Raw genomic sequence first — 53,406 nt, 5'->3', positions numbered from 1 at the left:
GCTCGGTCAATACCTGCTCCAGAATGATTTCATGTTTCTTGATCGTACGGAACATGGTGCTGTTTTCGCTGATGACCTGCGTCGCTGTGGCCACGCTGCCCTGGCCGAATCTGTAATGATTCTCTCCGAAGCCGCACTTGCTGGACAGCAAATTGAGCTGGTCCTGGATTCCTGTATTGTGCTCCTGCGTCCGAAGGGTCATATCAATGGGTGTAATGACCGCCCCGTCTTGAATGTCCTCTGGCAGCACATAGAACACGAGGTCGTCACTGTCAAAGACCGGCTCACCGTCTAAATAGCTGGTTGCCGACGGCTTGACCATCACCCGCTTTTTCCCAAGCACAAACTCATTGACATAGCTGTCATAGGCCACGTCAACGCCCTTGAGCACATCTATGGCGCTGGAAAACACAGAGACGCCAAGCGGGATGTTGTCATCGTAGTTGTTGGCGATATTTGGCCGGTCAATGACAAACTGCCGACGGTCCGACTCCGTATGTACCACCTGAGGGACCCGCTCGAAGCCCGCGACATCGGTCAGCGCTACCTCGGAATCCACATTGCCGTTTCGGTATCGGTAAATGCGATTCTCAATGTCATACAGGCCGTTGACCTTGTGGTGAATCTGGAGGTAGCAGAAATCCTCTCCATTGACGGTGACGGTGCTGGAAAAGGCGCACTCGCTAATGATGCCATTCTGCCAGGACAGCGGCCAGATGTGTTCCACGGTCACATAGTCCATCACAATCCCGTCGGCGCTCCCGGGGACAGGTCCCTCTTCCGTGGCCTCCATTCCCACAACCCGGGGGATAAAGGCTACTGTTCCGAGGGCAAACGCCTTTTCTTGCATCTCATTGGACTTGACCCGGAAGTTGTTCTCCTCGAAAACCCAGTCTATAAACTCCTGCTCCTTCTGGCCTTCCAGGGTGATTTTTACCTTCTCGTTCATGAGCAGATTTGCCCAGTCCTCCGGGATTTTCTTTCCCATGTTGAGGGTGTACCGCTTGCAGCGCACCATCCCGGCCCCGTTTCGTACCCGGTAACGGTGGAACCCCTTCACGTCGCCCTCATACCAAGACTTCCACTCCTGCACTTTTGTGTAAAACTCCTCCGGCACCGTGGAGTAACCAAGCTCTTTCAGTTTTTCTGTAATATTCATGCCGTTATCCCCATTCTTCGGAATACTCTCTCCAGGGCATATCTAGTAGCGTCAATCAGGTGATTGTTCTCATCAGGATAACCGCTGATAATTTCTCCGCCCTTATTTCGCTCATACTCATAATTCACAAACTCGTTGTATGCATTTGGCGTTCTTCTGCGGTCAATGACAATCTTCCGCCTCTGGAGCCACTTCATGCCGTACTCTACGCTCCCAGGTCCCTTGATAGCCTCCTTGGCTGGGAGCCCCATCGCCCGGTAGTCCGCTGATGATTTAGGCTCTGCGCTGTCGCAGGTAATGTAAGCGTCCTTGTACCCTTTGGAAAGAATCAACTTCCCGCTCGCCTCGTTGGTCAGCTTGTTTTGGTATATCTCGTCCATTAGGTATATTGTCTCTCTGGCGCGGTCATAGTGGAGGCGGATAAAGGCAAATGGATCGGGAAACCATCCCCAGTCCACGCCCTGGTAAATCTTATCGAAGGAAGCAATCTCTTTGTCTGTAATTTCTCGCAATTCCAGGTTTTCAAATACATTTCCGCCGGTCCCAACAGCCTCGCCTAAGTATTCGTGACGGTACGCCCGCTCGTCTGTGGCCTTCAGATGTTCGGCTTCCGCCAGGAACTGCGCTCCCAGCCACTCTGGCGGGGCCTCAAGGTATGTACTCTTGTGACACAGCCTGTCCGCCCGCTCTTCCAAACTGTCCTTGTTGGCCCAATTATCCCTGGAAATCGGCGGGTTATAGCTTTCAAAGTTCCAGAACTTAGAGCCACCACGCATAGTAGATTGTAAAATGGTTCGTATCTCTGCCCGCCCTGCGAACTGATCCTTTTCCTCAAAATGAGTAACGGCGATATACCCGAATGGGACCTTGATGGACTTGATCTTCATGGGATCGTCGGCGCCACGGAACATGATCTTTTGACCTGTCGGCTTATAGATCAGCTCCATGGGCTGCACCTTTGCATCCCAATACTGCGCCATGCCCAGCTCTCCGATTGCCCACAGGTACTGAGCATACACACTATCCCGGATGGTGTTTGCCACCTTGCGGAGCACCAATGCATGAGTACACGGATTATTTATCAAAATCAATGGGAGCAGCAATGACACACAAGATGATTTCAGTGAGCCACGCCCCCCGGAAAGGTCGTAGTGAGTGTGCCCGTGCTGGAACACGTCACGGGCCAGCAAATGAAATGCGGGGCCAAGTACAGTAGATAAGCGCACCTCAGACATCAATAATCACCTGCACCTTGCCCTCTTCCCCTTTGCCCTTGACGAGCGCCCATTTATCAATCAGCGTCCCGATTGCCGTGGTGATCTGCGCCGGGGTTGCTTCCTTTAGCTTTTCCTCATCGTTCAGCACCGTCAGGCCTTTCCCGATGATTTCACACACCATACCCCGCTGGCTTTCCATATAAGCCAGAATATCGGCGGTATTGTCCTCTTTTTTCTGTTGCGCTTTTTGGGCGAAATTTTCGCAATTCTGGATGATTCGCTTTACTGTGTCTTTCGACACTCCATTCATCTTAGCGACAGCGTTATAGCTTTCAACGGCCATATAGTCAGCAATTATTTTCTTTTTCTGCCTATCTGTCAGCCGTGCAGCCATGATCGCCACCTCTCATATGGTTTCTTTTTTCGGAGGAGAGGACGGGTGCGGGAATCCGCCCTCTCCTGATTTGCTGCGGGCCACCCGCCGCAGCTCGGGGCACATCCATAGGGCCGTCCATATCCTCATGCGGGTAAGGGCGGCATATAGCCCTTACGGGCTATGTTGCAGGTTTACGGCTTTGCCTGCGTGCCGCTGCCGGGAGGGATGCCCGGCGAAGGGAAAGGAGGAGGAAATGGAAGGGAGCGGGATGCATTCGCCCCCACGCTCCCATTGTCGCATAATTACCGGATTTGCTTCCCACTTTTGTGGGAGGGCTTCCCTCTTATTTTTGAGATGATAAAAGGTTACAGTCTATGTACAAACGGAAAGTTTGTACGGCCCATTAAGTAATCTGTGCTGACGCCGTAATAGTCAGCAATCTTATATAATGCGCCCATTGACGGCTCTACTTCTCCCCGCTCATACCGTCTCAGCATATCAGGGTGCAACCCCATCAGCTGCGACGTCACCGTCATACTCCGCACTGGACGCATGTTCTCCCTCAGCCTCCTCAGTCTCTCAGGGAACTCGCTCAAGTGTTATCCTCCCTCACAAAAAATATCAGATAATTTTAGCATTTTGTATTGACAACTAGGTAATATTGGCGTATAATATAATCACAGTAAGGGATCGGGCAGACCAAAACTAGGAGGAGCAAAAATGGAGAAATACGGATTGACGGACGAAACTATCGAGATCCTGACGGGGAAAGCGGAAAAAATTATGAGCTACTATGACAGCTACAAGTTGGACGCGCGCGAGTGGAAAAACTACGGGAAGCACCGGGTATATGTCACGGTTAGCGGCTATCATGGAGATGACCTCCAGAAGACCTATAAACTTGCTTGGGTCGATATGGACAACGAGCAAAAAATCACCTGGCAATATTAACGCAGAAACGTCCCGCCCCGGAGGTCACGAGGGCAGAAGGAGAAGGAAAATGAAAGTAAGAGAAGTTATCAAGATTAAAGAGTGGGTTGACGGAAGCGGATACAACTACGAGGAGATATACAGCGACAAGCTTGTAGACGTGGACGTTGAAGAAGAGGTGCAAGAGAACTTTAGCTGGGATTGGTGGGAAAAAGATAGCTCCGTTAGGGGAAACGAGGACTTAAGGATTATCGTGGAGTATTACAGGGTATCAGATGATACGATGATCGCAAAATTTGAAGCATGGCAAAGCGAAATCTAAAAACAGAAATCTCACCCCGAAACTCACGATGGCAACAAAAAAGGAGGATGCAAAATGGGAAAATCCAACGAGATCACTCTTATCGCTTTGTCCTGCTTCGGCGGGAAAGCAGTAGTCAAGTTTTCTGAGGACGGATGGGATGTCGTGTCCGATGACCGCAAGGTCAAAGATGGATATCTCCACTTGGACGCTTCCGCGCCTGGCGGCATCCCGGATGATTTAACCGAGCCTGTCAAAATACAGCTTATGCGTTACCTGTACAAGCATCACCCTGACCTCCCCGGCCTGGGAGTTACCCCTCAAGCTAAGTATTTTAGTGGGTATAGTCTGGATGACGTGGAGCGGCTCGGCAACGACGGTGAGCACGGATACTACAACCAGGTGATCAAATGAGACGTAAATACGGAGACTGTATCCGGGCAGACGGCGACTGTACCGTCTGCCACCTGGTGTCTTACGGACGTGACTGCCGCAATAAGCCAATCACAAATCTGGAGTGGGCCCGCCGCCGTGAGCACATGAGCCTCGACGAGCTATCAGCGCGGTCCGGCGTCAATAAAAGACAGATCCAGCGCATCGAGCAGGGCGAGGGTAAGATGGGCAACGTCACCCTCACCAATGCTCTGGCTCTGGCGGACGCGCTGGACGTGGATGTGAGGGAGCTGCTGTAATGTGCGCTCTACCGCGCATCCCCCCCGCACCAAGCCGCCCCATCACAGGGGCGGCTTTTTTGTTTCCCCGCCGGGCGGGTCCGGCAGCGGCATCCAGTGGGTGACATTGGCATCCTCCCAGTTGAGCCATTCGTCTATAATCCACCCGTCGGCCTTGTTCCACGAGCCAAGCTGATACGTTTCTTCAAGCGTGATATTGCTTTTCGGGAGGCAGCACCACGACCCCCCCTCCCGGTCGGCCTGGGCCAGCTCACGGAGGCGGGGCGATTTTTCCGCGCAAACTCCGCCCCGCACTCCTCACAGGTGTAGATCAATTCAGCCCTCATCATGCTCCAGCCTCCTGGGGAACCCTACCCGGTATATTGCCTCCATTATCCTGTCCGCGTTTTCAAGCGTCCGACTTTTGCGATAGTCGGATGCCGCGCACTCCACCTCTTTCCAGAGACGCACAGTGTGGGAAAGGCACCGCTCGCGGAAGGCAGCTGCACGCGCCTCCTCATCCCTCGCTCTAAGGATTCTCTTTTTGTCCGCGCTGCCTGTCTCGCGGCTGATAAGCCTGCTGTGATATTGCACGTACAGCCCACGCAGCTGCAAATAGGCCGCACGGTCCGCCGCGCTCAGTCCCGGCGGGATTGGCTCTCCCCTCATCGCGGCTTGCTCATATTCAAATACCATTCCAGAGTCCTCACCGCGCTCTGCCATCCGTGACACACCTCCCACGCGAAGCCTTGTGCAATCAGCCGTTCTCCCCACCAGTCCTGCTCTGGGCTGGTTCTGCCTTTTTCGCTCTTGAGTTCGATATAAAGCCCATGGTACATCCCCCTCGCCACAGGAAGGCACAGGTCCGGGACGCCCTTCTTCACACCCATGGCCCGATCTATCGCGACCTGTTTTTCGCCTTCCGTCGTTTCGTTTTTTACGTGGTGCAGCAGCGCCAGTTCCGGCCATTTCCCGCGAATAGAAGGCTGCCGGGACCACTTCATAACCGCGATCTGGTGCTTATACTCCCTCGCTGCCACGTCTGTCCACCTCCAGGAATCGAATGATTTTTGTACCCGATTTCTCCCTGCCCTGATTGACCCTGTACCCGTTTCGGACCAGAATCACCGCCACAGTCTCAAGGTCCGCCGGCTTATCGATATAGATCTTCATGATCATGACGCTTTACCTCCAAACAATCGATTCAGGATTTGAGACGCCTGGAATTTTGTCAGTCCTTTCACGTCAAACCCCTTGCACCGGCGGGCAATGATTTTAAGCTGCCCCTCTGTGGCGGGCGCCCTCCCCCAGCGCCTGGCAATATTCAGATCCCAAATCGGCCGGCTGTCCGAACAGTGCGTTTCCAATGTAAGATACATCTTGTCCAACGCGGCCTGCATGGGCATTCTCTCTCCCGCCACAAGGGTCATACCAAGGGAATCCGGGCAGGGAATGACCAATTTTGTTTTTTCGGGCAGAGACACCACCATGGACCCATCCGGCATCTTGAAATAATTCACATCATGGGTGTTGTACTGCTGCCCCCTGGCCCACAGGTCCACGATCTCCACATTCTTGATCCAACTCTCCGGACAATCCGACGCCGACGCCGCCTTGATCGGGAGCTCGAACAGCATCCCCTGCACTTCGTCCGCTTTTCTGGCCGGAACATCGTCCATGCTGATCCCGAGCAGAGATGGCGCTGTACAGATGGACGCTTTCCCCGTCACGCCCACGCAATCGATCAGGATGAGCCGCTCTTTCCCCGGGTAAAGTCTGAGCCCTCGTCCGACCATCTGGGCATATAGGGCGTCCGATTGCGTAGGCCGGGCAATCATCACCGTCTCTACTCTCGGGATGTCGGTCCCCTCGGTGAATACCATACAGTTGACCAGGCACGGGATCTCTCCCCGGGTGAACGCCTCAATGATCGCCGCCCGGTCCTTTGTCTCTCCCGTCACCACCACAGCTCCATCGATGCGTGCCGCGATCTCCTCCGCCTGGTGGACCGACACCGAGAAGATCAGCGTGGCCCCGACGGCATGGCCCCGGTATGCCTCCGCGATCGCGTCCGCTGTTCCCTCCATGGCCTCGTCCAACTCTCCGGGGGCGTAATCTCCAGCCCTGGTCCGCACGCTGGACAGGTCATACCCAATATGTATCCGCTTGCATAGGATGTCGCAAAGCCAACCATTTTCGATCCCCCACCGCAGATCACGGGAAAAAATGATGTTGGAGAACACGTCGTTCAGCCGGACCTTATCTCCCCGATTGGGAGTGGCCGTGAACCCAAGCGTCAGCCGCGGCGAGAAATGATCCAGGATGCGCCGGTATGTGCTTGCGGCAGCATGGTGGCACTCGTCCACGATGATGGTGTCGAATTCATCCGGTGAAAACCGCTCCAGACGTCGCGCCATGCTCTGTACCGATGCGCTTACCACCTCTTCTCCGGCACTGTGTTCTTTTGCTCTCTCGACACCGAATGAGCAGCCGTAGTATTTTCTGGGCTGACTGACCAGCTCTTCCCGGTGGGAGAGGATCAGGGTTCTTCCCTGTCGAGGGATATTTGCAAAAGTCACTGTTTTTCCCAACCCAGTCGCCATTTGGACCAGATAGGCTCCAGGCGTCTGCACCTGGATGGTTTCTATGCATTCCTTCTGGTAGTTTCTTAACTCCATTTTACCTCCTGTCGTGGTACAACGTGTGACGCTGTGGTACAGCTTGTCCCACGCATCAATCCATTGCGGCGCAACGGATTGATGGTTGTTTTTACAGGGTGTGGGACTGTGGGACAACTTTTTTACCCTACGCGCGAGACGTGTATTAAACTTTTGTTCCCTTCCTCTAAGCATAAGCTTCATATACACACACTCTTATATAGCGTGTATTTACTGTACCACATGTACCACAGTCCCACAGAACCCGGAATCCATTGCGGCCCTAAATTTCCTACTGTGGGACAAGGATTTATTTTTTGTACCACAAAGCACCTCAAAGCGGTAATTCTGCCTCTTCTCTGTCCACATCGTCCACAATCTCCTCTAATTTTAGAGATACGCACTCGGTCAATTGCCCGTTGATTCGCTTCCCTCGGGTATAGTTCCGGCCTCTTGTCTCTATCAGATCGTTTGATTTCAGGTAACTGAGCGTGGCGGCCGTGGAAAACCCTGCGTCACTTACCACGCGGTCAAACACCGACCGGACGATGTAGGCCCGCCCCGGCTCTATTGCTCCGAGCACCTCCAGCGTCTCAGATCGTCCACACAGCTTGTTCGCGTTCTGCACGGCCCAGTCGCATAGATAGTGATAAGCGCGGTCTCCGGCGCTGACCGCGGCCTTGGAGGCCAGGAAAGATGACACCTCCGCTTCGCTCAAAGGCACAGCCTTCCCCGCAAAGACCCACTCATTGGCGAGCCGGTCCGCCTCAATGACGGCAGCCGCAGCCATGGCCTGCTTCTCCGTGGTGTCGTTGGCGGACAGTGTCCGGAATAACACCTGATACTCTGATACCACCCGGTCGATGACGCCAGGTTCATACAGTTTTCCGACGAACTCGCGCCCAGCAAAGCCGAAGTTCCGCTTCAGGGAGCTTGATATTCGTATGCCGTCCGTGATAACCGCCTCGGAGGCCCTGCACTCGATGTCGATGACGCGGTTCACCGCTCCGGCGCCGGCGTTCTGCCCGGTCAACGGACTTTCCCCCGTGGTCAGGATGCAGTTGTGCCAGGTAGGCGTCATATCCACGCCCCCGCCCCGGTTGCCACGGGTACGGCCCACACCTTGCGCCAGCTTGTACACATCAAATTGGAGCCGTCCCCGGCTGTCCCTGGCGAGCTGTAGCTCGTCCAGGCAAAGAGGCAGGTGGTTTAGAAAAGCCGCCGTCTTCTCGCTGCCCACCACTGTGGCGTCAAAGGTCTTGACATAGGCGCCCATCACAGGGTCCGCCCATACCGACGCCGCCAGCATCAGCGCCACGGTTTTGCCGGTGCCGGAATCCACGCCCCACAGGTGGACGAAAAATGGAAGCGCCCCCAGAGGCTCCAAGAGCGCGGAGGCAAAGGAGGCCGCCAATATGATTCTGGCTGTGGTGGACATACCCCGGCACTCTAAAGCCACCCGCTCCCACTCCTCCCGGCTGCCTTCCGCTCTGACCGCGTGGAACATGGTCTTGAAATTGGCGTCGCCATCGAAGATCAGACCGTCTACAAAAGGGGAAAATCCCTCGCCGGATATGTACCCGAATCGGCCGATACTCTTCCGCTCCGGGATGCGGTCATAGTTCAGGTTCTCCAGGTCGTTCATATACTCCACAAACGCCCGCGCGTTCTGGCTGGTCACCGCGATTCCCAGCCTGGCCAGATCAGTCACCCTGTTGGCGTTGGCCAACACCACCTTCTCGACGATCGTGCTCCGCCACTGGGTCCCTTTGCGATAGGCCACCCGCACTCGTTCTTCTCCCGTGTCTATATTGACCAGCCGTTCCACCGGCATCACCGGATGCGGGCAGGCCGTCTCATATCCGTAGCCCGCCTTTCGGCATACACCGCCTTCGTCCGCCTCCCAGTCCCCGGCATTGAGCTCCATGGGCTGCCCGTCGAAAGCGGTCACATTGTCCACATACACCGTGTCCCGCTGCTCACGCATCGTCGTAACGTATGCCCGATACATCCCCTTGAACCCCTTGAATCCTTTGGACGCGGCATAGGAAGCAAGTGCCTCCAGCTCCCGGGCGTGCCGAAACGGCTCTTTGGCCGATTTATATAGCTGCTCATACGGAGCCGGCGTTAAAAAGTCATCTTTCTCATATTCGTACCCCAATCTATCACCTCCATGGATGCTCATCGAACCAGTAATCCAGCCTGTCGAGCTCCCGGCAGGCAACCGGGTATAACGGAGCATCCGGGCCCATCTGCTTCGACACCCACAGCGCCCGGTAGAGTACCGTGCGGGACTCATACTCCCGCCGGTACTCTTTTAACCGTCGGGCCTCGTCCATCCGCTCCCGGGCCGCCTGCGATGCCTGGGCATGTGTTGGACGGTGGTTTGTCAGCCCAAGGCTGAAATCATCATTCAGGCGAAGCACCGCTTGCCCAAAAGAGACTCCGAACAGCTCCATCGCGAAATCGATGACGCTCCCACCGCGGCCGCATCCGAAGCAGTGCCAGCCTCCGGTCCCGGGGTACAGCTTGAGGGAGGCTGTGCGATCTCCCGCGTGAAACGGGCAGTTCATAAAGCCGGACCGGTTGGGCTCGTATCCGTACCGCCTTGCCACCTGCTCGGCGGTCAGTGATTCCTTGATCCTGGCTGCTATCCCGTCAGAACGGAAGTTCACCGTCATCCTCCAGATCGGCAAAATCTCCAGCGCTCACATTCACTCCGCTTCCCGCTGCCCTGTAGGGCGGCAGTTCACTCTCCGGCACATTCCCGCCCTCCGACTGTTTGGGCCCGCAAAAATGCACTCGGTCCACCGTCATCTCGTTGGTCGACCGCTTGTTTCCGTTCCTGTCCGTCCATTCTCTGGTGGACAGCTTTCCCTCCACGATGATTTCCTGGCCCTTATGAAAATATTTTGCCACCATCTCTCCGCTAGATCTCCAGGCCGTGCAGGAGAGAAATAATTTTGTCTCGTTTTCCCTGTACTTTTCCGACCACGCCACCGTGAAGGAGCATACAGGTGTGCCGGAGTCGGTGCTGCGCAGCTCCGGTTCACGCACCAACCGCCCCTGAAGGGTCATATGGTTAAGCATGCTCGTTCACCATCCTGTAATCTGTAATTCGGTCCAGATGCTTCCGACTAATGCAATACGGGCACGTACCACAGCTCACCGGCTCTATTTCGTGCCGTTTGATCGCCTGATAGCGTGGTGACAGACTCCTGACCTCCTCGAGCTTCGCGGTCAATTCCTGATCCGGGATGTAGATTGCATCCAGGTTCGGCTCGGCCTCTTTGGTGCCGACTGCCAAAATAAATGGCAGCATATGACCCTCGACCGCTTGATAAATGGCCCCCTGTATGTCGTAGCCCCATGCTCTGGCAAAGGGGACCATCCCCCACTCCTCATCGGACCACACATCCGCCGTATCCCGCATGATTTTCTGGTCTACAATCGCACCCTCGCAAAAGCCCATGGCTTCAGAGGTGAGCGGATACCGTTCAACGATCTCACGGCATGTGTCCGCGTCCAGCAGACTGTCGATTTTGATTTTATAGGGCACTCCGGCAATCTCTCCGGTCAAGACCACCTGTTTTTGGCCGGACATTAGCAGCATGTACAGGCCGTCCGCCTCAAGCCGTGAGATGATCTTCTCTGCATGAGCGTACTCAGCCTTCAGGGCGCCGTCCCGCTTAAACAGCTCCGGATTCTGCGCTTTGAAGGCCGCCAGCGTGCCCTCAAAATATGCGTCCACATAGGCCCCCACCAAGATGGCGGAGGTTTTGGGTGTGGCGTATCGGCCCTCCAGTTCGGCCAAGGCCGCCGCTTCACACCTCCTGAACGCTTTGAACTGGCTGGATCCCATGTAAGCCATCTGAATCTCGGGCATAAAGTAATTCTCATTCGTCACTGTCGGAAGATGCAATGTTCTCCTCCTTGTTCTGTTCCGCCTCCGCCGCTTTTCTCTTAACGGCGCAGTCTGCACAGAGCGGCTTTCCATATTTTTTTGTGGTGTACGCCGCCATCCATTCCGCGGTTTTCTCCATGGCGGGAGAGATGGTCCCTCCGCAGTCTGCGCACGGGGGTAAAGGCTCAGTCCTCTGCGTGCGTGGCTTGTAAGGCCGTACCCGAACGGCGCTCACCACCTCTCCAAACGCTTTGATCCCATGTTCAATGTAGAGCTGCACCTGCACGCCGGGCCAATCCTCAAAGTATCCGCTTCCGGCCACCTTCTCGATATTTTTGGAGCGGGCCACATTCAGGATCATCGGTTTGTTGCCCGGCTCCTTCCAATGGACAACCTGCTTCTTACTCTTGCCCTCCGCCGTGGTGACGGTCTCGTCGATCCTTACCCGTTCAATCGTAAGGACCTTCTCCTCACCCTCCTGGAAGTCTCCCTCTCCGATGAAGTTCGGGTCAGACACTTTCTTCTTCCAATGCGTTTTCATCCTGCCAACACCTCCTTAATCCATCCGGACAGCCTGTTTTCCGTCTCTTCGAGGTAGTGCCGGATGATATCCGGATCGGCAAAACACCAGTCAATAAAGTTATCCCTGTGGTCATCGATATAAGCTCGCTGGACTTCTGAATCGATCTCGAGCTTTATGCGGTATGGTACAGAGGCTGGCTGCCCCGTCCGCTCCATCGCGGTAATGTCCGGGTGCTGAATATCTCGGTCGTTCATTCTGCCACCTCCACCTCTACGTCATCCGCCGCTTGGAGGATGATCTGCGACGCCAGAAATCGCGCCGACAGTCCCGTCTCGATCTGTAGCATGCGAAGCCGCTTCTCTGCTTCCGGCGTCAATCTGACGTGCCCGCATAGCCGCTTGTCCGCCTTGTGTACCTTAATTTTTATCTTATTCACTTGACTTTCCTCCCTATAGCCCTTACAATAAGGGCGGATTCGTTATATTTTGCCGCCGTCAGAGCTTAGCCCCTCTGGCGGCGGCGCTTTACATTTACAGCGCGATGATGACGCTCCCGCCCTCCACTTCGGCAGAGAGCTTGTCTTCCAAATGTGCCTTGACAACCTCCCTGGCCTTCAATTTCCACATCCCGCCGTCTGCTTCAATGAAAGCGATTCCCCGCTCGCTGATGCGAATCAAGAAGATGCTCTCCGGCTGTTCTACCTCCTGGAATGTGCGGTAGGGTCGGAGCTTCACGAGGGGCCGGATCTGCTCGTTGGTCTGCAATGCCACACCCTTCTGCGTGGTGATAGTGGTCGCAATGCCGTTGTCGTTGAAAATTACCTTGGCGCCCAGAGAGATGTCGCTGACCAGCTTCATGGCATACAGGGTGTCCTGCGTCTCCTGAAAACGCGTACGGAGCGCGATTTGCGCCTCTTCAAAGCCCAGCGTGACCTTTTCGCTCCAGCCGGGGACATCGGTAGCCATGGCCTCATAGTAGACCTGTCGGAAATAGCGTGCTGCCACATCAGGCTGACCGAAGCAACGGACGGTCATATGGTCGGGCATGGTGATGTACAGCGGGGTATCCATATTGGAGGCCTCGGTCCTTACCAGCTTTACCATGGCGTCCAGGCTGTTCAGCGGGAGGGGGTCTGGGTGGAAGATGGTCGGAAGGATCTCTTTTGCCACACCATCGGCGGTGATCGCGAAGGTAGCACCCTCGACAACTCTAATCTGCGGCTGGGTGGTGTTCTGGATGTGTTCGATAAACTCTTTCAGCATGACGTATTCTCCTTATCCTGCGGTTTTGATGAGTTTGAGTAAGGGTGGGGCTTCCTGTTCTGATCCGTCAATGGCCGTCTGACCGGGGACCTGCGGGACCATCTCGACAATGGTCTCCTCATCGGCCACATAGAGCGAGGTGGTGACTGGGTTGGTGGCCGCTAGGACGGACTTGGCCACACAACTGACCGCGATGTTCTGCCGCGTGTCGTCCGGCTTCAGCTTCAGGGTGAGTGTGAGGGTGCGCTGGGCTGTGGCGGCTGTGTTTGGGTCTAAGATATTGTCCAGCAGGCGGGACATCTCATAGTCGGCCCTCTCCTGGATCGCGCCTCGTGCCATCTGCAAGATCGATTTTTGTGTGCACTCGTTCATTGGGTTCATTCCTCCTTTTTGACTTCTTCTATATTGGGTTATAATCTGTTCTTATAGCGTCGGCTCTTTTTATGCCGGCTCTTTCATTTTTGCGATCATCTCCCGCCAGTTTGGGGGCGGTTTGATGGTCTCCCAGCGGCACACCGTGGACTGGTCCACCCCAAGCAGCTCGGCAGCCTCCCTTTGCGTCAGCCCCAGAGCAATACGAGCGTCACGCAGCTCGCGCTTGCCCTCGGCGATATCCTCCTTGTGGGTCTCGCGGTACCGGCGCTGGGCCTCGGCGATCTCCTCCTTGTGGGTCTCGTAGTACCGGCGCTTGCCCTCGGCGATCTCCTCCTTGTGGGTCTCGCGGTACCGGCGCTGGGCCTCGGCGATCTCCTCCTTGTGGGCCTCGCGGTACCGGCGCTTGCCCTCGGCGATCTCCTCCTTGTGGGTCTCGTAGTACCGGCGCTGGGCCTCGGCGATCTCCTCCTTGTGGGCCTCGCGGTACCGGCGCTTGCCCTCGGCGCGCTCCTCCTTGTGGGCCTCGCGGTACCGGCGCTGGGCCTCGGCGATCTCCTCCTTGTGGGCCTCGCGGTACCGGCGCTTGCCCTCGGCGCGCTCCTCCTTGTGGGCCTCGCGGTACCGGCGCTGGGCCTCGGCGATCTCCTCCTTGTGGGCCTCGCGGTACCGGCGCTTGCCCTCGGCGATCTCCTCCTTGTGGGTCTCGTAGTACCGGCGCTTGACCTCAGCGATCTCCTCCTTGTGGGCCTCGCGGTACCGGCGCTGGGCCTCGGCGATCTCCTCCTTGTGGGTCTCGTAGTACCGGCGCTTGACCTCAGCGATCTCCTCCTTGTGGGTCTCGTAGTACCGGCGCTGGGACTCGGCGATCCGCTTTTGCTTTGAGTCCATGCGGCCCAGGATGACCTCCCGGTCAAAGAGCCGCCCAATCGCAAGGTCTGCATCAGTAACCCGGAAAGACGCCTCGATCTCTGCGTCGGCACGGGCCATTTCTGCCAGCTCTGCAGGGGTGAATCCCATTGACAAGTCATCTCCTTTCTGCGCGGCGCTTTTTATGCCTCGACAAACGCTCCATTTATCAGCATATAGTAGGTATCTGCCTTAATGATGTCCCCGTCTACAATCGCTGCTTTGATGTTGATAATAGGATACGTCTCTCCGTCCCAATTACCGCGCTCTACCACACAGATTGCACACCCAATCGCTCCCTTTGCCTTGCAGCCAAACCCTGCAGCAAGTGCGACTCCCGCTTTGCCCGTAGCAGACGCCGCGCCCTGGTAGCCCGTAGCAGACGCCGCGCCCTGGTTGCCCGTAGCAGACGCCGCGCCCTGGTTGCCCGTAGCAGACGCCGCGCCCTGGTAGCCCGTAGCAGACGCCGCGCCCTGGTAGCCCGTAGCAGACGCCGCGCCCTGGTTGCCCGTAGCGTGCCCACCGGGCTCTTCTTTGGCACGTGTCGTTGTATATTCAACGGCTGCTTCTACCAACCCTGCAAGGCCTATTTCGGCCACGATCTTAATCTTTGTCGATGCAACTTTTGTATCCTCACCGGATTTGCTGATTTTTCCGCTTTGCTCGACGACAGCATATCGGCTTTCTGCCGGAGCGTAATAATTGATGACGTCGAGCGGATATTCGCACGCGTGGAATCCTGTTTTGCATGCTACTGCTTCGTCCGTCTCATATTCTTTTCCAACTTCATATTGAAATCCTCTGCATTGCATGTTTGCGTCCATACCTTTGTAATTCATGCGCTTCATCCTTTCTCTTCGTTGAAATAACGAATATTTCGGGCCTCCTTATGAGGGTCATAAACGATTATTCTCCTGATCTCTCAAAATCCTCTGATGAATCCCCGTGATGTCCTCCAGAGTGTCCCATAGCGTAAAGTCGCCTGTTCTGTCGCCAGCTTCGATCTGCTGATAGTATCTCAGGCTAATTCCCAGCTTGTCCGCCATGGCCTGCTGGGTCAGCCCAACCGCTTTTCTTGCCTTCCGCAGGTTCTCTCTCACGCTGTAAGCGCCTCCTCCCATCTCTCAGCCGCCCCGATCACCTTCTCTGCATACTCCCGATCTCCGGTGTCGTGGCCTGCGTTGTACGCCGTCAGGGCCGCGCCTGTGTCTCCGTAGCGGTCCAACAAGCTCCCAAGGTACTCCGTGCCCGTCCGGATGTTTTCTCCCGCAGTGAGGCCGCTGGGAAAGTACTCCGGGTTAAGCTGCATGAGTCCATAGCAGCCCGCAGGGCTCACCGCGTCCACGTCAAACCCGCTCTCCACCTCGATCACGCCAAGCGCAAGCGGCACCTCTACGCCGCTCTCCTCGCAGGCATCCAGCAGGACTATGTACAGCTCGTCCGATAATGGAGTGGGATTGATAAACTCTGCCTCTAATAGCTCCCGTACCAACACAGGCCCGCCGGGGTGCTTGTCCAGCGTGTGGGCGATGGCCGGGCCCGCGTCCAGCGCGTGGACCCCGCAGCAGGCCGCTAGGTAGATGGCTGGGATCAGCGCCAGAAGAGCCAGATCGCGACGGGGGATCATACTTTGTAACCCCCAATTGCAAGCCAATCCTCTGGGCTCACCTTAATGGCATGGGATACTTTCCGGGCCATATCCAGTGTCATCACGCCGGGGTCCCGTTTATAGTTAATAATGGCGTTTCTGCTGATTCCGAGGGATTTACAGAGTACTTGGTCCTGGATACCCGTATCTACTCTATGCCGCCGGAGCGCCACAGCCAGGACCTCGTTACACTTTTTGGTCTGCTCTGCCTCCCGTCCCTCACTGGTGAGCGGCCTTATCTTCGGCATTGTGCTTCCTCCTTTCCGCTTGTCCCCCCTCCCGCCGCGTGGTATGATTTATGCGGTGGAAGGAGGTGGTTTTTGTGGATAAACCTATTTGCCCGCTGAGTTTAATCAACGGGAACCCCAAAATATGCAATGCAGGGTGCAAATTCTGCGCCGAGAATGGGGACTGCTACTTAGTTGCCCTTATTCGCAGAAAGGCCACGGAGCGCTGATCAGCCTTGTCATCGCGTCTGTCAGCGCACATAGCTCCTGCGCCGTTGTTACCTCTTGCGCGGAACGCTCGGAAAGTAGCTGCAACTGCCTTTCGAGCGTTTCTCTTACCTGGATGCTATCCATGCTTTCCCTCCTTTCTGGTTGTCCATTCCCCCGCCCTGTGGTAGAATGTGGGCAAAGGGGGGATTATGGTGAGGCATAGTATTTTGTGCGAGTATACAATAGGGACTTCCGCCTGGGATTCCCTTTCAAAAAATGATTACATTGCTATTGCTGAATGGATTGCGGCCAACTGTGAGCCGGTACTTAAAAAGTATGTTTCCTGTACCATTACTGTTGACTTCAATAACGGCGGAGAATCGGAATATAGCATTGAAGATTTTTCAAGGTATTTTTCCAGCAAAACACCTTATCGGCAAATTGGGATAGGATTATATTCGGGAGATTTGTGCCTCACTTGTACAATTTACTGCCGTGATACGAATCGACACATATATGCCGCAGGCTCTGGCCTTACATTGCCGGAACTAGAGGATTTGGCGGACAATCTAAAGCAATATGTTGAACAGCTTTACAAGAGACACGAATCGCAGGAAATCCCTGTAGCACCGGTTTCAGAAATTCAAAATTATGGCCAAGATGAACCAAACAAAGCCCATTCCACCGAAAGCCAAAGCGATACCGGCAAGAAGTTTTACAAGAACCCCGTCTTTTGGGCTGCAGCTATCGTTATTGTCACTGTGCTCCTTTGGGCTATTGACCGTTTTATCCTTGGAAAGTAGCACAGGAAGCGCCGCACAAAAAAGAGACGCAAGTGCGCATAAATAGGCCAGAACGAGCCCTGCCTCTATCCAAATGGCGTCCATTCTTCCCTCTCCTTTCTAACTGGCGTATTGGTCGCCGTCAGCGCCATCCCTACTCGTCTTGCCCACCATGGCTGCTACGCCTTCCGCATAGCCGAGCAGGTATTCCTTTTTCTCGTCCGGCAGAGCCTTTGTTGCCTCTGCCAGCGCTTTTGCAATCTTCTTCTCTTTTTCGGACACGGTTGTCACCTCCTTTTTCGCCGCTCTGATCTCGCTCTTCGCCTTCTTCGTCACGCTTCTTGCAAATCTGGATAAAATCATACAGAACTGGTCGACTTTCGTTTCTCTTCTCGGTTTGTAATCACGCCCACATCTCGTCCGTCAATGCTTACGCTATTGCAGAGTAAGCTGAGCCTCAAAACGCCCGCACAACGTGTGCTTTGCTTAAATGAAAACGACTGGCATTTGTCGTGCATTGGGACGCCGTCAACATAAATCTCTGCCGTTCCGCCGTGCGTAATGATTTTTACATCGCTCACGGTCCTCCCCCTCCTTTCTAACTCACCTGGTGGGCATCGGCGACTTGCCCCCGCCTTCACGCTGTGGTATGATTTAGGGGGAAGTGGGTGATGTCTTGAAGAAAATTAAAAGTAAAGTCAAAGGTTTCCTGTATAGAAATCGAAGGTATCAGGCCGTGAGGCGTGAGGGTCTAAATGTTCTCGTGGAGACCGAAAGCTCAAGATTCAGACGAGCCGAACGGCGGGAAAAAATCAACATGTTTCTCACCTTCGTATCTGCCGTCGCCGCTGTCGTCGCCGCGATATTTGCCACCCTCTCTTACATTAATGCGTAAGGGCACGCATTCTCCGCATACACAATGGAATGTACCCGTAGAATCACGTCCGCAATCTGGACTCGCTATGCGAAAGCACCATATGTATCGTTCTCTTTTCACGATTCCCCCTCCTTTCTTTTGTTGTCTATGCGATTATAATACACTCCATCGCGATAGATGTCAAGCATTATTTTATTGACAACGCGATTTTTTTATGGTAAAGTCTTAGCAGGAAGAAGGTGCAAATATGAATGAGCGTATAAAAGAACTGCGCAAGGCCCTCGGCCTCACGCAGCAGGACTTTGCGGATAGAATTGGTTCAGTCCAAAATACTATTACGGGGTATGAAACGGGACGCCGCGCCCCATCCAATCAAGTTGTTGCCCTCATCTGCCGCGAGTTCAACGTCAACGAGAACTGGCTCCGCACCGGAGAGGGGCAGATGTTCATACAGGTATCCAGAGACGAGGAAATTGCCGCGTTTATTGGCGATGTCTTGAGCGGAGAAACCGGAGACTTCCGCCGAAGGCTAATCTCCGTGTTGGCGCGCCTGGATACAGACCAGTGGGAACTGCTGGAACACATAGCCGAGGAACTGGCCCAAATAGAAAAAGAGGGGGCCGAGCAGTAACGCCCGGTCCCCTCCTGGTATTAGCCGATCAGCTTCTTGATAAATTGATATGCGATACGCAGTTTCCTATCGTCCAGTTTCCAGAGCAACGCTTGGATTTCGTCCATTATGCTTTCTCTGGTCATGGCTGATGTACTCCCTTCCACGGGAGCGCTTCCGTTGTTTTGAGCTCTACCTAATTTTACCACGCTACACTTATTTTTGTCACTGGCAATTCTTTCCTCCATCGCGTCCTCCGATCTCCCGCAACCCTTGTCAGTGACTTCATAATAGTACGTTTGTTCTATTCAGTCAACCCGGAAAAGTTGCCAAATTTCAACGTGCATTTTCTGTATTTTGACAAATTTCACACACTTGCGGGATAGTACGGATTATGGGACAGCACCACCGAAAGGAGCTAAAATATGCTGGAAGAAAAAGACCTACAGGCAATCGCGCAGCTCATGGACCAAAAACTGGCGCAGCAGAAGCGGGAGATCATGCAGGAGGTGGGCGTTCTGATCGAGAACGAGGTCACGCCCAGGTTCAACTTGCTGGCCGAGGGACAGGAGGATATCCTGCGTCGAATGCCCAACGAAGATGATATGGATATCATTGACGGTCGCCTGACCACCCTGGAGGCATCTGTAAAGAAGCTCAACCGCGAAGTGGCCCAGCTCAAAAAAGCACAATAAAAATGCCGCCCCCGGTGCTGGCACACCAGGAGCGGCGGGAAGGTGTAGACCACAGAGCAGCGGCTACCCTTCTATTTTATCAGATAGGAGGATTTTGTCAATGAAAACCAGATTGCCCACGCCGCAACGTCTTCCGTCCGGGCAGTACAGATGCCAAGTGATGGTGGCCGGGAAGCGGGTCAGCGTCGTTGACGCCGACCCGGATGTGTGCCAGGCAAAGGCGGTTGCCATGAGGGCGGGTCTAATCGAGCAATCAGAAACGCCGAAGGACCGTATCACACTGGACGCGGCAATCAGCAAATACATCGAAGATCGGCGTGCCGTTCTCTCCCCTGCTACCATCATGGGATATAGGGGGATACAAAAAAACCGTTTTAGGCCGCTGATGAAGACCCGTATACGGGATATTGACAAAGCTGCCCTGCAAAAGGCGATCAGCGACGACGCAAAAACATGCTCCGCCAAGACGTTGAAGAATGCTATAGGCTTGGTTGCAGCAGTCCTGTCGGATTACAAGGAGATTAATACAAGGGGGCTTAAATACCCTCAAAGGGTTAAAAAGGAGCACGCATATTTAGATGCTTCCCAAATCGTTGAGCTTATCACCGCCTGTCAAGGAAACATTGCCGAGCTTCCGATTCTATTGGCAGTGTGGTTGGGCCTCCGGCGATCAGAAATTATGGGGCTCCAATGGGAGTCCATCGATTTCGACGGGAAAAAAATAAAAATTGAACACGCTTTAGTGCCAAACGAGGACGGGGAATACGTGGAGAAGAGCGAACTCAAAAACGCTTCTTCTCGGCGTGTACTTTCCTGCCCCGAGTATATTCTGGCAAAGTTGGATTCATATCAACCGGATATTTCAAAGCGCAGCGGCAGGGTTTTTAAGATGGACCCCAGCGTGATCTACAATAACCTCAAAAAAATTTCTGAGCGCTCTGGTATCCCGTTTGTGGGAGTGCACGGATTGCGCCACACAAATGCCTCTGTCATGCTCTCCCTCGGCATCGTCGATAAAATCGCCATGAAGCGCGGAGGATGGGCTACGGACAATACCATGAAATCAGTATACCAGCACGTCTTTTCGTCCGATAGGGACACTGCTGATGATATGATAAACGCCTATTTTGAGTCCATCGTGGACGACGCAAATAAAAAATTTGCACACGAAATTACACATGCAAATATCTAAATCCTTTTATATCAATGGGTATAGGCGTTTTTCATATGGGTTCGATTCCCTTCACCTGCTCCACGTCGGAGCAAAGTCCGCTTTGCTCCGACGTTTTTTGTCTATGGCAAAAACGTCATCCGCCCGCTCCCTTGCTCCTCCGTTTCAAACCGAACCCGCTGTTGCTGGGCTTCGGTTTGGGGCCGCCGCTTCGCGGCGGTTTTACCTTTTTACGCGGAAATATCGCTTTTAACCGTCCCCTCCATTTTGCGATCTTGAAATATTATATCCGGCAGATATCAAAGTCAATCACCCTTCGCGATTAGAACTGGACTGTAAGCCTATACACACTTTTTCGGTGTGCATAGGCTTATTTTTTGTTCCGATACCCGGAAAGCAGGATAAGAAAGGAATTATAGATCAGCGGCAGCAACTTTTTTACGTCGGTCCTGTCTTTTGTAAGCACCAATATTGACGATATTTCGTGCTAATGATACTTTATGCGCAGTCGCAAAATTCCAAGCGGATTTTGCCGTTGCATTCCTTGTATTTACTGCAATGCTCGCTCTGTGGTGCTATCTTGGATTTGCGCTGGCAAATTACCCGTGTGTTAAGGAAAAAATTGCACGTTATCAGCACATCCTTGTTCCATTCCTTCTGATGGCTCTGGGGGGCTGGTATTCTCGCAAAAAATCATATATAGTACATCAGGAAGAGGCCGCCAGAAATTTTCTGGACGCCTGCGCTTCCCTGTTTTAAAAAATAGGCCGTGAATACCCCGCGGCCAGCAAATTTTTTCTTGACAGGCGGCAGGATCAGTTGTATGATGATTGCAAATTTAATAAGCTAAACCGATGATGTGAAGATAACGTCTGTTGTGCCCTTACAGAGAGTCCGGGCGGCTGAGAGCCGGATAGAACGCAGGCAGGCAAATGGATCACGGAGGGCGCGAGGAACAGCCGAAGGGCTCAGTATTTCGCGATGTGTGGGCATACATCAGTTGCCGGGGATATGTTGGTATCCCGCAAAGCGCACGGCGTACAGCCGTGAATCAAGGTGGCACCGCGAGTGTGATAACGCTCGTCCTTGACAGTTTTATGTCAGGGACGGGCGTTTTGTTTTTCAACCGTCCCGATGAAGGAGGTCAGGCATAATGTATTACCCAACCTTGGAGGAAGCCAGACAGATTGCCGGGACGGGGGATTTTCGAAGCATTCCCATTACCCGGGAAATTCTCTCCGACTTTACCACCCCTATTCAGGCCATGCGGATCCTGCGTACCGAGAGCAGCCACTGCTTTTTGCTGGAATCCGCGGCGGACAGCGCGCAGTGGGGCCGATATACCTTTCTGGGCTTTGACCCCACGCTGGAGGTCACCTGTGCCGACGGAATTCTTCGGCTGAAGCGGAGGACACAAACTGCAGAGGCCCCCGCTTCACACCCGGGCGGCACGCTGCGCAGGCTTTTGGCGGAACATAAAAGTCCCAGACTCCCGGGGCTGCCCCCGTTCACCGGCGGACTGGTGGGGTATTTCTCCTATGATTACATCAAATACGCCGAGCCCTCCCTGCATTTGAACGCCGAGGATCAAGAGGGCTTTCACGACATGGATCTGATGCTCTTTGAAAAAATCATCGCCTTCGATAACTTCCGGCAAAAGCTGGTGCTGATCGTCAATGCGGATGTCGGAGACCTGGATCACTCCTACCCCGCCGCCTGTGCGGAACTGGACCGCATCGACGCCCTGCTTCACAGCGGCAATCTCCTCCCCAGCCGCCCCGCCCATCTGACCACCCCTTTGCGTCCCCTATTCGACCAGGCATCCTACTGCGCAATGGTGGAACGGGTCAAACAGTACATCCGTGAGGGAGATATCTTCCAGGTCGTGCTCTCCAACCGCCTAGAGGCCGGTTTTGAAGGGTCCCTTCTGGATACCTACCGTATCCTACGCACGGAAAATCCCTCTCCCTACATGTTTTACTTTACAAGCGATGACATCGAGCTGGCCGGTGCCTCTCCAGAAACCCTGGTAAAGCTGGAGAACGGCATCCTCCATACCTTTCCGCTGGCCGGCACCCGCCCCCGGGGCAGGACTGCCGAAGAGGACCTTGCTCTGGAGACGGAGCTGCTTGCCGATGAGAAGGAGCTGGCGGAGCACAACATGCTGGTGGATCTGGGCAGAAACGACATTGGCAGGATTAGCCGATTCGGCACCGTGGAAGTGGAGCGATACCTGTCTGTCGAGCGTTTTTCTCATGTGATGCACATCGGCTCCACCGTTCGGGGGGTGCTTCGCGAGGATAGAGACGCGGTGGACGCAGTGGACGCCATTCTGCCCGCCGGGACGCTCTCCGGCGCGCCCAAGCTGCGGGCCTGTGAGATCATCAATGAGCTGGAGAACAACAAGCGGGGCGTCTATGGAGGCGCCATCGGCTATCTTGACTTCACCGGCAATATGGATACCTGTATCGCCATCCGCCTGGCCTTCCAAAAAAACGGGAAAGTGTTTATCCGGTCCGGTGCGGGTATTGTGGCAGATTCCGTTCCGGAGAAGGAGTACTTGGAATGTATCAATAAAGCCAAGGCTGTGGTAAAGGCGCTGGAGCTGGCGCAGAAGGAGGCCGACCTATGATTTTGCTGGTCGATAACTATGACAGCTTTTCCTACAATCTCTATCAGCTCGTCGGCAGCCTCAACCCCGACATTTGGGTGGTGCGCAACGATGAGTTGAGTGTGGAAGAGATCCGCCGCTTGTCCCCCAGCCATTTGATCCTCTCCCCCGGCCCCGGTCGGCCGGCGGAGGCCGGCGTCTGCGAGGCGGCTGTGCGGGAGTTGGCGGGCAGCATCCCCCTTCTCGGCGTCTGTCTGGGGCATCAGGCCATCTGTGAGGCTTTCGGCGGTGCAGTGTCCTACGCCGGGCATCTCATGCATGGAAAGCAGTCCCAGTTGACCCTGTCCACGGACTGTCCTCTTTTCCGCGGTCTCCCCGCAGTCATTCCAGCAGCCCGATATCATTCTCTCTCCGCCGTGGAGGAGCGTCTGCCTGACTGTCTGCGTGTCACGGCCCGTTCGGAGGACCAGGAGATCATGGCGGTCCAGCACAGAGTTTATCCCATTTATGGCCTGCAATTTCACCCTGAATCGATCCTGACGCCCCAGGGCGCTGTCATTTTAAAAAATTTTTTGGAGGGATAGCACCATGATCAGAGAAGCCATTATACAGCTTGCCGCCAGGCAGGACCTTTCCTATGATACCGCCGCCGCCGTCATGGATGAGATCATGAGCGGCCAGGCCAGCCAGATCCAGATGGCCTCCTTTCTGACCGCTCTGGCCATCAAGGGAGAGACCATCGACGAGATCACTGCCTGTGCCGCCGGGATGCGGGCCCACTGTGTGCGTCTACTCCACGACGTGGACGCGCTCGAGATCGTGGGGACCGGAGGTGATGGGGCCAATTCGTTCAACATCTCTACCACCTCTGCTTTCGTTATCGCCGCCGGAGGCGTGCCGGTGGCCAAGCACGGAAATCGCGCCGCTTCTTCCAAATGCGGTGCCGCCGATGTGCTGGAGTCCCTTGGCGTTGACATCACACTGGCGCCGGAGCACAGCGCCCGGCTCCTGGCCGAACAGAACTTCTGTTTCCTGTTCGCACAGAACTACCATATCTCCATGAAGTATGTGGCCCCAGTACGCAAAGAGCTGGGCATCCGTACGGTATTCAATATTCTGGGCCCCCTGTCCAACCCGGCCGGCGCCAACCGGGAACTGATGGGCGTATATGACGAGGCCCTTGTGGAGCCACTGGCCCAGGTCATGAGTAAGCTCGGGGTTACCCGCGGTATGGTCGTGTACGGTCAGGATAAGCTGGACGAGATCTCCATGAGCGCGACCACCTCCGTGTGCGAGATCAAAGACGGTTGGTTCCAGTCCTATGAGCTGAGCCCCGAGCAGTTCGGCTATGCCCGGTGCGGAAAGGATGCGCTGACCGGCGGATCACCGGCAGAAAACGCTGCCATCACCCGCTCCATTTTGGATGGCACCGACCGTGGTGCCAAGCGCCAGGCTGTGTGCCTCAACGCAGGCGCTGCCCTGTACATTGGCGGCAAGGCGGACACCGTGACGGAGGGGGTAAAACTGGCGGAGACCCTCATCGACTCCGGCGCAGCCAAGTTGAAGCTGGAAGAGATCATCCGCCTGACCCGGGGGTGACAGGATGTCCGAGACGATTTTAGAGACCATTGCCGCCCATACCAGACGCCGGGTGGCGGCGGAGCAGGCGGAGCTGCCTCTTGCCGCGCTTGCACATATGTGTGAGTTGAGAGGCCCCGCCCAGGGACACAGATTTCTGGAGGCCCTGCGAAAGCCAGCTATGAGCTTTATCTGCGAGGTCAAAAAAGCCTCCCCCTCCAAGGGAGTCATTGACCCGGATTTTCCCTATCTGGAGATTGCCCGGGACTACGAAAAGGCCGGCGCCGACTGCATCTCCTGCCTGACAGAACCCAGATGGTTTCTGGGCTCGGATCAGATCTTCCAGGAGATCCGGTGTTCCGTCTCCCTTCCCATGCTCCGCAAGGACTTTACTATAGAGGAATATCAGCTCTATCAGGCCAAAGCGATAGGGGCGGACGGGGTGCTGCTGATCTGCGCGCTGCTGGATACCCGCACCATCGCCCGATACCTGGAGCGATGCGGAATGCTGGGGCTTACCGCTCTGGTGGAAGCCCACAACGCGGAGGAGGTTGGCTCCGCCGTTTCCGCCGGAGCCGAGATCATCGGCGTCAACAATCGCAATTTGAAGGACTTTACCGTGGACTTCGCCAATGCCGCCCGTCTGCGGGATCTGATCCCGGCGGAGGTCGTCTACGTAGCCGAAAGCGGCGTCACCAGCCCGGAGGACGTCGCCTCACTGCGGGCCATTGGCGCCGACGCAGTTCTGATTGGCGAGGCGCTGATGCGTTCTCCGGACAAAGAATCCATGCTTGCGGCCATGAAGGAGGCGGCGAAATGACAAAAATCAAAATCTGCGGCCTATACCGCCCCTGCGACATCCAATTCGTCAATGATGCGCGTCCGGACTGGTGCGGTTTTATCATCGGCTTTCCCAAAAGCCATCGAAATATGTCGCCCCATGAGGTCCGGTCCCTGCGGGCATGCCTCGCGCCGGGGATCATTCCGGTTGGAGTCTTCGTGGACCAGCCTGTGGAGCAGGTGTGCGCCCTATTGAACGACGGAACGATCTCCATTGCCCAGCTTCATGGGCACGAAGACGCCGCTTACATCGCCGCCCTGCGGGCCAGTTCTCCCGGCCACGCGGTCTGGAAAGCCTTCAAAATACGTTCCCTGGATGATTTGGACGCCGCCAATGCCTCTTCTGCGGATCTGGTGCTGTTGGACAACGGCTATGGCACCGGCAGGACCTTCGACTGGTCGCTGGCCGGCGGGGTAAATCGCCCCTTTCTGCTGGCGGGTGGCCTGGCACCGGACAATATCCCGGAGGCCGTCGCCGCCCTTCACCCTTACGGGGTGGATATCTCCAGCGGCGTGGAGATCGGTGGCCAGAAGGACCGGGGCAAGATACTGGCGGCGGTCAGCGCCGCAAGGAGGAACGAAACATGATGTCAAAAGGACGCTTCGGCATCCACGGCGGGCAGTATCTGCCCGAAACGCTGATGAATGCCGTCATTGAGCTGGAGGAGGCCTACCGTCGCTACAGGGAGGACCCGGACTTTAACCGGGACCTCTCCGAACTGTTCTGCGAATACGCCGGGCGGCCCTCCCGTCTGTACTTTGCCAAACGCATGACGGCGGACCTGGGGGGCGCCAAAATCTATCTCAAGCGCGAGGACCTGAACCACACCGGAGCCCACAAGATCAACAATGTGCTGGGACAGGCGCTTCTGGCCCAGAGAATGGGGAAGGCCCGGCTGATCGCCGAGACGGGCGCGGGGCAACACGGTGTGGCCACCGCCACCGCCGCCGCGCTTCTGGGGATGGAATGTGTGGTATTTATGGGTGAGGAGGACACAAAACGCCAGGCGCTCAATGTCTATAAGATGCGACTGTTGGGCGCAGAGGTGGTCCCTGTCTCCACCGGAACCGCCACCCTGAAGGATGCGGTCTCCGAGGCCATGCGGGAGTGGACCGGACGCATCAGCGATACCCACTACTGCCTGGGCTCCGTGATGGGGCCCCACCCCTTCCCCACCATAGTGCGTGATTTTCAGTCTGTCATCTCCAGGGAAATCAAGCAGCAGCTTCTGGAAAAGGAGGGGAAGCTCCCCGATGCCGTCATCGCCTGTGTGGGCGGAGGTTCCAACGCCATCGGGGCCTTCTACCACTTCATCGGCGACGCCTCGGTCCGGCTCATTGGCTGCGAGGCCGCCGGGCGGGGCGTGGATACGCCGGATACCGCCGCCACCATCGCCACGGGGCGGCTGGGCATCTTCCACGGTATGAAATCCTACTTCTGCCAGGATGCCTATGGACAGATCGCACCGGTCTACTCTATCTCCGCTGGCCTGGATTATCCCGGCGTCGGGCCGGAGCACGCCTGGCTCCACGACACCGGCCGTGCGGAATACGTGCCCATCACCGATAACGAGGCCGTGGATGCTTTTGAATACCTCTCACGCCTGGAGGGCATCATACCCGCCATTGAGTCCGCCCATGCGGTGGCCTATGCCAGGAAGCTGGCTCCTTCTATGGGCAGAGATCAAATCATCGTCATCAATATTTCCGGACGCGGAGACAAGGACTGCGCGTCCATCGCCCGGTACAGAGGGGAGGAGATTTCCGAATGAGCAAAATCAAGGCTGCCTTTGCAGACGGAAAGGCATTTATCCCCTTCCTCACCTGCGGCGACCCGGACCTAGAGACCACGGAAGCCCTGGTGCGCGTCATGGCAGAAGCGGGCGCCGACCTCATCGAACTCGGTATTCCCTTCTCCGACCCTACTGCAGAGGGGCCGGTCATCCAGCAGGCCAATATCCGGGCGCTCTCCGGCGGCGTTACAACCGACAAAATATTGGAAATGGCCCGGAAGCTGCGAAGCGAGATCTCCGTCCCGCTGGTCTTCATGACCTACGCCAACGTCGTCTTTTCCTACGGGACAGAACGGTTCCTCTCCGCGGCAGCCCAGGCAGGTATTGCCGGCCTGATCCTGCCGGATGTTCCCTTTGAAGAGAAGGATGAGTTTGGCCCTGCCTGCCGCAGGCACGGTCTGGAACTCATTTCCCTCATCGCCCCAACCTCGGAGGGACGTGTCGCCGAGATCGCCAAAGCGGCGGAGGGCTTCGTATACTGCGTGTCCTCCCTGGGTGTGACCGGGGTGCGCAGCCAGATCACCACGGATATCGGCGCCATGGTACGCCTGGTAAAAGCGTCCAACCCAGACATTCCATGCGCTGTGGGCTTTGGTATTTCCACTCCGGAGCAGGCACAAAAAATGGCCTTGCTCTCCGATGGAGCCATTGTCGGCAGCGCCATTGTCAAACTGGTGGCACAGTATGGCCGTGCGGCTGTCCCCTATATCCGGGAATATACTTCTGCAATGAAGGCCGCTGTCACATCGTCCCTCTGAGCGGGCGACAGTATTGGAGCCCGAATCGGTGAATTTGCAGGGTCCACCGTCTCCAACTCCGGATCCGCAGCTCCCCAACAGTATGTCCAGATTGATCGGAGGAATGGGCTATGAAAGATCCAGGCATTCCCCGAACGCCCGGCGGACTTGGCCGAGCGGCGTTCCCCATCAAGGCCAAGGGGGTAAGAATCAAGCACGGGCCCCGGATGAATTATCCGGGGCCCGTGCTCTGCGGTTATTTGGAGAGATAGACCGCCTTGATACCCTTATAGGTCATATAGCAGTCCAGCTTGGACACGGTCTCAAAGGGGGCGTGCATGGACAGCACCGGTACGCCGGCATCCAGGGTGTCAATGTCCCGATTGGCCATATAACAGGCCACCGTACCGCCGCCGCCGGCATCCACCTTGCCCAGCTCGGCCATCTGCCAGATCACACCGGCATCATCCATGATCCGCCGGACCATGGCCACCACTTCGGCGGAGGCGTCAGAAGAGCCGGATTTGCCCCTGGCCCCGGTATATTTGCAAAAACCGATGCCGTAATTGATCCGGGCGCTGTTGCGCTTCTCATAGACCTCCGGGAAGTTGGGGTCATAGGCTGCGGTCACGTCGGTAGAGAGGCAGAAGGACTTCTCATAACAGGCTTTCAGGGACACCTTTTGCGCGTCGCACAGGTCGGACATAAAGGTGTCAAAGGCCGCAGACTGCATCCCCGTGACGCCCTCTGATCCGATCTCTTCCTTGTCTGCCAGCATGCATACGGCGGTCCTGGCCGGCGTCTCCTCCAGATCCAGCAGCGCAGCCAGAGCGGCATAGGCGCACACCCGGTCATCATGGCCATAAGCGCCGATGAGAGAGCGGTCAAAGCCGATGTCCGAGGCGTGGAAGGCGGGCACGACGGACAGCTCGGCGGAAATGAAGTCCTCTTCCACAATGCCGTATTTCTGATTAAGGATGTCCATGATCGCCAACTTTACCCGCTGATCTCCCTCGTCATCCTGGAAGGGGCGGCTACCCACCAGAATGTTCAGATTCTCGCCGGGAATGGCCTCACCCAAGGGTTTCTTGCTCTGCTCCGCGCCCAGGTGGGGCAGCAGATCGTCAATGGTAAAGAGCGGGTCCCCGGCGGCGGAGCCGATGGCCACCTTAACGACGGAACCGTCTTTGAGGGCCACAACGCCGTGGAGCTCCAGAGGTATGGTGACCCACTGGTACTTGCGGATGCCTCCATAGTAATGCGTCTTGAGGAAGGCCAACTCCGCATCCTCATAGAGGGGGCTGGGCTTCAGGTCCAACCGGGGAGAGTCGATGTGGGCAGCGCCGATCTTGGCGCCCTGGTCCAGAGGCTGGCTGCCCACCACAGCCAGCATAACGGCCTTGCCCCGGTTGGAGCGGTAGACCTTGTCTCCAGGTCTGAGCTCCATGCCGCGGACCAGAGGCTTGAATCCCCGGGCCTCGGCCAGGGAAATGGCGGTATCCACCGCCTCCCGCTCCGTCATGCTGCTGTCCAGGAACTTCTTGTAGTCCTCTGAATAGGCCCTCATGGCGGACTCGTCGGCCGGGCTCAGGCAGTCATAGCCATTCTTCTGTTGATAGAGGAGCGCCTCACGGCGCTTCTCTCCCGTAGTCTTCTGCTTTTCTTCCATGGGATTCCCTCCTATTTTGCATTCAATAAACCGGCAAAAAGGGCGCGGGCACGTAGCCTGAAGGTCTCTGGCGTGTCGCCCTCGTCATTTTCCAGGATATAGTCGCAGTGAGAGCGAAAAAAATCCTCCCCCTTCTGCGCGCTTACCCGTTTGCGGGCATAGTCCTCCGGGATGCCCTCCCGGTCCATGATGCGCCGGACCCGCAGCTCCGCCGGTGCCAGCACCCCTACTACCGCGTCGCACCGCTGGCCCAAGCCGCTCTCAATGAGCGCGATGGCGTCAATGGCGGCGGCGGGCAGCCCGCTGGCCTCCGCCTCGCGGAGCTGGCGGTCGATCTCTGCGCCCACAAAGCGGTGGGTGATCGTGTTGAGATCCGCAAGCGCCTCCGGATCGTTGAAGACCAGATTTCCAAGCCTCTTACGGTCTATTGTGCCCCCTTCGCCGCAAATATGCTCGCCAAAGCGCGCGGTCAGCGCCTCCCGCAGGGAGATGCTGTTTGCCAGAAGCCCATGGTAGACCGCATCTGCATCCACAATATGGGCTCCCAAGTCGGTGAGCGCATACAGCGCGGTGGTCTTTCCCGCCCCCGTAGGGCCGGTGATGCCGATGGTTTTCACCGTCGCTCCTCCTTTGCTGCGGGATTCCCTTTTATCATAACACTACTGCATCGTCCGCGTCTACGGCGGATCCGGCAATTCTTTGTCTTTTGCACCCTCGCTATCTCCCCATTTCGTCCACATTGATAATATGGAACCCCGCCGCCTTACTCAGGCGGTTTGCCACCGCCAGGCCGATACCGGCATCATCAGGGCACTGGGCCCAAATGGCGCTCACGTCGGTATCATCGAAGGCGCGGAGGGCATCAAAAACATGGCGCGCTTGGGCCGCCTTGTCTCTGGCGGGCCCCAGCCGCTCCACCACATGGTCGGGATACTGCCCGGCAAACTCGTCGAAGCAGACCACACCGTCCCCCTCTTCCAGATGGGTCCGGATATAATCCGCCCCCCGCGCCGGATCTCCTCTGACCACGGTCACCGGGGCCTTGGGGGCGTAATGCCGATACTTCATACCCGGGGCCCGGGGGTGCTCTCCCTCCCCCATCAGGCGGCGTACCGCCTGGTCCACCGCTACTTCGCCCAAGGTCTCCCGGAGATCCTCCAATGTCACCCCGCCGGGGCGCAGAAGGCGCGGGGGCATCACAGTGAGATCGATAATGGTGGACTCCACCCCCACAGTGCAGGGGCCGCCGTCCACAATGCCGTCTATCTTCCCATCCATATCCTCCAGCATGTGCTGAGCGGTGGTAGGGCTGGGCCGCCCGGAGGTATTCCCGGACGGGGCCGCTACCGGCAGATCCGCCGCAGTGAGAATGGCTCTGCATACCGGATGGGCCGGACAGCGCATCCCCACCGTGTCCAAGCCCGCAGTCACCACATCGGGCACCATGTCTCCGCGCTCCAGAATCATAGTGAGCGGCCCGGGCCAGAAGCGGTCTGCGAGGGCATAGGCCGCATCCGGGATATTCCGGCAGTACCGCTCCAGCCACGCAGACGAAGGTATATGGAGAATGAGAGGGTTGTCCTGGGGCCGGCCCTTGGCCGCGAAAATATTCGCCACTGCCTCTGGGTCCAGTCCGTTGGCCCCCAGGCCATAGACGGTCTCCGTGGGGATACCCAGCAGACCGCCTCTCCGGATGATCTCCGCCGCCGGAACGACGTCATCCGGACCAAAACGTCTTGTGTTCAAATCGCTTCACCTGATTCCAGCGCCGGGAAGCGCTGCTTATTCGTAGATGCCCACCGGTACGCCCGCCAGTTCAATGGTGGTCTCCGGGGCAAATTTGGCTTTTTGCAGGTAGCCCTTAACGGTGAGGATGCCGTACTTGGGGTTGGCCTTTTCGTCCTCCAGTTCCAGCTCGATGTACCCCCCCGCCGGACTCTGGGCAGAGCCCGTGAGCCAGCCGTCCTCCTCCAGGAGGACAGCCAGATCGGATTTCACATCGTCCAGGCTCATCCCCTCCGGCAGGGTATTGAAATGGATGCACAATTCCACGGTGATTTCTCCTTTTTCGTTTGATGGCGCGGCGGCCTTTATTCCCCGCCCTCGCCCCGCTTCATCCGTTCCGCCTGGTCGGCGGTGACCAGCGCGTCGATGACCTCGTCCAGATCTCCGTTCATGATCGCGTCTATCTTGTACAGCGTGAGGCCGATGCGGTGATCGGTAACCCGTCCCTGGGGGAAATTGTAGGTGCGGATGCGCTCGTTGCGCATCCCTGTACCCACCTGGCTGCGGCGCTCCGCCGTAAGGGCCTCCTCCTGTTCCCGCACCTTCTCCTCGTAGAGCCGGGATCGAAGCAGCTGCATGGCTTTGTCCCTGTTTTGGAACTGGCTGCGCTCCTGCTGGCACTCCACCACCGTGCCGGTGGGTCTGTGGATGAGCCGCACGGCGGAGGAGGTCTTGTTCACATGCTGCCCCCCCGCGCCGGACGCCCGGAAGACCTGCATCTCAATATCGGCGGGGTTGAGGGCAAAGTCCACCTCGTCCACCTCGGGCAGCACCGCCACCGTGACGGTGGAGGTGTGGATGCGTCCGCCGGACTCGGTCTCCGGCACCCGCTGTACCCGGTGGACACCGCTCTCAAATTTCAGGCGGCTGTAAGCCCCTTCTCCGTCAATGGTAAAGCAGATCTCCTTGATCCCGCCCAGCTCGGTGTCACTGAGACTGGTGACCTCCACATTCCAGCGCCGAGCCTCGGCGTACATGGCATACATACGGTAGAGGGAATTTGCAAACAGCGCCGCCTCCTCGCCGCCCACGCCAGCCCGAATCTCTACGATGACGTTTTTCCCGTCGTTGGGATCCCTGGGCAGCAGCAGGACCCGGATCTCCTCCTCCAGACGGGCCACGTCAGCCTTGGCCTCGGTGTACTCCTCCTGGGCCAGCTCCTTCATATCCGGATCGGAGAGGAGGGCTTCCGCGTCGGCAAGGTCCCGCTTGCGCCTTTCATAGGCCCGGTAGGCCGTTACCACCGGCTCCAGCTCCCGCTGCTCCCGGTTGAGCTGTGCCACCCGTGCCGGGTCGGCGTAGGTCTCGGGCGCCGCCAGGCGGGCCTCCAGTTCGGCATATTGATTTTCCAACGCTCTGAGTTTCTCTTCCAGCATACGATATCCTCAAATCAATTTTAATTGCGGTCCAGGAGCCAGGATTTCACCAGTGCGGGAGCTTCCCTCAGATAGCTCTGTACCCGCGCGCCCATATGGCTTTCCGGCGCGGCCAGCGTAGAGAGGGTGTAGGTCCCCTCCCAGACCCGGGCCCACAGAATACGGACCCGGGCCAGATGGAACCCGTTTGTCACCACCAAGACCTGTCCCATCCGCTCTCCATAGCCCTTCTCCTTCAGGAGGGCAAAGGTATTATTGATGTTCTGCCAGGTGTTATGAGATGCCTCCTCCAGCAGGATACGGCTCTCCTCCACCCCGTGCTCCACCAGATAGTCCCGCATGGCGGCGGCCTCGGTGGTGGGCTCGTCGGGTCCCTGTCCGCCGGTCACGACTACGGGCAGTTCCGGGTACTCGTCCAGATATGCTAGTGCGGTATCCAGGCGGTCCCGGAGCAGAACAGAGGGGCCCCAGGACTGCACCTGACAGCCCAAAATGACCATCACGCGCGGCTCTCCCTTTATCTCCGTGCGCGCGCCGGCCAGAATCACTCCTTCCAGCACCCCGAAGACGGCCACACCGAGACACAACAGAATGGTCAGCGCCCGCCGCAGCGTCCGGCCCCTCCCGGCGGGGCAGCGTGCCGTCAGCGCGAAGAGGATCAGAAAGAGCCCGCTCAGGGCCGGGAAGGCGGCAAACTTCCGAATGCTAAAGGGGGCCGCCAGGAACGTCACGGCGGAGGCCGCCAGCACCAGGACGCCCGCCCAGAGCAGCATCTCCCCCCAGCGCCTGCCCTGATAGGGGCGGTACGGCTTTCCTCTCACTCCGCCTTTACCTCCTCCAGCTCAGCGCTCAGCCGTTCCCAAGTGGCGTAGAGATGGGCGATCTCCTCTTCCAGCGCTTCCCGCTGCTCGTAGAGCTCGGTAAGCTTCAGATAGTCACTGGCGGCATCCTCGATCTCCCTCGTAAGATCGTACATCCGCTCCTCCGCTCGGGCGACCTCCCGCTCGACGGCAGCCACCTCCTTTTCCAGCAGCTTTGTGCCGCCGGTGCGCCGGGGTCTTTCTTTTTTCGGCTCCGCCTCCTCCTTCTTGGGCGGAGAAACGGCCAGCTTTTTCTCCTTCCAGGCCCGGTACTCCTCAAAGGTCCCGTCAAAGTCGGTGATTCGCCCATCCTCCAGCATCCAGATCCGGGTTGCGAACTGACGGATAAAATACCGGTCGTGTGAGACAAAGAGCAGATTTCCCGTGTAATCCGCCACCGCTTCCTCGATCCATTCCCGGGAGGACAAATCCAAATGATTGGTGGGCTCGTCCAGGATGAGTAGGTTAATCTTGGCGTCCATCAGCATACACAGCCGAAGTCGGGACTGCTCCCCTCCGGAGAGCGTGGAGACGCTTTTGAACACATCCTCCCCCCGGAAATTGAAGGCCGCCAGCCGGTCCCGCGCTTCCTGGGTCGAGCAGTTCTGGTCGTAGAGCATGGTGTCCACCAGATTCCGCTCCGGGTGGGAGAAGTGAATGATCTGGGGCAGATAGCCGAGGCGCACAGTGGGCCCCAGGCGGATCTTGCCGCTGTCCGGCTCCTCTTCCCCCAAGATCAGTTTGATGAGGGTGGACTTACCCGTGCCGTTGTCCCCCAGCAGGGCAATGCGCTCGCCGCCTTCCACCTCCAGGTCTACGTGATCGAAAAGAGTGCGTGCTCCAAAGGACTTTTTCAGGTCCTTGATTACCATGACCTCGTCTCCGCGGAACTCCCGTTCGCCGAATCTGATCTCCAGTTTCCGGTCCTTTTTGGGCTTGCCCGTCTTGCGCAGGCGCTCAATGCGCTTTTCCATGGAAAAGGCCCGCTTGTGAAGCTTATCGTTGCCCATGAAAGCCCACAGGTGGAGCTTGTCCGCCGCGGCCTGGAGCTGCTCGATCTTGGCCTGCTCCTTTTCATACTGCTTCAGCTTTTCCTCGTAACGGCGCTCCTTTTCCTCTACGTAAAAGCTGTAATTTCCGGCATAAAACTCCGCCTTGCCGTTTTCCAGCTCAATGACCCGATTGACCACCTTGTCCAGGAAGTACCGGTCGTGAGAGATGGTGAGAACGGTGCCTTTGAACCGGGCCAGATACTCCTCCAGCCATTCCGTGGCCCGGAGATCCAGATGGTTGGTGGGCTCGTCCAACAGGAGCACGTCGGTGTCCTCCAGAATAAGACGGCCCAGGTTCACACGGGTCTTTTCCCCGCCGGAGAGGTCGGAAAACTGCCGCTCCCGCATTTCTCCCGGAATATCCAGGCCGTTGCAGACCTTATTGAGGGCGGTCTCGGTGTCGTACCCGCCGCCGGACTCGAAGGCGGCCGCAAGGGCGTCATACCGTTTGAGGAGCGCGGTCTCATCCTCCTCCTGCTCCATACGCCCTGCAAGGAAGGTCATCTCCCGCTCCAGCTCCTTCAGCCGGTCAAAGGCGGTGCGGAGCACCCGATCCACCGTATATCCCACAGGATATACCGGTATCTGGGAGATGAGGCCCACCCGCTTCCCGGAGGCCGTGGACACCTGCCCCTCGTCCGGCTCCAGTTCCCCGGTGAGGATACGGAACAGCGTGGTCTTGCCCGCTCCGTTTTTTCCCAGCAGGCCGACCCGCTCCCCGGTGTCCACCTGAAAGGTTAGTCCGTCCAGGATCCGGTTGCCCACCTCAAACTCTTTACTGACGTTTGACACGGATATGTCTATCATTCGTTTACTCCCGCTGCACAATGTGGTATGATATTACTGAATAAAAAAGAGGAGGCCATTGTAATGAATGCCATTCGCTGGCAGGGAGATTCCCTTGCACTGCTTGATCAGACCAAGCTTCCCGTGGAGGAGGTCTGGGAGGACTACACCGATTATCGGAAGGTGGCCGACGCCATCCGCCGTCTGGTGGTCCGCGGCGCCCCCGCCATCGGGATCGCGGCGGCCTATGCCGTTTGTCTGGCCGCCATGGAGCTCCAATGTCAGGATACCGCCCAGTTCCGCGCCGGCATGGCCCGCGCCGCCAAGGAGCTGGCTGCCAGCAGACCCACCGCCGTCAACCTCTTCTGGGCCCTGGACCGGATGACGCTGGCCCTGTCCGCCGGCGGCGGCGGGCCGGAGGCCATCCCTGCGCTGGTCCGGGAAGCGGAGGCCATCCACCGTGAGGATATCTCCATGAACCGAAAGATCGGCAAATATGGAGCGGAGCTGGTGCCGGAGGGAGCCCGCATTCTTACCCACTGCAACGCCGGGGCCATTGCCACGGGCGGCTTCGGTACCGCTTTGGGCGTGGTCCGGGCCGCCCACGCCGCCGGCGGGGTGGAGATGGTCTACTGTGATGAGACCCGTCCGCTCCTCCAAGGCGCTCGCCTCACCGCCTGGGAGCTGATGAGGGATGGAATCCCCGCCACACTGATCACAGACAGCATGGCGGCCTCGCTCATGGCCCAGGGCAAGATCGACATGGTCTTTCTGGGCTGCGACCGCATGGCGCGCAACGGCGACTTTGCCAACAAGATCGGCACCTACGGCGTGGCGGTCCTGGCCGCCTACCACGGCATCCCCTTCTATACCGTGCTCCCCTCCTCCACCATCGATATGTCCATTCCGGATGGGAAACATATCGTCATCGAGGAGCGGGACCCGGCGGAGGTCACCCACTTCGCCGGCGTCCAAACCGCGCCGGAGGGGATCCGTGTCTGTAACCCCGCCTTCGACGTGACGCCCCACAAACTGCTCACCGGCATCGTCACGGAAAAGGGCGTCATCCATCCACCCTTTGGCGAACGCCTTCTGGAGCTGTTCGGCTGACTTACGGCTCTTTCGTGATCCGCTTCAAATCATCCACCAGTTCCTCAAATGCCATGCCGCGGGAGGCCTTGACCAGAATGGTGGAGTTGGGCTTTACCAGCTCCGCCAGAATGGGCTTGGCCTCCTCTTTTGTCTCGCACCAGTAGACTTGGGGCACCATAGCGTCCTTGGCCGCGTCATAGATGTGCCTCGCCAGCTCCCCCACCGCCACCAGACAGTCGATCCCGGCCTTGCCCAAGTAGGCTCCCACGCCCGCGTGGAGGGTGGGTGCGAATGGGCCCAACTCGAACATATCGCCCAGAACGGCAATCTTATAGTCCCCACCGCTCTTGGATAGGACCTCCACCGCAGCCCGCATGGACTGTGGATTGGCATTATATGCGTCATTGAGGATAGTGATCTCGTCCCCGCGCTTGAGGATATTCATGCGCATTTTGGTGGGCGCGAACCGGAGAACTCCTCTGGCGATCTCCCCGCCCGTCATGCCGAAATGCTCCGCCACCGCTGCGGCAGTGAGCGTAGGATAGAGCATATGGTTCCCAAGGGCAGGGATCTCCACGTCAAACCCGCTTCTTGGCGTCCGCACATGACAGCGGACGCTTTTCTCTCCGTCGCTCTCCACCCCGGTGGCCCGGTAATCCAGACCTTCGGCCGTGCCCACGAGCACGCTCTGGAAGGGCAGCGAGGCCCGCAGAGGCTCCAGCAGCGGATCGTCTCCGTTGAGGATCACATAGCCCTTTTTCGGATCCATGTGCGAAAAGATCTCGCATTTTGCCTTCAAAATGTTCTCCCGGGAGCCCAGATTCTCAATGTGGGAATCCCCGATGTTGGTGATAACGGCCACGTCGGGCTCCACGATGCTGCTGAGATACTCGATCTCCCCGAAGTGATTCATGCCCATCTCGACCACGCAGATCTCGTGGTTGCTGTTGAGCCGCAGAAGGGTGAGGGGCAGCCCAACCTCATTATTGAAATTTCCCTCCGTCTTGAGGACCTTGAACCGCTCCCCCAATACCGCGGCCACCATATCCTTGGTCGTGGTCTTGCCCACGCTGCCCGTAACGGCCACAAAGGGGATGCGGAACTTCTGCTTGTAATGCCGGGCCAAATCCCGCAGCGCCTTTTGGGTACTGCCCACTTTGATATAGAACTTGCCGGGCAGATAGCTCTCCCGCTCCCGCTGGGTAAAGCAGCCCGCCGCCCCGCCCTCCAGGGCTTCGTTCAGGAAGGCGTGTCCGTCAAACCGCTCCCCCACCAGGGGAATGAACAACGCGCCCGGATCGGGATTACGGCTGTCGGTAAAGACGTGCTTCACTGTGAGGTCCAGGTCGCTGAACTCTCCCAGCAGCTTTCCGTCTACAGCTTCCAGTATCTCACGTATTGTCATGGGCTCCATAGCGTACTTCTCCTTCTTTCTGCTCTCAGGGTCACCGGCCCGCCCTTCTGGCCTCCAGGGAGGCCAGAAGGATGCGCTCGCACAGCGCGGCGTAGTCCACACCCACCGCCGCGGCCTCCTGGGGCAGCAGACTGGTGGGCGTCATTCCGGGCAGAGTGTTGATCTCCAGGAACCAGGGGGTCCCCTCCGCATCCAGAATAAAATCGGCTCTGGAGTAGACCGAGAGTCCAAGCGTACGGTAGACCTTCAGCGCCGCCGCGCGGAGCTTGGCCTCGGCTTCCGAAGAGATCTCCGCCGGGCAGACTTCCACGGCCGCGCCAGGCTGATACTTGTTCTCATAGTCATAAAAGCCGCTTTTGGGAATGATCTCAATGGAGGGCAGCGCCTCATCCTCCAGGATGCCCACCTGGATCTCCCGCCCCGCCACGTACTGCTCCAACACGCTACGTCCGCCAAACCGCAGGCCGTCCAGCAGCGCGGCCCGCAGCTCCTTTTTGTCATGGGCGATCGATACGCCGATGGAAGAGCCGCTGTCCACCGGCTTTACCACACAGGGTACAGGAGTCTGGCTGGTGAGCCGGTCCACGTCCCGTTCGGTATACCGCACCGCCTTCCACTTGGGGGTATCTACCCCCGCTCCGGCAATGAGCCGTTTGGTGAGGTCTTTGTCCATGGCGAGGGCACTGCCCAGATACCCCGCGCCGGTGTATGGGATGCCCATAAGATCAAAGGCGGCCTGGACCCGTCCATCCTCCCCGCACTGGCCATGGAGGGCCAAAAATACGATGTCGGCCATGGCGCACAACTCCAGGACCCCGGGTCCGAACTGACTTTTTCCCTTCCCTTTGCGGGAGGCCTTCACGGCCTCCAGGTCAGGGGCGGCCCGGTCCACGTGCTTCCCCGCATCGGGAAGAGGGGCGTCAAAGCGGTCCTCCAGGGTCTTCCCGTCATCCTCCAGGCCAAAATACATGTCTACCAGCGCCGCCTTGTGTCCCCTGCCCCGCAGCGCCTCCGCCACCATGACCCCCGAAGACAGGGATACATTTCTCTCCGGGCTCAGTCCGCCCGCCAAAACAACAATCTTCATCAAATTCCTCCCGAACCGGAACGCTCGATTTCATTTCAGGATATGCGGCACGTCACCCGAATCATACCGTTTGCCGCAAAAGGGATACCGTCTTCACGTAATTAATTATTTTACCACACAGAGGAAAAAACCACAAGTATCCCATTCCCTGCTGGCGCCTGTGTTTTCCGGCTCAATTTGTAAAAATATTTTGCTCCATATCCAGGTCTTTCCCTGCTGTAAAAAATTCTTGCTCTATTTTTGCCCCCTCTTCCCCGTCGAAGGAACGGTTTCCCCTGTTTTTTCAATATCTTTCACTTCTGTTCCAAAGCTGGCACAGCGTTTGCGGAGTAAGAGGGCAACTGCAAAAAAGAGGAACCGAACCACGCATGAACAGCTCTATCGAGAAATTGAGGGCATGCAGGACCGGCTGGCAGCCTGGCGCCGCATGCTGCACCAGATTCCAGAGGTGGGTATGGACCTGCCCAAATACCCTGGCCTATGTGAAAGACCGGCTGAACGAGATGGGCGTGGGCTACACCCAGGCGGGCCGCTGCGGCCTCTACGCCCTGCTGGGCCAGGGGGACGGCACCATCCTGCTCCGTGCCGCATGCGGAACTGCGGTATTTATATTTCAGTTCGTCGAATTGCCCATACAACATTGTGCCGCTCTTGCCATTCAGATATCCCATGAAACCCGACGCCGCTATCTTCGGTGGTATTTCCTCCAACATGTGGATATGGTCTGCACATACCTCTGCTTCCACTATCCCAACACCTTTCCATTCGCATAATTGCCTTAGTATTTTTCCTATTGCCTCTCGCTTTTTTGCTAAAATACTTTCCTGAGATACTTTGGTGCAAACACTATGACGCCATTTAGTCACATCTGAATGTCCTCCCTTTGCTATCTTTAGTTGCAGTTGGCTGACCGCTTCTTCCGTATAGTAAAGGGAGTTTCTTTCTCTTGCTTATCGCCGCAAGCTCTTTTGAATCACTGGCTTAGACCAGTGGTCTTCTAATATACAAAAAAGTTCCAGCCCTGGGAACTTCCCCGGGCCGGAACTCTTTTACTTTTCCAGATCGCTCCGGATCACCATATGGATGTGGTCTTCCCACACCCCGTTGATTTGCAGATATTTGAGGGCCAAGCCCTCTTCATAAAAGCCTGCCTTTCGGGCTACACCAAGAGAGGACAGATTTCGGGGCATGATATTGGCCTCTATCCGGTGCAAGTCCAGTTCCTCAAAAGCAATGCGCACAGTCTCCCGGACCGCCTCAGTCATATAGCCGCGCCTCAGGAACCGCTGGTCCAGCTTATAGCCCAGAAAACAGGATTGAAAGGCCCTGCGCACAATCTGTCCCAGCGAGGTGAGCCCGATGATCTCTTCCGGCGCCTCCCTGCGGGCAATATAAAACCGATAGCCCCGGTCAGAGAGCACGTCTCTCTGCTCCTCCAGCAGCAGGGGGCGCTGTCCGGCTTCACTGAAAAACGCATCCTCTCTCATAGGTTCAAACGGGGTAAGGAACGTCCGATTCCGGCGGTAATAATCCGCGACACGCCCCGCCAATTGAGGGGAGGTCATGGTCAGCAGGAGCCGTCCCGTATGATAGACCGGCCCGATCACTTATTTCGTGCCGAAGATACGGTCTCCGGCGTCGCCCAGCCCCGGAACGATATAGCCGTGGTCGTTGAGCTTCTCATCCAGGGCCGCGCAGTAGATGGCCACATCGGGATGGTCCTTGCGGACGCGCTCCACGCCCTCGGGAGCGGCGATGATGTTCATCAGCTTGATGTGCTTGACCTCATAGTTCTTGATAAACTGGATGGCTGCGGAGGCGGAACCGCCGGTGGCCAGCATGGGGTCGAGGACGATGACGTCCCGCTCGGCGATGTCGGAGGGCATCTTGCAGTAATACTCCACAGGCTCCAGTGTCTGAGGATCGCGATAGAGACCGATATGTCCCACCTTGGCGGAGGGGATCAGTGTGAGGATTCCATCCACCATGCCCAGGCCCGCCCGGAGGATGGGGACGATGGCCAGCTTTTTGCCCGCCAGGGTCTTGAAGGTGCCAGTGGCCACGGGAGTCTTGATCTCCACCTCCCGGGTGGGCAGGTCACGGGTGGCCTCGTAGCACATCAGGGTGGCGATTTCGGAGACGATCTCCCGGAACTCCTTGACACCGGTATTTTCATCCCGGAGTATGGCCAGCTTGTGCTGGATCAGCGGGTGGTCAAAAATGTGTACCATTTCATCCATGTTGTTCTTCCCCTTTACTATTTTCAACTTTGGCAAGCCGTTCACGCTCGGCTTGGGACAGACGATGGTAGACGGGCGCCAAGGCCGCCGCCGGGACCAGCGCCCCCTGCCGGGCCAGCTCCAGTGCCCCGCGCGCTACGCCCCATGCGCTCTGGAGGCGCAGGTGCGGCGGAGCAAGCACCACCGCGAGCCCTCGTTTCGTCAGTTCATTATAACACAGCTCGGCTCCGTCTCCAACCAGTATTTGCGGTTTTTTGCGGTTTTCCAGCTCCAGGGCCAATTCTTCTACAGGGATGGCCCGGTCCGGGCACAGCCGCTCCAGTATACCGCCGCGGGCCTGAAAGCGGGCATTGTAGACCTGATTCCTCCGGGCATCCATAACGGCGCAGAGATCCGCCTCCAGATGGGCCAGCGGCCACGCCATGGCTTCCAGCGTGGAGACGCCCGCGCAGGGCTTGTCCCCCGGCCAGGCCAGCCCCTTGGCCGCGGCCACGCCGATCCGAAGTCCTGTAAAGGACCCTGGCCCCGCCGCCACGGCCACGACCTCCATCTCCTCCAGCGTCAGCCCGCAGTTTTCCAGGAGATCCCGGCACATGGGCATCAGCGTTCGGCTGTGCGTGAGGCCGCTGTGCTGGAAGGATTGGGCCAAGAGCGTCTCGTCCTCACACACCGCCACTGAGGCCGCTGTAGCGGAGGACTCCAGAGCCAAAAACTTCATCTCTCTCCCCCCTCGGTCATCGTGATGAACCGCTGTCCGTCGTTGGCGCCCCGGCGGATATCTACCCGGACACAGTCCCCTTCCAGAGCCTCGGCCACATTTTCACTCCACTCCACGGCACACACGCCGCCCCGGCCCAGGTAGTCCTCCCATCCGATCTCGAAGAGCTCGTCGGCGGAGCCCAGGCGGTACATATCGAAGTGGAACAGAGGGAGCCGCCCTCCATCGTACTCATTGACGATGGTAAAGGTGGGGCTGGTCACCCGGTCCGCTATCCCGAGCCCCCGGGCCAAGCCCCGGACAAAAGCAGTCTTGCCGGCCCCCAGGTCCCCGGTAAAGGCCACCACTGTGCCCGCTTTCAGCCGCGCCCCCATGGACGCGCCCAGCGCCTCGGTCTCTTCGGGACTGTTGGTTGTGTACTCCATCGGCTCTCCCCCCACTATACGCACCACATAAGTCAAAATATTATAACACAGATTCCCTCGCCTGTAAAACCTGTTTACGAAAGCCGTCCGAAGTGGTAAAATATATGTTCCATCACTCCGCAAAGGAGGTGAGGCCCTTTGTGGCTCACCGATAGCGTCAAAGAATTTTTCCGCAAAGCGGACGTGCTTCTCCTTGTGCTCATTGTGGCGGCCTCGCTGTTCGGCGTGGTGCTCATCTACAGCGCCACCCGCTGGATGGGCGCCGCCGGCGCGCGGTTCGTCCCCATTCAGCTCGTCGCCATAGTCCTGGGTGTGGCGGTCTATTTCGTCATGTCCTTTGTGGACGTGGAGCTCTTTACCGAGCGAAGCTGGAAATGGATGCTTTTCTTCAATGTATGCATCATTCTCATGCTCCTCACCCCCTTCGGCGTGGGCAAAGAGCAGACCGGGAACAACAGCTGGCTGGCGTTTCCCTTCCTTCCCATGAATATCCAGCCGGCTGAGGTGGCCAAGATTTTCTTTGTCCTGCTGTTGGCCTTTCAATGCCGCAAGCTTCAGGACTGGGGCATCAGCCGTTTCACCTCGGTGGTGCAGCTGGCCGGGCACTCCCTCTTTATGGCGGCCCTCATCGCCGTGGTCTCCGGGGACTTCGGCATGGTCCTGGTCTATCTGGGCCTCTTCGTCATCATCGCCTGGACGGCCGGGGTCAAAAAGCGGTGGTTTCTCCTTGCCTTGGTGCTCGGAGTCGCTGCGGTCATCGTCGTCTGGCCCCATGTCCCCGGCTACATCCAGGGCCGCTTCACCGTAGTCATCGACCACATCACCGGCAACCCGGACACCTATGTGGAGCAGACCCAGGGCCGCGGCTGGCAGCAGACCCGCAGCATCCTGGCCATTGGCAGCGGCGGCCTTTTCGGTCAGGGCTATCTGCAGGGCACGCAAACCCAGAGCGCTTCGGAAGAGGCGCTCCCCGCCCGGCATACCGACGAGATCTTCGCCGTCTGCGGAGAGGAGTTCGGCATGGTGGGCTGCATCCTGGTCATCCTGCTCCTCACCGCCATCATCCTCCGCTGCGTGTGGGTGGCCCGCCGGGCCAACAGTCCCATGGCGGCCTATGTCGCCATGGGTTACGCCGCCATGCTCCTCCTTCAGACGGTCATTAACATCGGCATGTGCCTGTATGTCTTTCCCGTGGTGGGGCTCACCCTCCCCTTTTTCAGTTCCGGAGGCTCCTCCATCATCACTCTCTATGCCTGCATGGGCATCGTCTCCGGCATCAAGATGCGCTCTCTCCCCAGTTGGCTGCGGGACCGGAGCCAGCTATAGCCACGCGAACGATACGTTGAAAGGCGGTCCGGCATTTGAACCGCCCCCTGTCAAGTAGACAGATGAAAAAAGAAAAATTACGCCACGAGGGTCTGGTTCCTGTAAGCAAGGGGAGCCAGGCCCTTTAACTTAGCTTGAAGCCGCCTTGTATTGTAAAAGTCTATGTATTCGTCGATGGCTTTCTTCAATTCCTCGAAGGTATGAAATTGCCGGAGGTAGTACATTTCAGATTTGAGAATCCCCCAGAAGCCCTCCATAGGGCCGTTGTCGATGCAGCGGCCGGGCCGGGACATACTCTGCGTTGCATGGATACCGTCCAGCTTTGCTTTGAACTGCCGGTTGGTGTACTGATAGCCCCTGTCGCTGTGAAACAGAGGATGGGCGCCGGGGTTGGCTCTCACCGCTCTGTCAAAGGTGTCAAAAACAAGCTGATTGTTGTTGGATTGGCCCAGTGCATACGCAACGATGCTTTTGTCATGGAGATCAAGGATCGCACTCAGGTATGCTTTCTTCCCATTGATAAGTTTGAATTCTGTGACATCTGTCAGCCATTTCTCATTGGGACCATTTGCCGTAAATTCTCTGTTCAATACGTTTTCCGCGGTAACACGCGGTTCTAATATGACATAGTGCTTTTTCTTTCGGCGTATCACGGCCTGCATATGTACACTTTTCATCAGGCGGTAAATCCGCTTGTGGTTGTAGTTTCTTTTGAGCCGGCTGTTCACATTCAGCGTCATACGGCGATAACCGTAGATGCCTTTTACTTCGCTGTACAAACGGATGATTTCTTCCAGCAAGAGGGTATTTTCTTTTTCTGAGGCACTTTCTTCCCGGTGAAGCCATTTGTAGTAAGAACAGCGGGGAATCCCGGATAACGCGCATAACGATGCGATTTCATATCCTTTTTCCTGACGAAGCGTATGGATCGCCTCATAGACCTTCCTGCGGCGTGTGAGCCTGTTTACCGCCTCCCCTCCAGTTCGTTCAATTTTTTTAAGAAATCGTTCTCCATTTGAAGCCTTCTGTTTTCCGCTTCCAGCTGCCGCAGCTTTGCCGCGGCTTTTTCCTCCTCGCTGTATTCGGAAGGAGGGCGGCGTCTCCCCCGGCGGTCAAGCAACCCAGCTTCTCCCTGCTCCTGATATTTTTTGACCCAGCTATAGATCTGCTGATAGGTGATCTTGTACTGTTCGCTGGTCCGCCGGTAGTCCAGTTGATGTTCTAAGCAGTATAGTACTGCCTGCAGCTTTTGCTCCTGCGATAATTTTTCTTTCTCGGCCATATCTGTTTCCTCCCGCGCTCTGCGTGTCTTGAACTCTCTATGGCCTTGATTATACAACGTAATCCATTGTTGTAAAACCGCATGGGAGGAAATCCCGTATTTGCGGCACATGGCATCCAGCGAGCCTCCTCCGCCCATGTAGTCTTCTACTGCCGCCAGCTTCAGTGAGGATGGATAACTTGTAACATGCTTTTTCGGATGCAGACCCGCAGGCCCCTCCGTCTGATATTTCCGCAGCCATGCCTGGAAAGTGCTCAATCGTATGCCTAACTCTTCCCGGATCTGTGTGGAACCCTTACGGATCGCTAGGTAGTCCTCCACAGCCTGAATCTTTACCTCCGGCGGTATTTTGCCTTTTAAACTCATGATAATTGCTCCCTCCGTTTCGACAGTTTAATTTTTTTGCTGTCTACTTCAGAGGGAGCATATCAATTTGCCGGACCGCCTTCTCTCATGCCCTGCTCTTTTCCGCGACCCGGCCGCCATAATCCCTGTCGGCGCGGTTCAGGTAATCCAGCACAGTTTCCCGCGTTTCCCGGGACACATCGCGCAGCTCCGAGGCGATATTTTCCTCCAGGTGCTCCTGCTCCTCCCGCGGGAGCGTGCGGTACCGCTCTCCCGCCTGCGTAAAATCATCCCGGCGGGAAATTCCGGCCCTGACCTGTGTCCCCGCCGTTTCCGCGCCCAGCCCGGAAGACACCTGCTGGTCCGGGGTCCAGCCTTCCTGGCGATTAACGGGTATCTTCCGAAAATCCGTCCCCAGACGGCGGCGTTGGGCATCCCAGTACACGACGGATCGCCCCTGCAGCAGTTTGTCGTCAGAAAACTCCGCACCGGGGAGCAGATTGGCCGGGGAAAAAGCCAGTTTTTCCACCTGCTCCCGGTAGTTCTCCGGATTCCGGTTCAAAATCAGCCTCCCCACCGGCTGGAGCGGATAGTCCTCTTCGCTCCACACCTTGGTGGCATCCAGCGGGTCATAGGGCAGACTTTCAGCGTCCGCGGGGTCCATAAGCTGGACCCGCAGCTCGTATTCCGGCCCTTCTCCCCGGGCAATGGCCTCGTACAGCCCCCGCCCCGCCACGTCCGGGTCCCCTGCCAGGGCGGCAGACTCCGCCGCCGTCAAAAACTCCGTCCCCGCCTGGGGGAGCCAGTGGTATTTGACGTATCTCCTCTTTCCCGCCGCATTTCGCCAGACGTAGGTGTTGACCCCGTAGGTCCGCAGATGGCACAGGCTTTTCACGGTCCCCGCGTCCGAGTAAAGCCATGTGACGAAGTGGAGCGCCTCCGGCGCATGGGCCACAAACGCCCAGAATCGCTCCGGGTCCCTGAGGTTGCTCCCCCGCGCGGGCCCCAGCGTCCGGATGAATTCCGGAAAGCGCATGGCGTCCCGCACGGAGAATACGGGGAGGTGATTGCAGAGGAGATCAAATACGCCGTTGCCGGTGTAAAATTTGGTGGAGAAGCCCCGTACGTTCCGAGATGCGTCAGGTGTGTCCCGGCTGCTAACGGCCAGGGAAAAGCGGGAGACCGTGGGCGTCTGCTCCCCCACCCGCTGCAGAAAGGGCAGCATGGTATATTCCCCCATGGCCCGCCCCGTCTCAAACTGGCCAAAAGCCCCCCATCCCTTTGCGTGGACCGCCCGTTCCAGGGGCTTTTCATGGATAAAGCCCGCCAGCGTCTCGTGCAGCGCTCCATCCAGCAGCACCACCGGCCCGCCCGCCCCCACTGTCTGGCTGTGGGCAGAGGGCTCCTCCTCCGGCATGGGAGGAGGAGCGCTGTCCGTCCGCTCCCACGCCGTCTCCCCCTGCTCTTCAGCGGGCGCCGCCTCAACCAGGGGTGCGGGTTCCGTCTCCCTCTGCCGTACCAGGGGGGCGGGAGGCTCCTGCGGCAGACGCTCCGGAATGGGGGGCTCAGGTGCCGTACTCCGGGTCACGGGAATATAGGGTTCTCTGCGCGGTGTGCTGCCAGGCAGGTAGGGTACCCCTTTCCGGGGGCGGTTATGTTCCAGTTGATACCATCCATTGGACATAGCAAGACCTCCATCCATGTTGCATCATCACCCAATCCTATGCGTCTCCACCCGAAAAAAGACGGCAAAGGCGCGCCGCCTGCCGTGGCGGCGCGCCTCTTTATCTAAAATAGACTCAACTGCACACCCTCCGCCCTGGGGCGCCGGGGCGCGGCCGTTTCCCGGCTCACATACCGGGCCGGGAGGTCGTCCAGGAAGGGGGAGGGCTCCGGGCCGGTGAGCAGAATCAGCTCCTCCCTGGCCCGGGTCATGCCTACGTAGAAGAGCCGGCGCTCCTCCGCCTTATCCGTGGGATGCCGCTCCGACTCCAGCGGAATGGTCCCCTTGTTCGCCCCGCAGAGAAACACCACCGGGAATTCAAGGCCCTTGGAGCCATGGAGCGTCATCAGCGTCACCGCCCCCGACGCATACCCCAGTCCGGCGCTGCGCAGCAGGTCCCGCTCCTGGCCCAACGTCAGATTTTGAAGCAGGTCAGCCATATCCCGATAGAAAACCGTCATATTCAACAGCCTGCGGATTGGTTCCGCCCCATCGCAGCCTGCGCCTTCCGCCCAGTGCTCCAGCAGTCTTCCGGGCTTTTCCCCCCGGAGGCCCGGCATCGCTTTCAGCGCCAGACGGCTCCAGCTCTCCACCCAGGGAGCTTGGGCGTATCTCTCTCCCAGCGTCCGGACGCGCTCCTCCACGGTCCCCTCCAGCATCGTCCACTGTGCGGGGACGGCCTCCGCCAAGTCCGCCGGGCAGTCCAGCCCCAGCGTCAGGGCGGAACGGAAGGACAGCGTGTCCTCCGGCTCCATCAGGTGGCGGAAAAAGCACAGCGCGCCCCGCACCCGTCCGTCGTTCAGGAAATCCTCCCGGCCCGCCACCACACAGGGGATACCGTCCCGACTCAGGCACTGCTCCAGCAGCTCCGCCTGCCGCCGGGTGCGGTAGAGCACGGCGATGTCCCCAAAGGCACGCACCGCCTCCCGGTCCGGCGCACCGCCCCTCTGGGCCGCCAGCATATCCACGCCCCCCACCATGCGCCCGATCTCCTTGGCCACAAAGATGGCTTCGGAGAGGGGACTCTCCACCGTGAGGACGCGGACAGGCGCGCCTGTGGGCCGGACGGCCTCCAGCACCCTGGGCGCACCGCCGTTTCGTCCGATGACCGTCAACGCACAGCCCACGATCTCCGGCGTAGAGCGGTAATTTTTGACCAGTCGAACGGCGGCCAGGTCTTTCAAATCCTCCTCCACCCGCTGGAAGCACCCCGGGTCGGAGCCACGAAAACCGTAAACAGACTGGTCCGGGTCCCCGATGACAAAAAGGCTCTTTCCCTTCCGTCCCCAAGCGCGGAGCAGCCGGCTCTGCACAGTGTTGCAGTCCTGGAACTCGTCTACCAGCAGGTGCGTGAAGCGCCGCTCCGCCGAGGCCCTGGGGCCGTCCTTCTCCCACAGCTCCAGCGTCTCCAAGAGCAGATCGTCAAAGTCCAGAAGTCTTAACTCCCGCAGATGAGCGCAATAGGCGTCGAATACCTCGTTCTCCAGCTCCGTGTCCAGGCCGTTTTTCCGCCGGGAGACCTCCTGGAGAAGCTTCCCCGGCTTGAGATCCACGCCCAGCGCACATCTCACATCCTCCGCCGCCTCCAGCGCCTCATAGCTTCCGATCAACCTGACGCCCTGGGGCCGTTTGGAGAGAAGGTCCAGACAAATGGCATGGAAGGTCCCGATGGTCATCCCATGGACCGCCCGCCTGCCTCCCAACCGCTCCTCCAGCCGTTCCCGGAGCTCCCCCGCGGCCTGATTGGTAAAGGTCACAGCGGTGATCTCGCCGGGCTTCACGCCCCGCTCCTCTATCAGATAGGCGATGCGGGCCACCAAGGTCTTGGTCTTGCCCGTACCCGGCCCCGCAACTACCTCCACCGCCCGTGCCTGGGCGGTCACGGCTTCCCTCTGTTCCGCGTTGAGGCCTTCGCCGGCGGGCGCTGCGTACACCGGCTCCGCCATCCGCTTGGCCGCTTTGGCCGCCCGGCCTCTGTGGGCCGCAGGCGCCTCCCCCAGGCCAAAAAGGCTCACCTGGCCGTTCAGCGCCTCCCGTTCCGCGGGCTCCAGCAGGCCGATCACGCCATAGGCTCCGTCATAGCCGGGCATCCGGCGTACCTCTCCCTTTCTCAACCGGCGGATCCCCTCTGCCACCAGGGGACCGGCCACCTCACCGATGTCCGCCTCCGGCACCTCCCGCAGGATGTGAAATTCCGGCCCCAGCTCCCGCAACATGCGCTCATACTTACGGTTCACCTTGCCGCCGGCGGCTGAGCCCCCTTCCGAGGCGGCAATGACCTCCGGCAGAGGCACCAGGCTCTCAAAACTCTTGGCATCCGGCTTCACATAGTCCTCCGCCCGGTCTGCCAGCTCTTCGACCCGATGTAGAACACCGATGGTCAGCTTTTTCCCGCATATCGGACAGCGTCCCCCGGCGGCCTCCGTCTCCTGGGGAGACAGGCACATCCGACAGCTCCGGTGCCCGTCCAGATGATATTTCCCCTCCTCCGGGAAGAACTCGATGGTGCCCGCCAGGCCCTCTCCCGTCTCCATCGCTTTTGCCAGTTCCGGATAGGAAGGCCGGATGTCCAGCAGGTTGGCCTCCCGCCCCAGCTTGGCCGGGGAGTGCGCATCTGAATTGGAGACCAGTTGATATTTGTCCAGGGCGGAGAGCCGCCAGTTCATGGGCGGGTCGGAGGAGAGCCCCGTCTCCAGGGCATGGATGCAGGGCGTCAAATCTTCGAAGCAGTCTTCTATGGCGTCAAATCCGGAGAAGGCTCCGAACAGGGAGAAATGGGGCGTCCAGATATGGGCCGGAATAAAGACGGCCTCTGGGCAGGACTCCAGCGTGATCTCCAGCAGGTCCCGGGTATCCAGGCCCAAAATGGGTCTCCCGTCGGAATGGATATTTCCGATAGCCTCCAGCTTCCGCGCCAAGACATCGGCCGCCTCCAGGGAGGGCAGCAGGATCAGGCTGTGGACCTTCCGCGTCCTGCCGTTTTTCTTATAGATGGTACTAATCTCCCCCGTGACCACAAAGCGCGGCCGGACCTCCGGGGCAGTGTCCTCCCGAAAACGGACGTCCTCCCGCAGCGTATAGAGCCCCTCCTCTGCCGGGACCAGCTTCTCCATGAGCTCGGCCCGCCAAGCCGGGTGGGTGAAATCCCCGGTCCCCACCAGAGAAATGCCCTTCCGTCTGGCCCAGAAATCCAGGTATTCCGGCACACAGTCCCGGCTGGTGGCTCTAGAGTATTTGGAGTGGATATGCAGATCGGCGATCAGCATGGCGACCATCCTCCCCATGGAAGTTTTTTCTCATCATACCCTTTTTTCGCCTTTCCTGCAAGGGCTGGACAGCGCGAGGTGGGTGTGGCATAATAAGGGGCAATACATCCGCTCGGAGCGGCGTGTCAAAAAATCTTTCCATCCAATGACACGCCCTCTCAGCAGAAGATCGTGAGGGATCGCGATGGATCGGATTCGTATGACAGGCCCTGAGAGCCCTTATTATAGGCAAGCCATGGAGCTGTACGCCGCCGGCTTTTCCCTCCATGAGCAGCGCAGGCCGGAGGAGCAGATTCAGGCCATGAGGGATCCCGCCTTCCACTGCGATGCGCTGGTGGAAAGTGGGACCTTCATCGGGCTTCTCTTCTATTGGGAGGCAGTGGGCGTCACCTATGTGGAACATTTTGCCGTGGTGGAGGCCCTGCGGAGCTCCGGTGCCGGCTCCCGTGCCTTGGCCGCGTTCTGTCCCGCCCACGCCCCCGTGGTATTGGAGATCGATCCGCCTGTGGACGCCGTCTCCACCCGTCGGAAAGGCTTTTATCAGCGGCTGGGCTTCGCCGAAAACTCCTACGCACACCGCCATCCGCCCTATCGTACGGGATTCGCGCCCCACCCGCTGGTCGTCATGTCCTGGCCCGAGGCCCTTTCGCCAGAGGCTTACAGCACCTTTTCCCGTATGCTCTCTCACCGCGTCATGCGGTATGCCCAGGTGGGAATCAGCCAGCTTGCAGCAACCTAACCCAGGGCCACATCCAGCACCATCATAACAAGGAAGCCCGCCATAACGCCCAGCGTGCCCACATTGGAGTGCTCGCCCAGATGGGCCTCCGGGATGAGCTCCTCCACCACCACATACATCATGGCGCCGGCGGCAAATGCCAGCAACCAAGGCATCACCGGCGAAATACCGCCCGCCACAAGAACGGCCAGGACGCCGAAAATCGGCTCGACCACGCCGGAGAGGCTCCCGCAGAGGAACGCCTTGAAGCGTCCCATCCCCTCCTGCCGCAGCGGCAGGGATATGGCGGCCCCCTCCGGGAAGTTCTGAATACCGATCCCGATGGCCAAAGCCATCGCCGCGGTATAGAGGGCCGCGTCGCCTCCGTGCTGGGCCGCCAGGGCGAAACTGAGTCCCACCGCCATGCCCTCCGGGATGTTGTGCAGGGTGACGGCAAAGACCAGAAGGGTGGTCCGCTTCAGATCCGTCCTGGCCCCCTCCGGGTCCTTGGCGCCGGGGTGCAGATGGGGCAGCAGCCCGTCCAGCAGCATGAGGAACGCCACGCCCAACAAAAAGCCGCCCGCCGCCGGGATCCACCCCGGCCAGCCCGCCGCTTCCGCCTCTTCTATAGCAGGGATGAGCAGGGACCAGACCGAGGCCGCCGTCATCACACCCGCCGCAAAGCCCAGGAAGATACGCTGCATCCCCGCTGTGGTCCCCTTCTTGAAGAATAAAACGACAGAAGCGCCCAAGGTGGTCATTAGAAAGGTGAATCCTGTGCCGCCCGCCGCCCAATAGACAGATTCCATTGTTCTGCCTCCTTTCTCCTCCCAGTATAACAGAATTGCCGGGAGTCGGAAAGCTCCGACTCCCGGCAATTCCATACCTGTCTGGGCTCTTTTCCATCATGCCCCGGACGCCTGCAGAATAATCGGTTCCCTGGCCTCCTTCTGAAGGGTCCTGCAACAGATGTGTTCGATGCTCTCCTCCGAGAGCGCGAACAGGCAGGACACCGCGTCCCGGCGGGCGATCTGATCGTCTACACCCAACTCCTGAAGGAAAAATGCCTCTAACAGCGCCGCTTTTGTATAGAGTCGGTTTGCCGTCCGAATCCCTTCCCCGGTGAGCTGGACCTGTCCATAGCGGCGCTTCCGGACAAAGCCGCCCTGAGACAGCACGCCCATCATATGGACCACGCTGGCCGGAGAGACCTCCATCATCCGCGCAATATCCACGGAGCGCACAGCGCTTCCACCGTCGCTCAACTCATAAACCGCAACCAGATAGCGCAGGGCCGCATTGGAAAATTCCATCTCAGGACCGTCCTTTCTCAGAATCCGGCGAACCCGCCGCCGAAGCTTCTGCACTGCTCCAGGCCGGCGTCGTCCGGGGTCTCATTGATGATCAGCCCCTCGTCGCCGTACAGCTTGGCGCCATCCTTCCCTGCGCGGTCCCACCAGTCCCGCATCCACTGCCCGTCGCCCCAGCCATAGGAGCCGAAGAGGGCCACCTTCTTCCCCGAGAGGCTTCCCTCGATACTCTCGAAGAAGGGCTCGAACTCGGACTCCTCCAGCACTTCGGCACCCATGGCCGGACATCCCAGGGCCAGCAGGTCGCAGTCCTGCACATCGCTCCCCGAGGCCTGAGAGACCTCCAGCACCTTCACCTCCGCGCCGGCGGCCTGAGCGCCCTCCGCGACGGCGCGGGCCATGGCCTCGGTGTTACCGGTCTGGGACCAGTAGATAACAGACATCTTGCTCATAACATTACCCTCCACAATATATTGTTCATCTTGGGAAACTCACATTTTTTCAGGCCGCCAGAAATACCTCGGACAGGGTCATGCCCCGGGCAACCCGCCTGCACAGAACCTCCCGGCATCGGTCATAGAGCCGGAAAAGCACCCGCGCCCGGTCCACATCGGAATAGACCTTCCAGTATCCGCACAGCTTGCAGTTTTGCCCCCGGTAGCGCTGGAAGCCCAGCACATCTTCCGGCGGATAACCCAGAAACAGCCCGATCTCGTGGGGAAATTCCTTCCCCATCCGCAGCCGTGTACTCAGCAGATCCAGCAGGCGTCCCACGTCCGCTCCCTCGGGATATCCATCCCTCCGCAGCAGCTCTGCCGCCAGCGGCTCCCTGAGCTGCCGTGCAAGCTGCTCCTCCCGATACACCAGGAGCA

At 58.1% G+C, this 53,406-nt stretch carries 66 protein-coding genes and 1 pseudogene (2 of these 67 cut by a window edge); 18 read left to right on the top strand and 49 right to left on the bottom strand.

From position 1 onward, the window contains the following. From SRB521_RS07570 to SRB521_RS07555, 4 genes are all read right to left on the bottom strand, one after another. On the bottom strand, positions 1-1,159 hold the 5' portion of the coding sequence (locus SRB521_RS07570) for a phage portal protein (protein ID WP_116722490.1). Its footprint begins 263 nt before the window's first position; the window shows 1,159 of its 1,422 coding nt (coding positions 1-1,159); its start codon is at positions 1,157-1,159; its stop codon lies off the left edge, out of view. Further along, positions 1,156-2,394, bottom strand: coding sequence for a PBSX family phage terminase large subunit (locus SRB521_RS07565; protein WP_116722489.1), 1,239 nt, complete (start codon positions 2,392-2,394; stop codon positions 1,156-1,158). The genes SRB521_RS07570 and SRB521_RS07565 overlap by 4 nt, the downstream gene beginning before the upstream one ends. Then, entirely contained in the window at positions 2,387-2,770 is a 384-nt protein-coding gene (locus tag SRB521_RS07560) for a helix-turn-helix domain-containing protein (protein ID WP_116722488.1), read from the bottom strand. The genes SRB521_RS07565 and SRB521_RS07560 overlap by 8 nt, the downstream gene beginning before the upstream one ends. Before the next feature lie 347 nt (positions 2,771-3,117). After that, positions 3,118-3,348, bottom strand: a complete 231-nt coding sequence (locus tag SRB521_RS07555; protein WP_116722487.1) for a helix-turn-helix domain-containing protein — start codon at positions 3,346-3,348, stop codon at positions 3,118-3,120. A gap of 139 nt (positions 3,349-3,487) precedes the next feature. Between SRB521_RS07555 and SRB521_RS07550 the strand changes: the two genes are divergently transcribed. The 4 genes from SRB521_RS07550 to SRB521_RS07535 are packed head-to-tail and all read left to right on the top strand — an operon-like array spanning position 3,488 to position 4,675. Then, positions 3,488-3,703 (top strand): hypothetical protein, encoded by a 216-nt coding sequence (locus tag SRB521_RS07550; protein ID WP_129868829.1) that lies wholly within the window; start codon positions 3,488-3,490, stop codon positions 3,701-3,703. 49 nt (positions 3,704-3,752) lie between these two features. Then, a complete protein-coding gene (locus SRB521_RS07545) occupies positions 3,753-4,004 on the top strand; it encodes a hypothetical protein (protein ID WP_116722485.1) in 252 nt (83 codons plus the stop codon). A gap of 54 nt (positions 4,005-4,058) precedes the next feature. Further along, on the top strand, positions 4,059-4,397 hold the full coding sequence (locus SRB521_RS07540; RefSeq protein WP_116722484.1) for a hypothetical protein: 339 nt from the start codon (positions 4,059-4,061) through the stop codon (positions 4,395-4,397). Beyond that, entirely contained in the window at positions 4,394-4,675 is a 282-nt protein-coding gene (locus tag SRB521_RS07535; RefSeq protein ID WP_116722483.1) for a helix-turn-helix domain-containing protein, read from the top strand. The genes SRB521_RS07540 and SRB521_RS07535 overlap by 4 nt, the downstream gene beginning before the upstream one ends. Before the next feature lie 42 nt (positions 4,676-4,717). Here SRB521_RS07535 and SRB521_RS07530 read toward each other — a convergent pair whose 3' ends face one another. From SRB521_RS07530 to SRB521_RS16105, 20 genes are all read right to left on the bottom strand, one after another. Continuing rightward, the gene (locus SRB521_RS07530) at positions 4,718-4,969 is read right to left on the bottom strand and encodes a DUF551 domain-containing protein (protein ID WP_116722482.1); all 252 of its coding nucleotides are present in this window, start codon (positions 4,967-4,969) and stop codon (positions 4,718-4,720) included. 21 nt (positions 4,970-4,990) lie between these two features. Beyond that, a complete protein-coding gene (locus tag SRB521_RS07525; protein ID WP_129868828.1) occupies positions 4,991-5,377 on the bottom strand; it encodes a hypothetical protein in 387 nt (128 codons plus the stop codon). Further along, complete coding sequence (locus SRB521_RS07520) at positions 5,320-5,694, bottom strand: VRR-NUC domain-containing protein (protein WP_116722480.1); 375 nt, start codon at positions 5,692-5,694, stop codon at positions 5,320-5,322. The genes SRB521_RS07525 and SRB521_RS07520 overlap by 58 nt, the downstream gene beginning before the upstream one ends. Then, entirely contained in the window at positions 5,675-5,833 is a 159-nt protein-coding gene (locus SRB521_RS16110) for a hypothetical protein (RefSeq protein WP_165366601.1), read from the bottom strand. Before SRB521_RS16110 ends, SRB521_RS07520 begins: the two co-directional genes overlap by 20 nt. Continuing rightward, positions 5,830-7,332: a DEAD/DEAH box helicase gene (locus SRB521_RS07515; protein ID WP_165366600.1), complete on the bottom strand. Its 1,503-nt coding sequence runs from the start codon at positions 7,330-7,332 to the stop codon at positions 5,830-5,832. The genes SRB521_RS16110 and SRB521_RS07515 overlap by 4 nt, the downstream gene beginning before the upstream one ends. Positions 7,333-7,645: 313 nt before the next feature. Further along, on the bottom strand, positions 7,646-9,472 hold the full coding sequence (locus SRB521_RS07510; RefSeq protein ID WP_165366599.1) for a DUF927 domain-containing protein: 1,827 nt from the start codon (positions 9,470-9,472) through the stop codon (positions 7,646-7,648). Positions 9,473-9,476: 4 nt separating this feature from the next. Next, a complete protein-coding gene (locus SRB521_RS07505) occupies positions 9,477-10,007 on the bottom strand; it encodes a CHC2 zinc finger domain-containing protein (RefSeq protein ID WP_129868827.1) in 531 nt (176 codons plus the stop codon). After that, entirely contained in the window at positions 9,970-10,401 is a 432-nt protein-coding gene (locus tag SRB521_RS07500) for a single-stranded DNA-binding protein (RefSeq protein WP_116722476.1), read from the bottom strand. Before SRB521_RS07500 ends, SRB521_RS07505 begins: the two co-directional genes overlap by 38 nt. After that, positions 10,394-11,197 carry a PD-(D/E)XK nuclease-like domain-containing protein gene (locus SRB521_RS07495; protein ID WP_242976595.1) on the bottom strand — a complete coding sequence of 268 codons (804 nt, stop codon included), beginning with the start codon at positions 11,195-11,197 and terminating at the stop codon, positions 10,394-10,396. The genes SRB521_RS07500 and SRB521_RS07495 overlap by 8 nt, the downstream gene beginning before the upstream one ends. A 10-nt stretch (positions 11,198-11,207) precedes the next feature. After that, complete coding sequence (locus SRB521_RS07490; protein WP_129868826.1) at positions 11,208-11,756, bottom strand: hypothetical protein; 549 nt, start codon at positions 11,754-11,756, stop codon at positions 11,208-11,210. Further along, complete coding sequence (locus SRB521_RS07485; protein ID WP_116722474.1) at positions 11,753-11,992, bottom strand: hypothetical protein; 240 nt, start codon at positions 11,990-11,992, stop codon at positions 11,753-11,755. The genes SRB521_RS07490 and SRB521_RS07485 overlap by 4 nt, the downstream gene beginning before the upstream one ends. Next, positions 11,989-12,174, bottom strand: a complete 186-nt coding sequence (locus tag SRB521_RS07480; protein ID WP_116722473.1) for a hypothetical protein — start codon at positions 12,172-12,174, stop codon at positions 11,989-11,991. Before SRB521_RS07480 ends, SRB521_RS07485 begins: the two co-directional genes overlap by 4 nt. Before the next feature lie 94 nt (positions 12,175-12,268). Continuing rightward, positions 12,269-13,000 (bottom strand): hypothetical protein, encoded by a 732-nt coding sequence (locus SRB521_RS07475; RefSeq protein WP_116722472.1) that lies wholly within the window; start codon positions 12,998-13,000, stop codon positions 12,269-12,271. A gap of 12 nt (positions 13,001-13,012) precedes the next feature. Next, entirely contained in the window at positions 13,013-13,372 is a 360-nt protein-coding gene (locus SRB521_RS07470; protein WP_116722471.1) for a hypothetical protein, read from the bottom strand. 69 nt (positions 13,373-13,441) lie between these two features. Then, a complete protein-coding gene (locus SRB521_RS07465; protein ID WP_129868825.1) occupies positions 13,442-14,392 on the bottom strand; it encodes a helix-turn-helix domain-containing protein in 951 nt (316 codons plus the stop codon). Between the two features lie 32 nt (positions 14,393-14,424). Beyond that, positions 14,425-15,120, bottom strand: coding sequence for a DUF7666 domain-containing protein (locus tag SRB521_RS07460; protein ID WP_207216009.1), 696 nt, complete (start codon positions 15,118-15,120; stop codon positions 14,425-14,427). 57 nt (positions 15,121-15,177) lie between these two features. After that, positions 15,178-15,381, bottom strand: a complete 204-nt coding sequence (locus SRB521_RS07455) for a helix-turn-helix transcriptional regulator (protein ID WP_207216008.1) — start codon at positions 15,379-15,381, stop codon at positions 15,178-15,180. Beyond that, on the bottom strand, positions 15,378-15,908 hold the full coding sequence (locus tag SRB521_RS07450; protein ID WP_116722467.1) for a lytic transglycosylase domain-containing protein: 531 nt from the start codon (positions 15,906-15,908) through the stop codon (positions 15,378-15,380). Before SRB521_RS07450 ends, SRB521_RS07455 begins: the two co-directional genes overlap by 4 nt. Then, positions 15,905-16,177, bottom strand: a complete 273-nt coding sequence (locus SRB521_RS07445; protein WP_116722466.1) for a helix-turn-helix domain-containing protein — start codon at positions 16,175-16,177, stop codon at positions 15,905-15,907. The genes SRB521_RS07450 and SRB521_RS07445 overlap by 4 nt, the downstream gene beginning before the upstream one ends. Positions 16,178-16,357: 180 nt before the next feature. Then, the gene (locus SRB521_RS16105) at positions 16,358-16,510 is read right to left on the bottom strand and encodes a hypothetical protein (protein WP_165366597.1); all 153 of its coding nucleotides are present in this window, start codon (positions 16,508-16,510) and stop codon (positions 16,358-16,360) included. Positions 16,511-16,593: 83 nt separating this feature from the next. On the opposite strand from SRB521_RS16105, the gene SRB521_RS07440 reads away from it, so the two are divergent. Next, positions 16,594-17,169, top strand: coding sequence for a hypothetical protein (locus SRB521_RS07440; protein ID WP_129868824.1), 576 nt, complete (start codon positions 16,594-16,596; stop codon positions 17,167-17,169). Between the two features lie 99 nt (positions 17,170-17,268). Here the strand turns inward: SRB521_RS07440 and SRB521_RS16100 are convergent, their stop codons facing one another. Together SRB521_RS16100 and SRB521_RS07435 are read right to left on the bottom strand one after the other, a co-directional pair. Further along, entirely contained in the window at positions 17,269-17,511 is a 243-nt protein-coding gene (locus SRB521_RS16100) for a hypothetical protein (RefSeq protein WP_116722464.1), read from the bottom strand. Continuing rightward, complete coding sequence (locus SRB521_RS07435) at positions 17,508-17,729, bottom strand: hypothetical protein (protein ID WP_129868823.1); 222 nt, start codon at positions 17,727-17,729, stop codon at positions 17,508-17,510. The genes SRB521_RS16100 and SRB521_RS07435 overlap by 4 nt, the downstream gene beginning before the upstream one ends. A 543-nt stretch (positions 17,730-18,272) precedes the next feature. Here SRB521_RS07435 and SRB521_RS07430 point away from each other — a divergent pair. Beyond that, entirely contained in the window at positions 18,273-18,656 is a 384-nt protein-coding gene (locus tag SRB521_RS07430; protein ID WP_116722462.1) for a helix-turn-helix domain-containing protein, read from the top strand. Between the two features lie 20 nt (positions 18,657-18,676). On the opposite strand, the gene SRB521_RS07425 is transcribed toward SRB521_RS07430, so the two are convergent. Further along, positions 18,677-18,883: a hypothetical protein gene (locus tag SRB521_RS07425; RefSeq protein ID WP_116722461.1), complete on the bottom strand. Its 207-nt coding sequence runs from the start codon at positions 18,881-18,883 to the stop codon at positions 18,677-18,679. 177 nt (positions 18,884-19,060) lie between these two features. On the opposite strand from SRB521_RS07425, the gene SRB521_RS07420 reads away from it, so the two are divergent. From SRB521_RS07420 to trpA, 9 genes are all read left to right on the top strand, one after another. Beyond that, positions 19,061-19,330 carry a hypothetical protein gene (locus SRB521_RS07420; protein ID WP_116722460.1) on the top strand — a complete coding sequence of 90 codons (270 nt, stop codon included), beginning with the start codon at positions 19,061-19,063 and terminating at the stop codon, positions 19,328-19,330. Positions 19,331-19,430: 100 nt separating this feature from the next. Further along, positions 19,431-20,522: a site-specific integrase gene (locus tag SRB521_RS07415; protein WP_116722459.1), complete on the top strand. Its 1,092-nt coding sequence runs from the start codon at positions 19,431-19,433 to the stop codon at positions 20,520-20,522. Positions 20,523-21,654: 1,132 nt separating this feature from the next. Then, positions 21,655-23,133, top strand: a complete 1,479-nt coding sequence (locus SRB521_RS07405) for an anthranilate synthase component I family protein (RefSeq protein WP_116722458.1) — start codon at positions 21,655-21,657, stop codon at positions 23,131-23,133. Further along, positions 23,130-23,696, top strand: coding sequence for an anthranilate synthase component II (locus SRB521_RS07400; protein ID WP_075703995.1), 567 nt, complete (start codon positions 23,130-23,132; stop codon positions 23,694-23,696). Before SRB521_RS07405 ends, SRB521_RS07400 begins: the two co-directional genes overlap by 4 nt. Before the next feature lie 4 nt (positions 23,697-23,700). Further along, on the top strand, positions 23,701-24,711 hold the full coding sequence (gene trpD / locus SRB521_RS07395) for an anthranilate phosphoribosyltransferase (RefSeq protein WP_075703996.1): 1,011 nt from the start codon (positions 23,701-23,703) through the stop codon (positions 24,709-24,711). Between the two features lie 4 nt (positions 24,712-24,715). After that, entirely contained in the window at positions 24,716-25,510 is a 795-nt protein-coding gene (trpC, locus tag SRB521_RS07390) for an indole-3-glycerol phosphate synthase TrpC (RefSeq protein ID WP_116722457.1), read from the top strand. Further along, the gene (locus SRB521_RS07385) at positions 25,507-26,118 is read left to right on the top strand and encodes a phosphoribosylanthranilate isomerase (RefSeq protein WP_075703998.1); all 612 of its coding nucleotides are present in this window, start codon (positions 25,507-25,509) and stop codon (positions 26,116-26,118) included. The genes trpC and SRB521_RS07385 overlap by 4 nt, the downstream gene beginning before the upstream one ends. Further along, positions 26,118-27,302 (top strand): tryptophan synthase subunit beta, encoded by a 1,185-nt coding sequence (gene trpB, locus SRB521_RS07380; RefSeq protein WP_075705457.1) that lies wholly within the window; start codon positions 26,118-26,120, stop codon positions 27,300-27,302. Before SRB521_RS07385 ends, trpB begins: the two co-directional genes overlap by 1 nt. Then, a complete protein-coding gene (gene trpA, locus SRB521_RS07375; protein WP_075703999.1) occupies positions 27,299-28,081 on the top strand; it encodes a tryptophan synthase subunit alpha in 783 nt (260 codons plus the stop codon). The genes trpB and trpA overlap by 4 nt, the downstream gene beginning before the upstream one ends. A 235-nt stretch (positions 28,082-28,316) precedes the next feature. Here trpA and SRB521_RS07370 read toward each other — a convergent pair whose 3' ends face one another. The 7 genes from SRB521_RS07370 to abc-f form a co-directional block, all read right to left on the bottom strand. Then, on the bottom strand, positions 28,317-29,729 hold the full coding sequence (locus SRB521_RS07370) for an aminopeptidase (RefSeq protein ID WP_058117783.1): 1,413 nt from the start codon (positions 29,727-29,729) through the stop codon (positions 28,317-28,319). An 11-nt stretch (positions 29,730-29,740) separates the two neighbouring features. Then, positions 29,741-30,346: a dephospho-CoA kinase gene (coaE, locus tag SRB521_RS07365; protein ID WP_058117784.1), complete on the bottom strand. Its 606-nt coding sequence runs from the start codon at positions 30,344-30,346 to the stop codon at positions 29,741-29,743. Between the two features lie 100 nt (positions 30,347-30,446). Then, positions 30,447-31,475 (bottom strand): L-threonylcarbamoyladenylate synthase, encoded by a 1,029-nt coding sequence (locus SRB521_RS07360; RefSeq protein ID WP_075704000.1) that lies wholly within the window; start codon positions 31,473-31,475, stop codon positions 30,447-30,449. 36 nt (positions 31,476-31,511) lie between these two features. Next, positions 31,512-31,781 (bottom strand): hypothetical protein, encoded by a 270-nt coding sequence (locus SRB521_RS07355; protein ID WP_033119002.1) that lies wholly within the window; start codon positions 31,779-31,781, stop codon positions 31,512-31,514. A 38-nt stretch (positions 31,782-31,819) separates the two neighbouring features. After that, complete coding sequence (gene prfA / locus SRB521_RS07350) at positions 31,820-32,890, bottom strand: peptide chain release factor 1 (protein ID WP_371824765.1); 1,071 nt, start codon at positions 32,888-32,890, stop codon at positions 31,820-31,822. A 20-nt stretch (positions 32,891-32,910) separates the two neighbouring features. Continuing rightward, on the bottom strand, positions 32,911-33,711 hold the full coding sequence (locus SRB521_RS07345) for a YdcF family protein (protein WP_242943924.1): 801 nt from the start codon (positions 33,709-33,711) through the stop codon (positions 32,911-32,913). Next, positions 33,708-35,609 (bottom strand): ribosomal protection-like ABC-F family protein, encoded by a 1,902-nt coding sequence (gene abc-f / locus SRB521_RS07340; RefSeq protein ID WP_075704001.1) that lies wholly within the window; start codon positions 35,607-35,609, stop codon positions 33,708-33,710. Before abc-f ends, SRB521_RS07345 begins: the two co-directional genes overlap by 4 nt. Before the next feature lie 63 nt (positions 35,610-35,672). On the opposite strand from abc-f, the gene mtnA reads away from it, so the two are divergent. Continuing rightward, a complete protein-coding gene (gene mtnA, locus SRB521_RS07335) occupies positions 35,673-36,698 on the top strand; it encodes an S-methyl-5-thioribose-1-phosphate isomerase (protein ID WP_075704002.1) in 1,026 nt (341 codons plus the stop codon). A gap of 1 nt (position 36,699) precedes the next feature. Here the strand turns inward: mtnA and SRB521_RS07330 are convergent, their stop codons facing one another. From SRB521_RS07330 to tsaE, 7 genes and pseudogenes are all read right to left on the bottom strand, one after another. Further along, positions 36,700-38,094: a UDP-N-acetylmuramoyl-tripeptide--D-alanyl-D-alanine ligase gene (locus SRB521_RS07330; RefSeq protein ID WP_075704003.1), complete on the bottom strand. Its 1,395-nt coding sequence runs from the start codon at positions 38,092-38,094 to the stop codon at positions 36,700-36,702. A 31-nt stretch (positions 38,095-38,125) separates the two neighbouring features. Then, positions 38,126-39,181, bottom strand: coding sequence for a D-alanine--D-alanine ligase family protein (locus tag SRB521_RS07325; RefSeq protein WP_033118998.1), 1,056 nt, complete (start codon positions 39,179-39,181; stop codon positions 38,126-38,128). Between the two features lie 596 nt (positions 39,182-39,777). Next, a pseudogene (gene tnpA, locus SRB521_RS07320) lies at positions 39,778-40,031 on the bottom strand (IS200/IS605 family transposase); the annotation flags it as partial. A 199-nt stretch (positions 40,032-40,230) separates the two neighbouring features. Continuing rightward, entirely contained in the window at positions 40,231-40,788 is a 558-nt protein-coding gene (locus SRB521_RS07315) for a GNAT family N-acetyltransferase (RefSeq protein WP_242976594.1), read from the bottom strand. Then, positions 40,789-41,421 carry a uracil phosphoribosyltransferase gene (upp, locus tag SRB521_RS07310; RefSeq protein ID WP_033118995.1) on the bottom strand — a complete coding sequence of 211 codons (633 nt, stop codon included), beginning with the start codon at positions 41,419-41,421 and terminating at the stop codon, positions 40,789-40,791. It lies immediately after the preceding gene. Beyond that, the gene (tsaB, locus tag SRB521_RS07305; protein WP_116722456.1) at positions 41,414-42,139 is read right to left on the bottom strand and encodes a tRNA (adenosine(37)-N6)-threonylcarbamoyltransferase complex dimerization subunit type 1 TsaB; all 726 of its coding nucleotides are present in this window, start codon (positions 42,137-42,139) and stop codon (positions 41,414-41,416) included. The genes upp and tsaB overlap by 8 nt, the downstream gene beginning before the upstream one ends. Further along, positions 42,136-42,564 carry a tRNA (adenosine(37)-N6)-threonylcarbamoyltransferase complex ATPase subunit type 1 TsaE gene (gene tsaE / locus SRB521_RS07300; protein WP_058117789.1) on the bottom strand — a complete coding sequence of 143 codons (429 nt, stop codon included), beginning with the start codon at positions 42,562-42,564 and terminating at the stop codon, positions 42,136-42,138. The genes tsaB and tsaE overlap by 4 nt, the downstream gene beginning before the upstream one ends. A gap of 138 nt (positions 42,565-42,702) precedes the next feature. Here tsaE and SRB521_RS07295 point away from each other — a divergent pair, with 138 nt between their 5' ends. Beyond that, positions 42,703-43,890, top strand: coding sequence for an FtsW/RodA/SpoVE family cell cycle protein (locus SRB521_RS07295; RefSeq protein WP_116722455.1), 1,188 nt, complete (start codon positions 42,703-42,705; stop codon positions 43,888-43,890). A 77-nt stretch (positions 43,891-43,967) separates the two neighbouring features. On the opposite strand, the gene SRB521_RS07290 is transcribed toward SRB521_RS07295, so the two are convergent. The 4 genes from SRB521_RS07290 to SRB521_RS07275 form a co-directional block, all read right to left on the bottom strand. Beyond that, positions 43,968-44,882: an IS3 family transposase gene (locus tag SRB521_RS07290; RefSeq protein ID WP_242976610.1), complete on the bottom strand. Its 915-nt coding sequence runs from the start codon at positions 44,880-44,882 to the stop codon at positions 43,968-43,970. Next, the gene (locus SRB521_RS07285) at positions 44,855-45,538 is read right to left on the bottom strand and encodes a helix-turn-helix domain-containing protein (RefSeq protein ID WP_116722673.1); all 684 of its coding nucleotides are present in this window, start codon (positions 45,536-45,538) and stop codon (positions 44,855-44,857) included. Before SRB521_RS07285 ends, SRB521_RS07290 begins: the two co-directional genes overlap by 28 nt. Before the next feature lie 85 nt (positions 45,539-45,623). Then, entirely contained in the window at positions 45,624-47,201 is a 1,578-nt protein-coding gene (locus SRB521_RS07280) for a catalase (RefSeq protein WP_242976559.1), read from the bottom strand. 104 nt (positions 47,202-47,305) lie between these two features. Further along, positions 47,306-50,506: a UvrD-helicase domain-containing protein gene (locus SRB521_RS07275; protein ID WP_116722080.1), complete on the bottom strand. Its 3,201-nt coding sequence runs from the start codon at positions 50,504-50,506 to the stop codon at positions 47,306-47,308. A 184-nt stretch (positions 50,507-50,690) separates the two neighbouring features. Here SRB521_RS07275 and SRB521_RS07270 point away from each other — a divergent pair, with 184 nt between their 5' ends. Continuing rightward, a complete protein-coding gene (locus SRB521_RS07270; RefSeq protein ID WP_075704006.1) occupies positions 50,691-51,245 on the top strand; it encodes a GNAT family N-acetyltransferase in 555 nt (184 codons plus the stop codon). Here SRB521_RS07270 and SRB521_RS07265 read toward each other — a convergent pair. The 4 genes from SRB521_RS07265 to SRB521_RS07250 all read right to left on the bottom strand — a co-directional run. Next, complete coding sequence (locus SRB521_RS07265) at positions 51,242-52,033, bottom strand: ZIP family metal transporter (protein ID WP_116722079.1); 792 nt, start codon at positions 52,031-52,033, stop codon at positions 51,242-51,244. The two genes, SRB521_RS07270 and SRB521_RS07265, sit on opposite strands and share 4 nt — an antisense overlap. 96 nt (positions 52,034-52,129) lie before the next feature. Beyond that, positions 52,130-52,537, bottom strand: coding sequence for a metal-dependent transcriptional regulator (locus SRB521_RS07260; RefSeq protein WP_075704008.1), 408 nt, complete (start codon positions 52,535-52,537; stop codon positions 52,130-52,132). Between the two features lie 17 nt (positions 52,538-52,554). After that, positions 52,555-52,986 (bottom strand): flavodoxin, encoded by a 432-nt coding sequence (locus tag SRB521_RS07255; protein ID WP_033118989.1) that lies wholly within the window; start codon positions 52,984-52,986, stop codon positions 52,555-52,557. Positions 52,987-53,035: 49 nt separating this feature from the next. After that, positions 53,036-53,406 carry the 3' portion of a DUF3793 family protein gene (locus SRB521_RS07250; protein WP_075704009.1) on the bottom strand. It continues 193 nt past the right edge of the window, so only the last 371 of its 564 coding nucleotides appear in the window; its start codon lies off the right edge, out of view; its stop codon occupies positions 53,036-53,038.

Source organism: Intestinimonas butyriciproducens, assembly GCF_004154955.1.
GTDB lineage: Bacteria > Bacillota > Clostridia > Oscillospirales > Oscillospiraceae > Intestinimonas > Intestinimonas butyriciproducens.
Note: the sequence above shows the minus strand (reverse complement) of the source record. Positions and strands in the feature narration are given on the sequence as shown.

Excerpts from the sequence above, each read along its gene's own strand:
- SRB521_RS07490 (WP_129868826.1), bottom strand. The coding sequence starts at position 11,756 with ATGAAAACGCATTGGAAGAAGAAAGTGTCTGACCCGAACTTCATCGGA.
- trpA (WP_075703999.1), top strand. The coding sequence starts at position 27,299 with ATGAGCAAAATCAAGGCTGCCTTTGCAGACGGAAAGGCATTTATCCCC.
- SRB521_RS07465 (WP_129868825.1), bottom strand. The coding sequence starts at position 14,392 with ATGGGATTCACCCCTGCAGAGCTGGCAGAAATGGCCCGTGCCGACGCA.
- abc-f (WP_075704001.1), bottom strand. The coding sequence starts at position 35,609 with ATGATAGACATATCCGTGTCAAACGTCAGTAAAGAGTTTGAGGTGGGC.
- SRB521_RS07445 (WP_116722466.1), bottom strand. The coding sequence starts at position 16,177 with ATGCCGAAGATAAGGCCGCTCACCAGTGAGGGACGGGAGGCAGAGCAG.
- SRB521_RS07560 (WP_116722488.1), bottom strand. The coding sequence starts at position 2,770 with ATGGCTGCACGGCTGACAGATAGGCAGAAAAAGAAAATAATTGCTGAC.
- SRB521_RS07495 (WP_242976595.1), bottom strand. The coding sequence starts at position 11,197 with ATGCCCGAGATTCAGATGGCTTACATGGGATCCAGCCAGTTCAAAGCG.
- SRB521_RS07280 (WP_242976559.1), bottom strand. The coding sequence starts at position 47,201 with ATGTCCAATGGATGGTATCAACTGGAACATAACCGCCCCCGGAAAGGG.
- SRB521_RS07275 (WP_116722080.1), bottom strand. The coding sequence starts at position 50,506 with ATGCTGATCGCCGATCTGCATATCCACTCCAAATACTCTAGAGCCACC.
- SRB521_RS07430 (WP_116722462.1), top strand. The coding sequence starts at position 18,273 with ATGAATGAGCGTATAAAAGAACTGCGCAAGGCCCTCGGCCTCACGCAG.
- mtnA (WP_075704002.1), top strand. The coding sequence starts at position 35,673 with ATGAATGCCATTCGCTGGCAGGGAGATTCCCTTGCACTGCTTGATCAG.
- SRB521_RS07565 (WP_116722489.1), bottom strand. The coding sequence starts at position 2,394 with ATGTCTGAGGTGCGCTTATCTACTGTACTTGGCCCCGCATTTCATTTG.
- prfA (WP_371824765.1), bottom strand. The coding sequence starts at position 32,890 with ATGCTGGAAGAGAAACTCAGAGCGTTGGAAAATCAATATGCCGAACTG.
- SRB521_RS16100 (WP_116722464.1), bottom strand. The coding sequence starts at position 17,511 with ATGATTTTATCCAGATTTGCAAGAAGCGTGACGAAGAAGGCGAAGAGC.
- SRB521_RS07475 (WP_116722472.1), bottom strand. The coding sequence starts at position 13,000 with ATGCTGAAAGAGTTTATCGAACACATCCAGAACACCACCCAGCCGCAG.
- trpB (WP_075705457.1), top strand. The coding sequence starts at position 26,118 with ATGTCAAAAGGACGCTTCGGCATCCACGGCGGGCAGTATCTGCCCGAA.
- trpD (WP_075703996.1), top strand. The coding sequence starts at position 23,701 with ATGATCAGAGAAGCCATTATACAGCTTGCCGCCAGGCAGGACCTTTCC.
- SRB521_RS07385 (WP_075703998.1), top strand. The coding sequence starts at position 25,507 with ATGACAAAAATCAAAATCTGCGGCCTATACCGCCCCTGCGACATCCAA.
- SRB521_RS07415 (WP_116722459.1), top strand. The coding sequence starts at position 19,431 with ATGAAAACCAGATTGCCCACGCCGCAACGTCTTCCGTCCGGGCAGTAC.
- SRB521_RS16110 (WP_165366601.1), bottom strand. The coding sequence starts at position 5,833 with ATGATCATGAAGATCTATATCGATAAGCCGGCGGACCTTGAGACTGTG.
- SRB521_RS07515 (WP_165366600.1), bottom strand. The coding sequence starts at position 7,332 with ATGGAGTTAAGAAACTACCAGAAGGAATGCATAGAAACCATCCAGGTG.
- trpC (WP_116722457.1), top strand. The coding sequence starts at position 24,716 with ATGTCCGAGACGATTTTAGAGACCATTGCCGCCCATACCAGACGCCGG.
- upp (WP_033118995.1), bottom strand. The coding sequence starts at position 41,421 with ATGGATGAAATGGTACACATTTTTGACCACCCGCTGATCCAGCACAAG.
- SRB521_RS07260 (WP_075704008.1), bottom strand. The coding sequence starts at position 52,537 with ATGGAATTTTCCAATGCGGCCCTGCGCTATCTGGTTGCGGTTTATGAG.
- SRB521_RS07370 (WP_058117783.1), bottom strand. The coding sequence starts at position 29,729 with ATGGAAGAAAAGCAGAAGACTACGGGAGAGAAGCGCCGTGAGGCGCTC.
- SRB521_RS07270 (WP_075704006.1), top strand. The coding sequence starts at position 50,691 with ATGGATCGGATTCGTATGACAGGCCCTGAGAGCCCTTATTATAGGCAA.
- tsaE (WP_058117789.1), bottom strand. The coding sequence starts at position 42,564 with ATGGAGTACACAACCAACAGTCCCGAAGAGACCGAGGCGCTGGGCGCG.
- tsaB (WP_116722456.1), bottom strand. The coding sequence starts at position 42,139 with ATGAAGTTTTTGGCTCTGGAGTCCTCCGCTACAGCGGCCTCAGTGGCG.
- SRB521_RS07470 (WP_116722471.1), bottom strand. The coding sequence starts at position 13,372 with ATGAACGAGTGCACACAAAAATCGATCTTGCAGATGGCACGAGGCGCG.
- SRB521_RS07285 (WP_116722673.1), bottom strand. The coding sequence starts at position 45,538 with ATGAGTTTAAAAGGCAAAATACCGCCGGAGGTAAAGATTCAGGCTGTG.
- SRB521_RS07265 (WP_116722079.1), bottom strand. The coding sequence starts at position 52,033 with ATGGAATCTGTCTATTGGGCGGCGGGCGGCACAGGATTCACCTTTCTA.
- SRB521_RS07255 (WP_033118989.1), bottom strand. The coding sequence starts at position 52,986 with ATGAGCAAGATGTCTGTTATCTACTGGTCCCAGACCGGTAACACCGAG.
- SRB521_RS07325 (WP_033118998.1), bottom strand. The coding sequence starts at position 39,181 with ATGAAGATTGTTGTTTTGGCGGGCGGACTGAGCCCGGAGAGAAATGTA.
- SRB521_RS07535 (WP_116722483.1), top strand. The coding sequence starts at position 4,394 with ATGAGACGTAAATACGGAGACTGTATCCGGGCAGACGGCGACTGTACC.
- SRB521_RS07450 (WP_116722467.1), bottom strand. The coding sequence starts at position 15,908 with ATGATCCCCCGTCGCGATCTGGCTCTTCTGGCGCTGATCCCAGCCATC.
- SRB521_RS07485 (WP_116722474.1), bottom strand. The coding sequence starts at position 11,992 with ATGAACGACCGAGATATTCAGCACCCGGACATTACCGCGATGGAGCGG.
- SRB521_RS07330 (WP_075704003.1), bottom strand. The coding sequence starts at position 38,094 with ATGGAGCCCATGACAATACGTGAGATACTGGAAGCTGTAGACGGAAAG.
- SRB521_RS07405 (WP_116722458.1), top strand. The coding sequence starts at position 21,655 with ATGTATTACCCAACCTTGGAGGAAGCCAGACAGATTGCCGGGACGGGG.
- SRB521_RS07540 (WP_116722484.1), top strand. The coding sequence starts at position 4,059 with ATGGGAAAATCCAACGAGATCACTCTTATCGCTTTGTCCTGCTTCGGC.
- SRB521_RS07425 (WP_116722461.1), bottom strand. The coding sequence starts at position 18,883 with ATGGAGGAAAGAATTGCCAGTGACAAAAATAAGTGTAGCGTGGTAAAA.
- SRB521_RS16105 (WP_165366597.1), bottom strand. The coding sequence starts at position 16,510 with ATGGATAGCATCCAGGTAAGAGAAACGCTCGAAAGGCAGTTGCAGCTA.
- SRB521_RS07500 (WP_116722476.1), bottom strand. The coding sequence starts at position 10,401 with ATGCTTAACCATATGACCCTTCAGGGGCGGTTGGTGCGTGAACCGGAG.
- SRB521_RS07400 (WP_075703995.1), top strand. The coding sequence starts at position 23,130 with ATGATTTTGCTGGTCGATAACTATGACAGCTTTTCCTACAATCTCTAT.
- SRB521_RS07545 (WP_116722485.1), top strand. The coding sequence starts at position 3,753 with ATGAAAGTAAGAGAAGTTATCAAGATTAAAGAGTGGGTTGACGGAAGC.
- SRB521_RS07420 (WP_116722460.1), top strand. The coding sequence starts at position 19,061 with ATGCTGGAAGAAAAAGACCTACAGGCAATCGCGCAGCTCATGGACCAA.
- SRB521_RS07460 (WP_207216009.1), bottom strand. The coding sequence starts at position 15,120 with ATGAATTACAAAGGTATGGACGCAAACATGCAATGCAGAGGATTTCAA.
- SRB521_RS07525 (WP_129868828.1), bottom strand. The coding sequence starts at position 5,377 with ATGGCAGAGCGCGGTGAGGACTCTGGAATGGTATTTGAATATGAGCAA.